A 57,671-nucleotide genomic window follows, 5' to 3' on the forward strand; every position below is an offset into this window, starting at 1 on the left:
CTACAAGGCGGCCTTGTCGCTGGTCATGATAGACCTCGACCATTTCAAGCTGATCAACGATACCTATGGACACGAAGTAGGCGACCGCGCCCTGCGCGAATTCGCCCACGTCTGCCGCCAAACCTTGCGCGACCCCGATTTGATCGGTCGCATCGGCGGCGAGGAATTTGCCGTTCTTTTGCCCGAAACCAGCGGTTGGCAAGCCTACGAAGCCGCCGACCGTCTGCGTCTGGCGATCGCGGCGATCCGGCTGCCTATCGAACGCGGACTGCCGGTCCAGTTCACGGCCTCGCTCGGTGTCGCCTCCCTGACCGAGAGCGACGTCAACCTCGATGTCTTTCTCAACCGCGCCGACCGCGCCTTGTTCGAGGCCAAGCGCAATGGCCGCAACCGGACGTGCGAGATCCCGGAAGGCAAGTGAAGGCGGCGATTTGTCAGCACCCGCGGCGAAGGCTACCATACCGCCTTCTCCACTTCGGCGCCGGCGACACCCGGCGCAGACAAGCGAACAGCCGATGGTCACCACGGACAAGCGTCTGCACCCGCGCAACCGGCATCAGGGGCGCTATGATTTTGCGGCCCTGATCGCGGCCTGCCCGGCTCTTTCCTCCCATGTCGCGCCCAATGCCTACGGCGACGACTCCATCGACTTCGCCGACCCGACGGCCGTCAGGCAACTCAACCGCGCCCTGCTTGCGCACGACTACGGCGTCGTCGGCTGGGATATCCCGGACGGCTATTTGTGCCCGCCCATTCCCGGGCGCGCCGATTACCTGCATTATCTGGCCGATTTACTGGCGTCCGGGCGCAAGCGCTCCATCCCGCGCGGCACGGCAGTGCGGGTACTCGACATCGGTGTCGGAGCCAACTGCGTCTACCCCTTGATCGGCCATGCCGAGTATGGCTGGCGTTTCGTCGGCAGCGACATCGATGACGGCGCGCTGAACAGCGCGCGTGCCATCCTCGCCGCCAATCCGGCGATGTCGGCGGCGATCGAACTGCGGCGCCAGAACGATCCGAATGCGATTTTCGACACCGTCATCCGTGCGGGCGAACGCTTCGACCTCACCCTGTGCAACCCGCCCTTCCACGCCTCACGCGCCGAAGCCGGCGCAGGCACGCGCAGGAAATGGCAGAACCTCGGACGCGGCGACACGCGCGATACCCGCCTGAATTTCGGCGGACGCCAGTCCGAGCTTTGGTGCCCGGGCGGCGAAGAGGCCTTCATCGGGCGCATGATAGCGGACAGCGTGCGTTTCGCCGACCGCTGCTGCTGGTTCAGCAGCCTGGTATCGAAAGCGGCCAGCCTGCCCGCACTGCGGCGCGCGCTCAAGCACAGCGCCGTGCGCCACAGCACGATCCTCGCGATGGCTCAGGGGCAGAAGCAGAGCCGCGTACTCGCATGGACCTTTCTCGACGCGGCAGGACGGCGCGACTGGCACAGCGGCGGCTAAGCTCCCGGGCGGGCGTCAGGCCGGCGGCAGGAAGTTTTCCGCGATCATGCAGCGCGCGCCGCCGCCCCCCAGATCCTCGATGGTATTCAACGGAGATTTGGCGATAGTCGCATAGGCCGTCAGCCTCGCCTGCTGATCGGCATCGAACGCGGCCCAGGCGCGCGTCGACATCGCCAGCACCGGACCTCCTCCGGCACCGGACAGTTCGAGCACATTGCCGGCGAAACATTCCATCTGGGCGTGGCTGATCGCGATAATCGTCTTTCCGTCCCCCTCCAGCGAAGAAATGACCCCCTGGCGCTGTCGCACGTCGACGATGGCTTCGAGACACACCAGCGCCAGCGTGCGTCCCACGCTCATCATCACATTGGTGTGATAGATCGCATGCCCGTTGCGGTCGAACGCTTCGAACAACACCAGATGGCAAGCCAGTTGCGCGGCCACCTTCTCTATCGCTTCCGGATGACATCGGCTGGACAGGCAGGCATAGATGATACGATTTTCATGATCGAAAACCATCGCGCCCGTACCCTCCAGGTATTTCCCCTCGTGCTCGAAGTAGCTGAGATCGACGATCCTGGAGACCTGATAATCGCCCATCAGACGGCGGATCACGGCAGGCTTGCGTTCGCGGCGGCGGCTTGGCGCCTCCATCGGATAGGTGACGATGGTTCCATCGTGCAACAGGCTGATCCAGTTGTTCGGAAACAGCGAATCGGGCGTTCTGTCGTCGCCGCTATCGTGAAAGACCTGAACCTGCACGCCAGCACCGCGGATGGCTTCGACATAGCGATCGAACTCGAACAGCGCCGTACGCTGCGCCGATTGCGCATCGTGCCCGCTGCGTTGAAAGCGGTTCGATGACATCGTCTCGGGATTCGCACAAAACCGGACCGGGCGCACCATGACGATGCGGCTGGCCGTCTGTGTCCTGGTCTGTGTCCTGGTCTGTGTCCTGGTCTGTGTCCTGGTCTGCGTCATGCGCATGCCTCAGGCCAGGAGCTGGAAGAGGTTTTTCGGATCGGACGGTGCCGGCACCAGATCAATCGCATTCCCGATGCCATATCGTTCGGACTGATCCAGTACATAGCGCAAGGCGGAAAAATCTTCCAGCGCAAACCCGACCGAGTCGAAAACCGTGATCTCATCCGCGCTTATCCGCCCCGGTCGCACACCGGCCAAGACTTCCCATAGTTCGGTGACGGCGAAATCGGCGGGCATCTGCTGCAACTCGCCTTCGATACGGGTTTGCGCTTCGAACTCGACGAAAACCGTGGCCATGCCAAGGATATCGGGATGCAGTTCGGTCTTGCCCGGGCAGTCGCCGCCGACGGCGTTGACATGCATTCCGGGGCGGATCATGTCCGGGGTCAGGATGGTAGCGTGGTTTTTATCGGCGGTGACCGTTGTGATGATGTCGGCTCCCTCCGTCGCCTCACGCGCCGACGCCGCGCGAATGAGGTGCAAGCCGGGGTGCCCCCCCAGGTTGGACAGCAGTTTGTCGGTCGCCGCGGGGTCGGTGTCGTAGAGGTGGAACGTGTCGATATTCAACAGCGTATGAAAAGCCAGCAACTGAAACTCGCTCTGTGCGCCATTGCCGATCAGGGCCATGATCTTTGCATCGGGCCGGGCCAGCACCTGTGCGACCAACGCCGATGTCGCCGCCGTGCGCAGGGCGGTGGTCAGGGTCAGCTCGCTGAGCAGGACAGGCAAGCCCGAGTCGACGCGCGCCAGCGCGCCGAAAGCCATGACGGTCAGCATGTCGAAGCGCGTATTGCGAGGGTGGCCGTTGACATACTTGAAGCCGTAATAATGCCCATCCGAGATCGGCATCAGCTCGATCACGCCTTCGTCCGAATGATGCGCGATGCGCGGACAGGTATCGAAGTCCGGCCAGCGCCGGAAATCGGCTTCGATATAGCGGGCGAGTTGAGCGATGAAGACCTCGGCTCCTATGGTTTTGACCAGCCGTTGCAGGTCGATGGTATCGATATAGCGTGTCATGTCGGCTCATTTCCTTGGGGTTGGCATGTGATTGCCGCGGGCTTATTTTCCCCCGCGCGCATGCCAGCCGACAGTGTGCAAACTGCAAGAACGGCAGGTGAAAGCGAGCAAATCGCCAGAAAGAATCGACACGTTGACAAGAAGGGCATCAAGCCGCGAATCCCCGCGGGCGCGCAGGCCCGTCCGATACGACCGGCCCGCCTCGCCAGTCATGCCCCCGCGGCGTAGAATCGCAACTCTACCCCTTGCTGCCGCGGAGACCGTCATGGCGTTGCAGACCAGTGAAATCCATGCCGATGGGCCGCACGGGCTGCTGGCGGGCAGCTTGCTGTCGCCCGCAGGCGCGAGCGACTGTGCCGTGCTGATCATACCGGGCAGCGGCCCGACCGATCGCGACGGCAACAACCCGTTCGGAATCAAGTCGGCCATGTACCGCCTGCTGGCGGAAGGCCTGGCCGACCGTTCCATCGCCTCACTGCGCGTGGACAAACGCGGCATGTTCGGCAGCGCGGCGGCGGTGCCGGACGCCAACGCGGTCACGCTCGCCGACTACGCCGACGATGTTCTGAACTGGGTCGCCGTCCTGCGCGAACGGACTGCCGCCCGGCGGCTCTATCTGCTTGGGCATAGCGAGGGCGCCATGGTCGCGCTTGCCGCGGCAGAACGGGCGGACGTGGATGGCCTGATTCTGCTTTGCTCCCCCGGCCGGCCGCTGGGTGTCATCGTGCGCGAACAATTCGCCGCCATGCCGGAATATGAGGCGCTCATGGCGCCTGTCGACGCGACGCTGGCCGAATTCGCAGCCGGGCGGCACGTGGCGAGCGCGGCGCTGCCGCCGGCTTTGCAGTCCATTTTTCCGCCTGCGGTGCAGAACTTCGTCATCGACGTGTTTCGTTACGACCCTGCCGCCCTGCTCGCGCGCGAAACGCGCCCGGTGCTGATCGTGCAGGGTCTGCGCGACCTGCAGATCGGGCTGGCCGACGCGCGGGCGCTACAGCAGGCCGGTCACGGAGCAAGGCTGCTGCTGTTGCCGCACATGAATCATGTCCTCAAGGACGTACCCGAAAACGACCGCGCCGCCAACCTGGCCGCCTACGCCGATCCGGCCCTGCCGTTGTCCGCCGGTCTGGTGTCCGGCATCGCCGACTTCTTGGCCGACGCGCGCTGAACGGCGCACCCTGCGACCTGCCGCGTCAGCGATAGCGCTCGCATCGGTGCTCCTGCTGCAGATCGGGGTATTTGTCCCGCAGAAATTCCGCGATGAAGTTCTGCATCTCGCCGTGACTCGAGAAGGTGAATTCGCCAGCGTTCGGATCGAAAAACTGGAACGTCCCGGCATCGCCATCGACATGACAGGCAAGACCATGCCCGCCCTTGCCGTAGATCTGGATCAGGTACAAACCGTCTTTGCCGAGCTCGCCCACATCCAAGCTCCCCTTGTGTATGTCGCCTCCCTCCTGACGGCGCAAGCCGTTGTCCTGCAGATATTCGCGCAACACGGCATCGCCCCGGTAGTAGATACCGGCAGTGAATACCCCGCGCTCCATCTGCTTTTTCTGGCCGTTGACAAAAGGCGTATCGACATGCTGCCAGCGCGCGTCCGCATCTTTCCCCGTTGTCGCTTTGGCAGTGCTTTCGGGCTTACTGTAATAAGCGATGGCAAGGTTCATGACTTCTTCGCGCCCCGGCGTCACACTATTCAGATTATGGTCGCGACCATAGTTTTCGCCGTCGCGCCCGAGGTCGGTCTGAAAATCGACGCCATGCCTGACACAGCTTAGCCAGTGAGTCGCCAAGGCCGCGCAGATACCCTTCGTTCCAAAGGCCACCCCTTGCTGCCCCCGGCTTGAATCCGTGATGGAAAGCAGGCCTTGCGAGAACGGCACGATCCCCGTGGCGCCATGGCGCAAGGCCATCGTATTGGCGGCGTCGTTGCCGAGGTAGGCCAGGGCTTTCCGTACCCAATCGACTTCGGCCTGGCCACAGCGTCCCTTGTGCCCGAGCGACGGCCTCATATTGAGCACCACCCTCAGTGCCGCCGGAGAGTAAACGTCGCGGATCGCCGCTGTCAGTTCGCTTTTTGATATCACGCCGCTCAGCGTATGTCCGGCTGCGAGCAGGGTTTCCTGTTTTTTGTGCAGCTCGCGTGCGGCGATTCGCGACTCCATCCGCTCGCGCGCGCTCTCCACCGGGCGGTCGCTCCGCAAGCGCAGTCTCTCGTCGTCGAGGCCTTCCCTTTGCCGGACCCGCAACAGATTTTCGACATCGGACTTGCTCATCGCGGCCCGCATCCGGGCCATGGGGTCGTTGCGCGCCGGCACGGATGGTTCGGATGCTTTGGCCCGCGCAGGGGGGGCGTCGCGCAGCGGCGACGATTCGGACTGCCTGGCCGGCGCATAGGCCTCCTCCCGGCTTGAGCCGCGTCCGGCACAGCGGCCGAACAGATCCTGCAAACCTTCCAGGGCGCGGCCCACCCGTCCTTTGACCGGCATGCCGGTGCGACCCTCGGCATCGCGCGGGCGCACAAAGTCGGCCCGGCCGCGCGCCTCCCCCTGATCGAGGCGGAAGCGGGCATCCCGCGAGATCATGGGAACGTGGCTGGAGACGGGACGGCGACCGAAATCGGCAGCAGAGGTCGTGTTATTGGGTGCATGAATGGAAACGGGCATACAAAACTCCATGTCGACAAAAGAACTCGGAATCAGACGAGCGCGCCAGCAGTCCGCGCATCATGCGCCTGCCCGGCGGTCGCTTCGCACAAGGCGGCCGACCGGCACAGCAGATGCTGCAGCGCCGCACGGGCAGAGGCCTCACTGCAGCCGGTCAAAGGCAGGCGCAGCCACAACATCGGCCGGCCGTCATCGGTCAGCCCGACGACGGCCTGCTCCGCTTCGCCATCCGGTTGATTCAGGCGCAGCCAGGACTCGGGGTCGACCGTGGCGGCGGGAACCTCGATCAGCAACATCCACGCATCATCCGATAGCAGAACCAGGTGCAAGATACGGCCATCGTCGAGATCGAGCGTCAAGACATCGCCCTCGGGAGCCGAGGCAGGATTGTCGAAGTCGATAAAGGCCAGTAGCGACAGAGTATGTTGGCGAAACAGGCGGGAGGCAGACAAAAGGACATCCTTCGGGTAACTGGCGGTCACGACCGCGATGGCTGGCAGTAGACCCGAAGGCGTGGCGGATGACTTTCGGAAAACGGCAATTGTTTTCGGATAGAACAAAAAAATACCCAAACCAGCCAGAATGATTCAACTGGCCGGCTTGGGTAGTGCAGGGTTCGTGGCGACGAATTCGTTCAGCGAACCAGCGCCGGTCGCTTGCGGTCGAATGTCCATCCCGCAATCAGGTACTGCATCGCGGCGGCATCGTTGCGGGCACCGGACGGCATGGCGCGATGCAGGCGGTGCGCCTGCTCCACTTTTTGCCAGTCCAGTTCGACCCCCAGCCCCGGCTTGTCGCTCAGGGCGATCTTGCCATCGACGATCTGCAACGGCTCGCGCGTCAGAGATTGCCCTTCCTGCCAGATCCAGTGCGTATCGATGGCGGTCGGCTTGCCCGGCACGGCGGCACCGACATGCGTGAACATGGCCAGCGAGATGTCGAAATGGTTGTTGGAATGGCAGCCCCAGGTCAGCCCCCACTCGTCGCACAACTGTGCGACGCGCACGGCTCCGCTCAAGGTCCAGAAATGAGGGTCGGCCAGCGGAATGTCCACCGCATCGAGCAAGACCGAATGCTGCAGTTCGCGCCAGTTGGTCGCGATCATATTGGTAGCGGTCGGCAGGCCGGTCGCCCGGCGGAACTCGGACATGATCTCGCGCCCGGAGAATCCGTTCTCAGCGCCACACGGATCCTCGGCATAGGTCAGGACATTCTTCAGTCCCTTGCACAAGCCAACCGCCTCATCCAGCGACCACGCGCCGTTGGGATCGATGGTAATGCGCGCATCGGGAAAGGCGGCAGCCAGCGCGCTCACGGTTTCGATCTCCTGCTCACCGGGCAAAACCCCGCCCTTGAGCTTGAAATCCTTGAAACCATAACGATCCTTGGCGGCCTGCGCCAGACGCAGCACGGATTCGGTGTCCATCGCCGCCTGATGCCGCAGATGGTACCACTCATGGCCGCCCTTCCCGCCGGCCTGATACGGCAGGTCGGTCTTCTCGCGGTCGCCGATATAGAACAGATAACCGAGCACGGTCACGGCATCGCGCTGCTTGCCCGGGCCGAGCAATTCCGCCACCGGCACGCCGAGGAATTGGCCCATCAGATCCAGGAGCGCCGCTTCGAGCGCGGCGACGGCATTGACGCGCAGCTCGAAAGTCCAGGCCCCCTTGCCAAACGAATCGGTATCCGAGCCGGTATTGCCGCTGTGCAGGTCGTGCACCAGCCGCTTCAGATGCCCCAGTTGCTGGCCGACGACACGGGGAATCGCATCCGCCAGGGTCTGCAGTATCACCTCGCCGCCGGGGGCTTCGCCGACGCCGGTATGCCCGGCACTGTCGGTCAGGACCACCAGGTTGCGCGTGAAATACGCGCCATGCGCCCCGCCGATATTAAGCAGCATGCTGTCGTGGCCGGCTACCGGTATCACGCGCATTTCCGTGATGACAGGGGTCGATTGTGAGCTCATTTTTCGCGTTCCTTGTCAAGCGCCGCTTATGCGCGCTTCAGATTCAAGCGTTTGATGTCCGGCACGATGAACATGAAGCTGACAATGGCCAGCAATGCATGGACGCCGACGAAAACCAGGGCGCCGTCGAAGGAGCCGGTCGACTTGATGATGTAACCGATGGCAATCGGGGTCACGATGCCGGACAGATTGCCGAACATATTGAACAAACCGCCGCTGAGTCCGCTGATCTCCTTGGGTGCCGTATCCGCCAGCACGGCCCAACCGAGCGCGCCTATGCCCTTGCCGAAGAAGGAAACGGCCATCACGCCGACCACCAGCCACTGCGAGTCGACGTAGTTGCACACAATCATCGACATCGACAGCAGCATGCCGAGAATGATGGGCAGCTTGCGCGCCAGCGTCAGCGTGCTGCCTTTTCTCAGCAGCCAGTCGGAAATGATCCCGCCCAGCACGCCGCCCAGGAAGCCACAGATCGCCGGAATCGATGCCGCCACGCCGGCCTTGAGCAGGGACATATGCTTGGCCTGGATCAGGTAGACCGGGAACCAGGTGATAAAGAAATACGTGAGCGCGTTGATGCAATACTGACCGAGATAGGCGCCCATCATCATCCGCGATTGCAGCAGCTGCTTGATGTCGGCCCACTTGAACGCGGCTTTGGCCTTGTTGCTGACATTTTTCTGGTCCATGTCGACCAGCGCCCCCCCCTTCTCGATAAAGTCGAGTTCGGCCTGATTGATGCCGGGGTGATCCTTGGGAGCATGGATGACTTTCAGCCAGATCACGCTGAATACGATCCCGACCGCGCCCATGAAGTAGAACACCGCCGCCCAGCCTATGGTCGTCGTCAGCCAGCCCATGACAGGGACGAACATGACGATGGCAAAATACTGCGCCGAATTGAAGATGGAGACCGCGGTGCCGCGTTCCTGCGCCGGAAACCAGGCGGCCACGATGCGGCTGTTACCCGGGAACGAAGGCGCTTCGACCAGCCCGACCATGAAGCGCAGGAAGAACAGCGTGGCGATGGCAGCGGCCACGCTCAGGCCGCCGACGGCGCCCTGCAGAAAAGTGAACAGCGACCAGGTGAAAATACTCCAGAAATAGACTTTTTTCGAACCAAAGCGGTCGAGCAACCATCCCCCCGGAATCTGCCCGATCACATATGCCCATGAAAAGGCCGAAAAAATATACCCCATTCCGACCGCGTCGAGGCCGAGCGCCTTCGACATCGGTGCCCCCGCAATGGAAAGCGTTGCGCGACTGCCATAATTCAATGCGGTGACAAAAAACAGCATGACCACGATCCAGTACCGGACATGCGTTTTTTTAGCCACCCCTCCTAATGCCATGCTGACGTCGTTCATGAATCTCTCCCGTGAAGTAAACCGTACACAATCCGGCGGCGATGCCTGTCGCCGTATCAGTCGACACGCCCAGTCTAAATAAGTCGCCAGAGCGATTCATCAGCGCCCCCTACAAGATTCGGCACCGATTTGCAGTGAATTTGAGGCATTTGCCCATGCCCCTATTTTGTGCACCGCCGCAATATTGCGCGCCGTCAAATAGATGTTTCCCGCCGCTTCCGCCAGCGCCTCTTCTAGCAGGCACACCCGGAACAGCACGCTGAAAACCGCATCGATACCATGCTGGTGCACGACAGAAACATCGGACGACAGACTGCCGGCAATGCCGATGACCGGTACGCCATGGCGCTTGGCGACACGCGCCACCCCGATGGGGGTCTTGCCGTGCACGCTCTGGCTGTCGATGCGCCCCTCGCCGGTAACGACCAGATCGGCATCGCGTATCGCAGCGTCCAGACCGACCGCCTCGGTCACGATCTCGATGCCAGGCCGCAAGCTTGCGCCAAGCATGGCGACCAATGCCGCTCCCATGCCTCCGGCGGCGCCGCCGCCGGGTATCCGGCGCACGTCGATGCCGAGCTGGCATTCGATCAGGTCGGCATAGTGGGCGAGATTGGCTTCCAGCCGTTCAATGCTTCCAGGGTCGGCCCCTTTCTGCGGGCCAAACACCGCCGCGGCGCCTAGAGGACCGAGCAAGGGATTGTCGACATCGCAGGCAACGTCAAAGCGGCAATCGGCCAGACGGGGGTCGAGGGTCGAGAGATCGATGCGGGCCAGCTGCGCGAGCGCCCCCCCTCCCGCTCCTATCGGATGGCCGGCGCTATCGCTCAAGGTCGCCCCGAGTGCCTGCAACATGCCGGCGCCGCCATCGTTGGTCGCGCTGCCGCCCAATCCCAGAATGATATGGCGGCGGCCATGGTCCAGCGCCGCCAGAATCAGCTCGCCGGTACCACGCGTACTCGTCAGCAGCGGATCGCGCCGCCCCGGCTCCAGTAGTTCCAGCCCGCTGGCCGCGGCCATTTCGATGACGGCCGCGCCGCCGTCCGGCAGCAGGCCGAAGCAGGCGCGAACCGGGTCGCCCAGCGGTCCGCTGACGTCGGCGGCGACACTATGGCCGCGCGTCGCCGCCACCATCGCTTCGACGGTACCCTCCCCGCCATCCGCCATCGGAATGGACACATAGTCGGCATCGGGATAGACAGAACGAAAGCCCGCCTCGATCTGGGCGGCAACGTCCATCGCCGACAGACTTTCCTTGAACGAGTCGGGAGCAATGACAATTTTCATAATGGCTCGGTCTCACTGGTAGGCGGGCGGCCCGAGGCCGCCCCGTTTCCATTGCTCGGCATGATACGGCGCTCCGTCGGCCGCGCCTTCGTGCAAGCGCATCAAGATAAAAGCGGATGGACTACAAATATTGGAGGTTTGCCCAGTCACCCTACCGTGGCAACACGCAAGAGATTCGTCGTCCCTGGCGTTCCGAAGGGCAGACCGGCCGAAATGACGATGGTCGCCCCAGCCTCGGCAAACCCCTGGTTCAGCGCCGCGCGGCACGCATAGTCGGTCATCTCGCCCACATCGGCCACATCGTGGATCAGCAAGGCATGCACCCCCCACACCAGGGCCAGTCGCCGTGCCGTCGCCAGGCGCGGCGTCATGCCGATGATGGGTGCCAGCGGCCGTTCGCGCGCCATATGCAGTGCGGAATGCCCCGTGGTGGTATACGCCACCGTCGCAGCAGCGGCCAGCACCTGGGTGATATTGCGCATGGCGCAGCCGATGGCATCGGTTGCCGTTCTTTCCGGCGGGGTGCGCGCCGACTCGATCGCCTCTTGATAATAGGGATCGGACTCGGTCTGGCAAATGATGCGGTCCATGATGCATACGGCTTCGACCGGGTAGTTGCCCGACGCCGACTCGGCCGACAACATGACAGCATCGGCGCCGTCGTAGATGGCGGTTGCGACATCCGAGGCCTCCGCCCGCGTTGGCACCGGCGCCGCCACCATCGAATCGAGCATCTGCGTCGCGACAATGACAGGACGGCCGGTGCGGCGGCACTGCTTGACGATGCGCTTTTGAATGGATGGCACTTGCTCTGCCGGCATCTCCACCCCCAGGTCGCCGCGGGCGACCATAATGGCGTCGGCCGCCGCGACGATGGCGTCGAGATCGGCGATCGCCGCGGGTTTTTCCAGTTTGGCGATCACACCGGCACGACCGGCGACGATGGACTTGACCTCCTCGATGTCCTCGGCCCTTTGTACGAAAGACAGGGCCACCCAGTCGACATCGAGCTTCAGGCCAAAGGCCAGATCGGCACGATCCTTCTCCGTCAGCGCCGACAAGGGCAAGACCACATCCGGCACATTGACGCCCTTGCGATCGGACAGAGGCCCGCCCGTTATCACGCGCGTCGTCGCGCTCGTATCGTCGCAGCGCTCGACACGCAGCCGGATGCGGCCGTCGTCGAGCAGGAGCTCGGCGCCAACGACCAGAGCCGCGAAAATTTCGGGGTGCGGCAGCGCGACACGCTTCGCATCGCCCGGCTGCTCTCGTCGCAAGTCGAGGTCGAAAGTCTGTCCGGCCTCCAGCCGCACGGGGCCATCGGCAAAGGTAGCGATGCGCAGCTTGGGGCCTTGCAAATCGAGCAGGATGCCTATCGGACGTCCGCTATCGCGCTCAAGCTCGCGGATGATGCGTGCGCGTTCTTGATGGTCGGCATGGCTGCCGTGGCTGAAATTGAGCCGAAACACGTCGACCCCCGCCTTGAACAGCGCTTCGATACCGGCACGGTCCGGCGTGGCCGGTCCCAGGGTGGCCACAATCTTGGCCTTGCGATTGCGATGCATGCGTTTTCTTTCTCAAGTGGCGTCTCGGGATAGGAAATCAGGCAGGAATGGGCGCGGCGCGGCTAATCGCGCTCCCATGCCCCAGGCGATACAAGGCCGCCACATTGCGAGCGGCCAGATAGATGTTGTCGGCCGCGTCGCGCAACGCCTCTTGCAGGCTGCAGGGGCGGTAGAGCACGCTGAAAACCGCGTCGATGCCATGTCCGCACGCCGCGTCGACGTCCGGACTCAGGCTCCCGGCAATGCCGATCACGGGAACACCGTGTTGGCGGGCGACGCGAGCGACGCCCATGGGGGTCTTTCCGCGCGCGGTCTGCCCATCGATGCGCCCCTCGCCGGTAATCAGCAGATCGGCCCCATCCAGCGCTGCGTCGAGGCCGGCCGCCTCGATGACGATCTCGATACCCGGGCGCATCGTCGCCCCCAGCAACCCCGCCAGCGCCGCCCCCATTCCGCCGGCAGCGCCGCCCCCCGGAATGGCGCGCACATCGATGCCGAGACGCATGGCGATGATATCGGCAAAACGGCCTAGCCCGGCCTCGAGCTCGGCCACCATGCCCGGTGTTGCCCCTTTCTGCGGTCCGAACACCGCCGCCGCCCCATCCGGTCCGAGCAGCGGGTTATCGACGTCGCAGGCGACATCGATCCGGCACTCGGCCAACCGTGGATCCAGCGTCGTCAGATCGATATCGGCGAGTTTCGCGAGCCCCGCGCCGCCACAGGGGATCGAGCACCCCTCACGGTCGATCAGGCGCGCTCCGAGCGCCTGCAACATGCCGGCGCCGCCATCGCTGGTCGCACTGCCGCCCAAACCCAGCAGCAGATGACGGCACCCCTGATCCAGGGCCGCCAGCATCAACTCGCCAGTGCCGCGCGTCGTCGTGTGCAGGGGGTTGCGGCACGCGGCGGGCAGCAAAGCCAGCCCACTCGCCGCCGCCATTTCTATCACGGCCAGGCGGCCGCCACCGAGCAGCCCGAAGAATGACGGCAACGGCGCGCAGGCGGGGCCGGTTACCGTGACATGGACACGGCGACCGCTTGCCGCAGCGACCAGAGCATCGACCGTCCCCTCTCCGCCATCGGCCATCGGCAAGGCGACATAGTCCGCATCGGGAAAGATACAGCGAAACCCGGCTTCGATCTGTGCGGCGACTTGCGCCGCGCTCAGGCTTTCCTTGAATGAATCCGGGGCGATAACTATTTTCATGGACATGGCAGGTCAAACCGTTCAATCGTCGGCTGCGCGCGCAGAACGCCGCGCGGCCCGCATTTCAACGCACCAGGGACGGCCGTTTGTTGTCAAAGGTCCAGCCCGGAATCAGGTATTGCATGGCGACGGCATCGTCCCGCGCGCCGAGCGCTTTCTCCTGGTACAAGCGGTGGGCGAGCTCGACCTGGTCCATATCGATTTCGACGCCGAGGCCGGGCTTCTGCGGCACGGCCACTTTGCCGCCGACGATGCGCAACGGCTCACGCGTCAGTCGCTGCCCGTCCTGCCAGATCCAGTGGGTATCGATTGCAGTGACCCGGCCGGGTGCGGCGGCGGCGGCATGCGTAAACATGGCCAGAGAAATATCGAAATGGTTGTTCGAATGCGAGCCCCAGGTCAGCCCCTGATCGCGACAGAGCTGGGCTACGCGCACCGCGCCCTGCATGGTCCAGAAATGCGGATCGGCCAGCGGGATATCGACTGCGTGCAATTGCACGGCATGGCACATCTGGCGCCAGTCGGTGGCGATCATGTTGGTCGCCGTCGGCAGACCCGTGGCGCGGCGGAATTCCGCCATGACTTCGCGGCCGGAGAAACCGTTCTCGGCACCGCACGGATCCTCGGCATAGGCCAGTACATCGTGCCGGTCGCGGCACAGCGCGATCGCCTCTTTCAGCGACCAGGCACCGTTCGGGTCCAGCGTGATGCGCGCCTGCGGGAACCGCTCGGAGAGCGCCGCCACAGCTTCGATTTCTTCTTCGCCGCGCAGTACGCCGCCCTTGAGCTTGAAATCGTTGAAACCGTAGCGCTGTTGCGCCGCCTCGGCCAGACGCACCACCGCATCGGGGGTCAGCGCGACCTCATGCCGCAGGCGCAACCAGTCATCGGCATTATCGGGCTCTGCCCGATAAGCGAGGTCGGTTTTGCGGCGGTCGCCGACATAGAACAAATAGCCGAGCATTTCGACTTCGCTGCGCTGCTGCCCTTCGCCCAGCAAGGCGGCAACCGGCAAGTCGAGAAACTGTCCGAACAAATCGAGCATGGCCGCTTCGACCGCGGTCAGCGCGTGGATCGTGACGCGCAGGTCAAACGTCTGCAGGCCGCGACCGCCGACATCGCGATCGGCGAAGCGCTCGCGCATGGCGTTGAGAACCCGGTTATGGTCGCCGAGCCGGCTGCCGATCACCAGGGTGGCCGCATCCTCCAGCGTACGCCGTATCGCCTCACCCCCCGGAACTTCGCCGACCCCGGTCTGGCCCGCATCATCCTTCAGGATCACGATGTTGCGGGTAAAGTAAGGGCCGTGCGCCCCGCTCAGATTAAGCAGCATGCCATCGTGCCCGGCGACGGGTACCACGCGCATGGAAACGATCTTCGGTGTTGCGTTACCGGATTTGCCCGTTTGATTCATGATTGACGCTCCTTGTTCCGGGGGCCGCGGTCGCAGCCCTGCGATATGTCCTGATCGAAGCCGCGGCCAAAACGCCGTGCCTTTCTGCATCGATGCAATGGCAAGAGAATACCGTTCCTCCCCGCCACTGCCATCGGGCCGCAGACATAATTCCCGCGCCTTTTTTTGCATTTTATTGGGCAAGTGCCCAGGGAGCGGCAGGCAAAAAAACAGGCGCTCGCAAGCGCCTGTTGAATGATGGGCCTGGAAGCGCCCTACCTCAGAGCGCGGCTTGCATGCCGAGACCAGACGAGGAGGGATCATCGTTCACCGCCGCCCCCCATTTCTGCGTCGTCGTATTCACGCTCGTGTACAACGACGTATTGACGAGATTGACGCAGGCCGGCGCATTGTTGCGGATTCGGGTGTAAAACGTGAACGGCTGCGTGGTCTTGGACAAATTGCAGGTCAGCGCCGGCATCGCTTGCCGCGCCGCATAGCCGTCTTTCGACCGGGCATGAACGGTGGCCGCAAAACCGGTCGTGGTCGCCGCAGCCTGACTGCCGGTGGTGTCATTGAGGCGATCGCCGCCGGCGCCCGGCTTCAGCCCTCCCGCGCCATAGGCCGCCCCCAGGGGCAGGCGGCAGCTCAGGCGAAGGTGTCCAGTTGCAGAGCGATATACAGCAGCAGGCGGTTATCGAACAGGCCGAGATCGAGGCCGGTGATTTCGGCGATGCGGTTGAGGCGGTATTCCAGGGTATTGCGATGTACACTCAAGGCCGAAGCCGTTGCCATCGCCTGGGTCTGATTGGCAAACCAGGCCGTCAGCGTGCGTTGCAAGATCGCGTTGTTATCGTGCTTTTTCAAGCGCTGCAACGGACGCATCAGTTCGTCCGACTGCCAGCCTATGCGCAGGCTTTCCAGCAGCACCGGCAGCATCAGATCCTGGTAAAAGTAGGCTTGCAGGCCGGGCGAGCGCACCCGGCCTATCTTGAGTGCCGTGGCCGCGGTACGGTAAGAGCGCGCGATGCCGCTGGGGCCGGGAAAATAATTGCCAAGCGAAACGCGAACGGCGAGCCGGCTGCGCTCGTTCATCCGCGAAAGCAGGTGATCGACTCGCAGCCGGTGCTCCGCCAGATCCCAAACCCCGCGATGATTGAGCGCGGGCTTGAGTACGACCAGTTCGGTCAGCGAGACGGTGGCGACCAGGTTGTCGCGCTCGGGATAGGCCAGCAGCGTCTGCAGATTATGCAATTCCTCGCGTGCGGCATCGACGCCGAGCTGCCCGCTATCGACCTCGATCACGGCGACCACGCGCGGCTGGTCCAGATCGACCCCGAGCCGCTGCGCCCAGCCGGCCAGGCCGGGGGCCGGCGTTTCGGAGCGGATCAGGTCCAGCACCAGTTCCTCGCGGAAACGGCTTTCCTGCGCCAGCAAATGAAGCAGGCTCGCCTGCTCCACCATCATTTCCGCCGTCATTCGCACCAACTCGCCATACTGGCGCAGCGCTTCGGGACTACCGGTCAAACCGATCACGCCAATGACTTCGCCATCCGACCGCAGAGGCAGGTTGACGCCGGGTCTGACCCCGTGCAGCTGGTTGGCGACGGCCTCGTCGATCTCGACCGTCCGCTTCTGCGACAGCACCAGCAAGGCCCCCTCATGGATGGCCCCCAGGCGTTCGGGATTGCCGCTGCCGATGATCTCGCCCTTGACGTTCATGATATTGACGTTGCTATCGATGATCTCCATCGTGCGGTTGACGATGTTCTGCGCCAGTTGGGAGTTCAGATAGGTCATGGACGGATTCGCGGCGAAAGGGACTGAGGATACCGAAGCGCGCCGGCCGGGGCCAGCGCGCTTCGGTGGAGACATCAACGGCTGACTTCCGTTTTTGCCAGTTTTTCATAGTAGCGGATCAGGGCGCAATGATCCGCCTCGCCCAGATCATCGACCTTGAGCGCCTGCATCATCTCCATCACCGCCGCGGTCAGGGGCAGCGGCGCCCCGATTTCATGCGCGGTATCCAGCGCGTTGCCCAAATCCTTGATGTGCAGATTGATGCGGAAGCCTGGGTCGAACTTGCGATCCATTACCAGCGGCGCCTTGGCATTGAGCACCGTGCTGCCGGCCAACCCGCCGCGAATGGCTTCGAAGACCAGTTCCGGTTCGACGCCGGCCTTGCTGGCCAGCACCAGCGCTTCCGACATGGCCGCGATGTTCAACGCCACGATGACCTGATTCGCCAGCTTGGTGATATTGCCCGCGCCGATGTCCCCGGCACGCACCACCGATCCGGCCATGGCCTTCATGACGGGGAAGCACGCCTCGAACACATCGCTCTTGCCGCCGACCATGACCGACAGACTGCCATCGATCGCTTTGGGCTCGCCGCCGCTGACCGGCGCATCGAGCATTTCAACCCCCTTCTGTGCGAGGGCCGCGGCCAGTTCGCGACTGACCAGCGGCGCGATCGAGCTCATATCGACGAGCACTGTCCCTGCGCGCGCGCCCTCGAGCAGCCCGTGTTCGCCAAGCACGACTTCCTTGACCTGCGGGGAGTTGGGCAACATGGTAATGATGACGTCACAGCGCGCCGCGACATCGGCCGGCGTGGCGCCGACTTCGGCGCCCAGCGCCGCCAGTTCGGCCACGCTGTTCGGGTTGCGGTCGAGAACCACCAGCGGGTAGCCGGCTTTCAACAGATTCTTGCTCATGGGTTTGCCCATGATGCCCAGGCCGATAAATCCGATTTTTTGCATGATTCCTTATCTCGTCTAAAAGTGGCGCCAAGGCGCCAGGATTATTTTTTCAGAACGCCCAATTCATCGAGAATGGCACGCAACTGCTGCAGGACCGGTTCCGGACTGCCGCGATTCGGCAAGATCGGGGCCCCGACATCCAGGCCGATCAGATTGGCCGCATCCTTGGTGACGACGGGGAAGCTGGCCAGATCGAAGGCATTGCGCAGGGGAGTCAGCTTGAACTGCGCCTCAAGCGCCCCCGCCAGATCGCCCTGGCAGAATTTGTCGTAGATTTCGACGACCAGCCGCGGCACGATATTCGCCGTTGACGCGATGCAGCCGACGGCGCCGCAAACCAGCGATGGCAGAATCATGGTGTCCTTGCCGGCCATGACCTTGAAACCGGCGTGACGGGTAAGGCGGATATAGTCGGCGGTCAGCGACATATTGCCGCTGGTGTCCTTGGCGCCGACGATATTGGGAACCCCGGCCAGGCGCGCGACCAGTCGTGCCGACAATCCATGCCCGACCCGGCCCGGGTTGTTATAGAGCAGAACAGGCAAATCGGTGGCTTCCGCTACGGCACGGAAATGGTCGAACAATTCGTTCTCGTTGGGGGCCAGGAACATCGGCGGCAGCATGGTGATCGCCTGCGCCTTCTCCTCCTCGGCAATGCGGACCTGGGCCACGCATTCGCGGGTCGTGATGGCGCCGATGCCGAAGTAGACAGGAACGCGCCCTCGCGCCTGATCCAGGGTGATGGCCAGCGCACGCTGCTGCTCGGCGCGGTCGAAACCGAAGAATTCGCCGTTGCTGCCCAGCGATAGAATGCCATGCACGCCGCCGGCGATGACATGCTCGACCACTCGGCGCAGTCCGCGCTCTTCGACGCGCTCCTCGGCGTCGACCGGGGTGATGACCGGCGGCACCACCCCATGAATGAAACTCGTGTCCATATTTTTTCCTGATTGATTGCCATCGCAACAACCCGATGGTAAAGCGTGAGCACGCAGACATCACTGTGCATAAGCCTTAATGTTGATGGCAACATTGAGAATAAACCGGACAAAAGCACAAACCCGGCGCAGCGCGTCTACGCAAATCGGTAGCGGTCGACAATCTGCCTCATCCGCTGTGCCATCTGATGCAGATCGCCGGCCGAAACCCGCGTCTGCTCCGCCGCATGGGCGGATTCTTCCGCCCCATGCGCAACCTGCTCCACCCGCTCGGCGATCGCATTGGCCGCATTGCTCTGCTCGGCCAGCGCAGCGCTGATCTCCTCCACCATGCCGACGGCAATCCCGGCATGGTGGTGAATGCTGTTGACGGTTTCCTGCGCCCCCTGGGTGCGCTCCACGCCTTGCTGCACGCGTTCCACGGTTTGCCGTATCCCTCCTGCGGCCGCCTCCGCGCCTTCGCGAATTCCGGTTACGATGTCCCCGATCTCCCCCGTCGCTTTCGCCGTCCTCTCGGCCAGCTTGCGCACCTCGTCGGCGACCACGGCAAAACCACGGCCGTTCTCGCCCGCCCGCGCGGCCTCGATCGCCGCGTTCAAGGCCAGCAGATTGGTCTGGTCGGCCAGTCCCCGAATCACGCCGACGACGGTATCGACGCTGGCCGCGCGATGTTCGAGCTCCTGCATATGCCTCGCCGCCGTATTCGCTTCGCTCTCCACGCCATCGATATCATGCACGGTCGCCTTGATCACCTCGACCCCGGCCAGTGCCAGCTCGCCCGACTTTTGCGCCTCGCTGCGCGTATCGCGTGCACGCTCGGCAACATGATTGATGCTGACAGTCAACTGCTCGGTCGCCGCGGCCATCGACGAGGCCGATTCGCTCTGTGTCTCGGCGCCATCGGCAACCCGCGACGAGGCCTCTGCCAGCGACGAGGACGATTGGAACACCTCCATGCTGGTCGTGCGCAACATGACAAAGTCGTCGCGCAAGCCATCGAGCAGCTGATTGAAGGCACGGACCGTCGTCGCGATCTCCCACGGTCCCTTTTCAACGCCACGGCGCTCGAGATCGCGCTCGCGCGTGACGTCGACGATCAAGGACTGCAGCGCCAGCAGCGGCTTGACGGCCCGTTGGTAAAGCAGCCAGCCGAAAGCGATCAGCAAGGCGCCGGCCACAACCGCGCTGATTTCCAGGCCGAGAATCGCCGCCTGCTGCGAAGACTCGGCATCGCGCTGCACGGCGCGCTGCCGCGCTACCGTATAGTCGACATGGGCGCGCATGGCTTTGAGATAGGCGGCACCGGCCACGCGGGTTTCCTGGCGTTTGGCTTCCAGCTCGACCAGCTGGTGAGCCTGGGCGAAGGGAATGGACGCCTGCGCGGCGGCAAAAAACTGGTTCCACAGTCCGCGCTCCACTGCCAGCAAGCGTTTATCTTCCGGCTCCTGCGCCAAAGCAGTGTAGGCATCGAATGCGGCATCGATCTTGCGCGCGGTGGCTTCCATATCGGGCACGACGTGCAAGGTTTTTTCTTCCGGGGTGCCGGCCACGCGATTGAAGCTGGTGATCAGGCGCCGGTACTCGCCAACCTGAATACTGACATTGCCCAGTTCGCGCATGGCGGGAATGATGTTGTTGCCGATATAAACCAGCTTTTCCTGCTGCCTGACCCCCTGCACGATGCTGATGGCCAGCGAAGCAAACAGCACCAGTACCGCGAACACGACGAATGCGACCAGTTGCTTGGCGATAGACATGCTTAATACTCCAACAACGTTGACGATAGAAATCCGAAAACGGAAAACGGCACGCCTGTGCGTGCCGTTTTCCGGGATGTAGCCAAAACCTCCAGCAAAATCAGGTCACCGGGGCCGGGTTGAACAGGGTCAGCGCGTTACGCACCCCCCAGTGATCGGCCCAGGTCTGCTTGCGCCCGCTGGCGACCTCAAGCATCAGCCGGAACAACTCCCACCCCAGCTCCTCTATGGTCGCCTCGCCCGTGGCGACACGACCGGCGTCGAGGTCGATGAGATCGTGCCAGCGGCGGGCCAGATCGCTGCGCGTGGCAACCTTGAGCACCGGCGCAAGCGCCAGCCCGTATGGCGTGCCACGACCGGTCGTAAAGACCTGCAGCGTGATGCCGGACGCCAGCTGCAACGTTCCGCAGACAAAATCGCTGGCCGGCGTCGCCGCAAAAGTCAGGCCCTTGCGCCGAACCCGCTCGCCGGGAGACAGCACATCGACGATGGGGCTGCGGCCCGACTTGGCAATCGATCCGAGCGCCTTCTCCACCACATTGGCCAGACCGCCCTTTTTGTTGCCCGGAGAGGGGTTGGCGCTGCGGTCCGAACCGCCGCTGGCGAGATAATCGTCATACCAGGCCATCTCGCGCAGCAAGGCGCGGCCGACATCGACATCGATCGCACGCGGGGTCAGCAAATGAATCGCATCGCGCACCTCGGTCACTTCCGAGAACATGACACTGGCACCGGCCCGCACCAGCAGATCCGAGGCGTAGCCGACCACCGGGTTCGCGGTCACGCCGGAGAACGCATCGCTGCCGCCGCACTGAACGCCGACGACGAGGTCGGAGGCCGGACAGGTCACGCGCCGGCGGCGGTCGAGTTTCTCGAGATGGCGCTCGGCCACCGCCAGAATATGATCGACCATATCGCCGAAGCCGATATGCTCTTCATCCTGCAAGCGGACGATGTCGGCGCTTTCGACCCGGATCGGAATCCCGCCCTCGGCCAGCAGCCGTTCCGGCTGCAGCTTCTCGCAGCCTAGCCCGACCACCATCACTTCTCCGCCCAGATTAGGATTGAGAGCCAGATTGTGCAAGGTCCGGATGGGAACGATGGCGGCAGGCGCGTTGATCGCCACGCCGCAGCCATAATTGTGGTTCAGGGCGACGACATCGTCGACATTCGGGTAACGCGGCAAATAGTCGCGCTTGATCCGCTCGACCACGACATCCAGCACGCCGGACACGCATTGCACGCTGGTGGTGATGCCCAGCACGTTCTTCGTGCCGACGCTGCCGTCCGCATTGCGAAAACCTTCAAAGGTATAACCGGTCAGCGGCGCGAGTGCGGGAACCGCCGCCGTGGCCAGCGGCAAGGAATCCAGCGCGGGCGCCTGCGGCAAGGCCACCTTGGACTCGTCTATCCAGCACCCCGGCTTCAAATCGGCGACGGCGTGGCCGATGATTTCGCCGTAGCGGATGATTGCGCCGCCGGTCGCGATCGGACGCAGGGCGACTTTGTGCCCCTGGGGAACGTCCTCGATCAACGTCAGGCCATCTTCAAACGCCGTGCCGGCGGGAAGGCCGCCGTCGTTGACGATGATCGCCACATTGTCGTCTTCGTGAACACGGATATACAACGGTCGCGGCAATGGCATCTCCAACTCCCTGGCATGAAAACGGTATTTGTCTGTCAGGCAGAATACGCGGCCGTCACAACAAGGTCATTGGGCGCGAGCCCAAAAAAAAACATCCACGCGCGAAAGAAACAGGGCAAACGCAAAACGGGAACCGCTCTCAGGAGGGATCAGGCACATCCCACCCGCCCTCCCGGCGCAACGCTTCCAGTTCGCACGCTGCAATGCGCCCTTCCGCCAGCGATCGGGCCGCCAGAGCGTCGAAACTCTGCAAAGCCTCCAGGCTGCAATCGTGACGATATTGCAGCAGAAGTTCAATCAGTTGCAAGCGCAGATCCGGATCCATGCTCCCTCCGTATCTCTTATAACTACAACAATAACTGTAGTAATGCCATATGAAATATTACTTAGTCCCCCGCAATGGCCTTTACGGCACGCGCGGACTTGCCCGACGACAAGGCAGCCGCTGACGATTCGTGGTAAAAACGGGCATGCATTCTATCCGGGGGGCGGTTACGCTCCTGCCGCAAAAGCTCCGGCATCCGGCCCGGGGCCACTGTTATCGAGCGCTGAAGGGCGGGGTTTCCGACCGTCCAGGGAGGAAGATGAAGCTGATGTTGAAGTACCCGACTCTTGCCTTGTGCATCGCCGCGCTGGCGCTATCGCCCATCGCCAATGCCGACACGCCGGCACATGCGCCCTCGGCACTCGCCGGCGGTGACGCGGTTTGGCTGCACCCGGGCTCCACCCCCCTGCGGGTCGGCGCCGAGATACAGACCACCGGTTATTTATTGCTCGGCATGCTGTACGTGGCCGGTGTCCAGATCCGCAACAAATTCAATTCGCTGGACTTTGTCGCCGCCCTGCGCCCGCACCTGGAACGGCACCCGCTCGACGGGGCGTTCGAAGCGGCGCTGCAGGACGCGCTGACCCGCCGCGGCCTGCAGGTCCGGCTACAACCATCGACGACGGCAAAGGGAAGCGGACAGCCGTCGGATGAGGCCGGCCGCTGGTCCTTGCAGGTGACCCAGCTCGATGTCGAGTACGTGGCGCAGGGATCGACCGCCGCCTACTTGCCGCAGGCACGGGCCCGCGTTCAACTGCACGACAGCCGCAATGCCGCCGCGCCACGCATGCTGCAGGTCGAGAGCCGCAGCAAGGACCCGGCGCAGGCCTTCGCCAGCTTCCGGGCGCTGCGCGCCGACCCCGAACGCGCCTATGCCGGGCTCGAGCATGTATCGCGCTCTCTGGCCGACGCGCTCGCCGAATCGCTGACTCCCGCCACCCTCCCCGTTCCTGCCGTGCCGAGCCCGCCCTGAGCCGGGCTAGCCCGGCGCCGAGCTCTGCGGCCAATGCTGGGCACTGGCGTCCTGCCAGACCACTTCCATCCCCTGGCGCCGAATGACGGCCGCCACTTGCTCCGCGGACCGTTCGTCGCTGATGGCGAATTGCTCGAGTTCGCGACCGCCCGAGGCATACCCGCCGGGCTGGGTGCTGGACCCGGCGCTCATCGTGGTAATGCCGACTTTCATCAGAAAATCGCGGAACGCCGGCCCTTCGCGAGTCGAGATCGACAACTCGACTTCGGGATCGAACAGACGGTAGGCGCAGATCAACTGCAGCAACTGCCGGTCGGTCACCGGCGATTGCGGCTGAAAATCGCCCGCGCACGGACGCAGACGTGGAAAAGACAGGGAGTAGCGGCTTTTCCAGTAACGGGAACGCAGATAGCGCAAGTGACGGGCCACCATCAAGCTGTCGGTCCGCCAGTCGCCGAGACCGAGCAAGGCGCCGAGACCGATCTTGTCGACCCCGGCCTCCCCCAGACGGTCGGGCGTTTCCAGCCGCCAGCGGAAATCTTTCTTGCGCCCGTGCAGGTGATGGCGTTCGTACAGCGTCCGGTCATAGGTCTCCTGATAGACCATCACCCCATCCAGCCCCAGCCCGACCAGCTCGCGGTAATCGTCGGCGGACAGCGGCTGCACTTCCATCATCAAATAGGAGACATAAGGCTTGATGACGGGCAGAACCTCACGAAAATAGGCCATGCCGGACATGCGTTCATGCTCGCCGGTCACCAGCAGCAGTGATTTGAACCCCATCGCGGCAATGTGGCGGCATTCCAGGTCGACCTCATTCGCAGACAGGACTTTGCGCTTGATTTTGTTCTTCGCGGAAAAACCGCAGTAACTGCAGTCGTTCGCACAGTGGTTGGCCAGATACAGGGGCAGATACATACTGATGGTATTGCCGAAACGCTGGCGCGTGAGTTTCTGCGACAGTTCGCTCATGGGGAGCAGATAGTCTTCGGCGGCCGGCGAGATCAGGGCGGCGAAATCGGCAAGCTCCCGCCGTCCGGACCCAGCGAGCCGCGACAACGCGCGTTCGACATCGTCCGGGCCCAGCGCCAGTATCCCCGGCAGCGGATCAAGCTGTGCCGCGCGCTCCCACTCTTGATAGAAGCTCATGCCAGCGTCTCCAGAAATGCCGCCAGCGGACTGCTGGCCCGGGCCCGGGTATCGACGGCTCCCAGTCCGCTGCGATGGGCCATGCGCCCGGCGCGCACGGCCAGTTCGAAGGCACGCGCCATCGCCACCGGCTCGGCGGCCACCGCGATGGCGGTATTGACCAGTACCGCATCCGCTCCCATTTCCAGCGCGGCTGCCGCGTGCGAGGGCGCGCCGATGCCCGCGTCGACAATGACAGGGACTCGGGCCTGCTCGATAATGATTTCCAGCATGGCCCGCGTTGTCAGCCCCTGATTCGAGCCGATCGCCGCCCCCAGCGGCATCACCGCCGCGCAGCCTGCCTCCTCCAGGCGCTTGCACAGCACCGGATCGGCCCCGCAATAAGGCAGGACAATAAAACCCGCCTTGCACAAGACTTCGGCCGCTGCGCAGGTTTCGATCGGATCGGGCATCAGGTACCGCGCATCGGGGTGGATTTCGAGCTTGAGCCAGGGGGTGCCCAGGGCTTCACGCGCCAGTTCGGCCGCATAGATGGCTTCACGCGCATTGCGCGCACCGGAGGTATTCGGCAGCAGTTGAACCCCCATTGCGCGCAAGGGGTCGAGCAACTGGGTATCGGGTTCGTCCAGCCGCACCCGTCTCAGCGCCAGCGTGACGATTTCGCTGCCGCTGGCAGCCAGCGCAGCCTCCATCACCCCGGCCGAGGCAAATTTTCCGCTACCGCACAGCAGGCGCGAAGAAAATTCGCGATCCGCAATCTTCAAGGTATCGTCCACGCTCAACCTCCTGCAATGACGCGAAACACGTCCACTTCGTCGTTTTCGGAAAGGGGGGTCGACTCCCAGCGAACACGTGCAAGCAAGCACTGATTGACGGCTACGGCGACGCCATCGTGCAGACAATCGCGTGCGCGCAGCAGGGTGTGCACATCGCAGCCGGCATCGAGTTCCAGGGTCTCGCCATTCAGGCGTATCAGCATGCCGCGCCCCCCTGTCGAGAGAGCGTGGCAGCGCCGTTGCGCCGCCGCTTTGCAAACGGAGATGGAAATAGTCTGAACACAGCAAGCTCACCTTTCTCAGAATCATCGGATGGCTTGCCGGATATGGCGTTGAGGGGAGTCTTGCGGCATTCGCTCCGGAGGGGCGAATCGGGACAGGCGCCCGGGCTCGACTCTTGTTCCCTTCGCAGGTTCTAGCCTGATCAGGTTCAACGGATCCCGAATTAACGGTCTCAGCCCCAGGGGCACTCCGACAAGTAGACGACAGTATGAGGCCTGATGCGCGACCAGGGCAAGCCATCCGTCGGAGGATGGGGGCGAAAAAAAACCCCGTCCGGAAGGACGGGGCTGCTGCGGACGGCGCGGGCTTAGTTGCTTTGCTTGTAAGCCTTGCGACGATCGTGTTCTTGCAGGAAACGCTTGCGCATGCGGATGGTCTGCGGCGTCAGTTCGACCAGTTCGTCGTCGTCAATGAACTCGACGGCCGACTCCAGCGAGATCTTGATCGGCGTGGTCAGACGGACGGCTTCGTCGGTACCGGAAGCGCGCACGTTGGTCAGTTTCTTGCCCTTGAGCGGGTTGACCACCAGATCGTTGTCGCGGCTGTGGATGCCGATGATCATCCCTTCGTACAGCTTGTCGCCCGGGCTGACGAACATGCGGCCGCGGTCTTCCAGGTTCCACAGGGCATAGGCCACGGCCTCGCCGGTATCCTGCGAGATCAGCACACCGTTGTGACGACCCGGCATGTCCGGCTTGACCGGACCGTAGTCGTCGAACACGTGCGCCATGATGCCGGTCCCGCGCGTCATGGTCATGAAGTCGCCCTGGAAGCCGATCAAACCGCGTGCCGGGATATGGTATTCGAGACGGGTACGCCCCTTGCCGTCGGATTCCATATTCTGCAGCTCGCCGCGGCGGCGACCGATTTCTTCCATGACCCCGCCCTGGTGGGCGTCTTCCAGGTCGATGGTCAGGTTTTCATACGGCTCGCACTTCTCGCCGTTGATTTCCTTGTACACGACACGCGGCTTGCCGACGGCCATTTCAAAGCCTTCGCGGCGCATGTTTTCCAGCAGAATCGTCAAGTGCAGTTCGCCGCGGCCGGAAACGCGGAACACGTCGGCGTCGTCGGTATCTTCGACACGCAAGGCCACGTTGATCAGCAGCTCCTTGGTCAGGCGATCGCGAATCTGGCGGCTGGTCACGAACTTGCCTTCGGTCCCGGCCAGCGGCGAGGTGTTGACCATGAAGTCCATGGTCAGCGTCGGTTCGTCGACGGTCAGCATCGGCAGACCCATCGGGTTCTCGCGGTCGCAGATCGTGACGCCGATACCGATATCCTCGATGCCGGACACGATAATGATGTCGCCGGCCTCGGCCAGCTCGACCGGCACGCGTTCCAGCCCCTGATAGCCGAGCACCTGGTTGATACGTCCCTGCCCAACCTGCTCTTCGTGGTTCATCACCGCGACGTTCTGACCCGGCTTGATACGGCCGTTCAGAACGCGACCAATGCCGAGGCGGCCGGTATAGGTGGAGTAGTCGAGGGCCGAGATCTGCAATTGCAGCGGAGCGTCCGGATCGCCGGCCGGAGCCGGAACGTGCTTGAGCACGGTCTCGAACAGCGGACGCATGTTGTCGGACTCCTGGTCCAGTTCCAGCATGGCGTAGCCATTGAGCGCGGAGGCGTAGACGATGGGGAAGTCGAGTTGTTCGTCGCTGGCGCCCAGCTTGTCGAACAGGTCGAAAGTCTGGTCGACGACCCAGTCGGCGCGCGAGCCCGGACGGTCAACCTTGTTGATGACCACGATCGGGTGCAGGCCGAGGGCCAGCGCCTTCTTGGTCACGAAGCGGGTTTGCGGCATCGGGCCGTCAACCGCGTCGACAAGCAGCAGCACACCGTCAACCATGCCCAGTACGCGTTCTACTTCACCGCCAAAGTCAGCGTGCCCCGGGGTGTCCACGATGTTGATATGAACGCCTTCATATTCGATGGAGGTGTTCTTTGCCAGAATCGTGATGCCACGTTCTTTTTCGAGGTCGTTGCTGTCCATGACACGTTCTGCGATATGCTGGTTTTCGCGGAAGGTGCCGGCTTGGTGCAGGAGCTTGTCGACCAGCGTGGTTTTACCGTGGTCAACGTGCGCGATGATGGCGATGTTGCGAATTTGTCTGGTCATGTCAATGCCGGAGTGCGGAAAAATCATTCAATTGTACCACCATCCACCCGTTCCTCACTAGCCAAGTTCGCAACAACGAGCATCGGGCGCGGCGCTTATCACTTTAGAGTGGCAGAATCCCTTTACATATCAATGACAGGCCGCCTGCGCGCGACGCGTGCGGCGGGTCGGCGCGACGATCTGTTGCGGCGGCGCCACTCGCTTGCGCGACGGCAGAAGATTCGCCGCCGACAAAACGATGTGAATACAATAGGCGGACCAAACCACGGGAAAGCACCATGTACGACTGGAATGCGCTATGGCACGAACACCAGGGCTATCGCACCGGCCACTCCGGCACGCGCGACGATATCAACCGGCTGGCCGACGAGCTCGGCGCGCGGCTGATCCGGCCCGCGCAAGCGATCGGGGATACCGCCGTCTACGACAGGGAAGACGCGTTTTTGCTCGCTCGCCTGCAGGACGGACTGCAACTGGTCGAGGTCGCCAAGCACCGGCTGTTCGACATCACGCCGCGCCTGGTCGAAGACGACGAGGGCACCGGACTCGCGCCGCCCTACCTTGAGATTCGCGCCGAAAATCATGCCACGGCGGAGAGCGCGTGCTGGCGAGGCGCCATTTCCGCCGGCGACGACGGCACGCTTCTGATCGACGGCCATGTACTGGGGCAGGACCGCGAGCCGGCCATGCGCTTCCCGACCTTGTCATTCAACGATAGCGCCGACTTCCGCCACGCCCTCTCCCACCTCTGGCGGGAAGAATTGCCGGTTCTGCATGGGCTGTTCGCTTCGGCGCTGACCCCGCCGGCGACAGAACGGCAGCAAACGGGCGCCCTTCATCCTGGCGACGATGCGCGGCTGTCCGAGATCTGCGATCGCTATGCCGAAATCGTACGCCGCGAGCAAGCGACCCTATCGCGCCTGTTCGACGACAACGAACTGCACCTGATCGCCGCCGTCCTGGCCGAACTCCATTTCGACAGCGCGGCCTCATGCCGCGGACTGTGGCTGGCGATCGAGGCCCGCCTGATCGACGACGAGCTCGACCGCAAGTGGGAAATCGATCTGGCATCCCTGCTCGATCGCATGAAAACGCTGACCTATGCGCAAGAGATCGCCCTGATCGAAGCCCTGACGCCGCTGGACGCGGACTCCCGCCGCGGCTCAGACATCGACTGACAGCACGACCTTGCCGAAATTGCGGTTGGCTTCGATATAAGCATGCGCCTCGTCGACCCGTTCCAGCGGAAACACGCTGTCGACCGGGGCGCTGACAATGCCGTCGTGCAGCGCCGGCAGCACATTGTGCTCGAGTGCGCTGGCCAGCCGCGTCTTGACCTCGAGCGGCTGATTGCGCAAGGTCGAGCCGCGCAGGGACAGGCGCTTGGCCAGCACCAGTCCCAGATTCACGCTCGCCACCGCGCCCCCCATGATGCCGATGAAGATGAGACGGCCGTCGACATTGAGACTGGCGAGATTTTCGCCGAGGTATTTGCCGGCGATCGGGTCCAGAATCAGGTCGACTCCCCCCCACTGCCGCATCAGCGTGGAAAACTCCGGCTGCTCGTTGCGGTCATAGACCTGCAGGGCTCCCAGCTCACGGCAGAAATCGAGCTTGTCGGACGAGCCGGCGCTCGCGAAAGCGCGCGCACCGAGCACACGCGCAAGCTGGATGGCAGCCACGCCGACGCCACTGGCGCCCGCGTGGATCAGGACATTCTCGCCCTCGCGCACCGCTCCGATTTCGACAAGATTGAACCACGCGGTCATCCAGGCTTCGGGCAGGCTGGCGGCCACAATCCACGACATCGCCTCGGGCTTGGCGATCGCCAGCGCCGAATCCAGCACCACATATTCGGCATAGGCGCCTCCCGGCACCAAACCCAGCACGGCATCGCCGACGCGGAAACGCGAATGTCCACACACCTCTTCAATCACGCCGGCCACTTCCAGACCGAGAATCGGCGACGCACCCGGGGGGGCCGGATAGCGCCCTTCACGCTGCACGATGTCAGCGCGGTTGATGCCGGCCGCGCAAACACGGACGAGCAACTGACCGTCATGAGGAATCGGTTTTTCTATGTCATCCACGCGCAGGGTATCCACCCCGCCGCTCTTGCTTTGCACAACGGCTTTCATCGACGCTTCATCCTCCTTAGAGATGCGACCCCGTCCCCTGGCGCCTGGCTGCGAAAAATCGTGCTGGCCGGCGCCTTATATTCCATTAAAATGTCGGGTCATGGACAAGACCTGTTTTCACTGCGGACTTCCGATACCGGCCGGGGCCGACTTTCCCGTCCGCTCGGGGCATGACGAACACGCGAGCTGTTGCGCGGGCTGTCAGGCGGTGGCGCAAACGATTTTCGACGCCGGCCTGAGTGAATATTACGCCCATCGACGCGCAAGCAAAGCACCTGTCGATGTTTTACCCGATGATGTTTTACAGCAGCTACAGCTCTATGACGACGACACATTGCAAAAGAGCTTCGTCAGCGAAAGCGCCGGCGGCCGCGAAGCCGCGCTGATGCTGGAAGGCATCGTCTGTGCCGCCTGCGTCTGGCTGTGCGAACGACAGCTTTTGCGCCAACCCGGCGTGCTTGGGGTCGACATCAATTACAGCAGCCGTCGCGCACGCGTGCGCTGGGACCCGGCCGTGACGGGTCTAGGCCATCTGCTGCGAACCATCGCCGATCTCGGTTATCGCGCCCACCCCTACGATGCCAAACGCCTGGAAGACATCGACCAGCGCGAACGCAAACGGGCGCTCAACCGCCTCTGGGTCGCCGGCCTCTCGATGATGCAGGTCATGATGTACGCCGTGCCCATCTATCTGTCGGACGGGCACGACATGGAGACGCGCTTCCTGTGGATGCTGCATTGGGCCAGTTTTCTGCTGACGCTGCCGGTCATGGTGTTCTCGGCACAAACGTTCTATAGCGGCGCATGGCGCGAATGGAAATCGCGCCGCGTCGGGATGGACACCCCGGTGGTGCTGGGCATAGGCACGTCCTTTGGCGCCAGTTGCTGGGCCCTGCTCGCCCATAATGCCCAAGGCGTCTACTTCGACTCGATATCGATGTTCGTGTTTCTTCTGCTCGGAGGACGCTACCTCGAGTCGCTCGCACGGCGCCGGGCGGGCGAAGCCAGCGAGAGTCTGATCAGGCTGGTACCGGCCTTCGTGCACAAGCTGCCCGGCTGGCCCGACTCGACGCACAGCGAGGAAACGCCGCTCGCCGCACTCGGCATCGGAGACTGCGTTGTCGTGCGGCCGGGCGAAATCATTCCGATCGACGGTACGGTGCTGGAGGGGGTCAGCGCCAGCAACGAGGCCCTGATGAGCGGAGAAAGCCGGCCGGTCGACAAGGCGCCGGGGGCGTGCGTGATCGCAGGCAGCCTCAACTTGAGCAGTCCGCTGCTTGTCCGTACCGACGCCGTCGGTGAAGCGACGCGATTGGCCGGCATCGTGCGTCTGCTCGATCAGGCGCTCGCGCAGAAGCCGCGGCTCGCCCAACTGGCCAACCGCTTCGCGGCTGTCTTTGTCGCCATCCTGCTGCTCGCCGCACTGGCCAGCTTCCTGCTCTGGTTGCCGGTTTCCCCGCAGCGGGCGCTGTGGATCATGGTGTCGGTGCTGGTGGTGTCCTGCCCGTGCGCCTTATCGCTGGCCACCCCGGCCGCACTGACGGCCGCCGCCGGCCATCTCGCGCAACGCGGCGTCCTGATTACCCGCGGCCACGCACTGGAAACCCTGGCCCAGGTCAGCGATGTGGTCTTCGACAAAACCGGCACGCTCAGCCACGGCAACATGGTTTTGCTCGACAGCTGGACGGCTGCGCCAGGGGCGCGGCTGTCCTTGCTCGCCCTGGCGCAGGCGCTGGAAACCGGCTCCGAACACCCGCTCGCGCGTGCCTTGCGCGCGGCGGCGACGCCGACGCGCCCGGCCGTGCAGTCGGTGCTCAACCACCCCGGCTACGGGGTGGAAGGCCGGGTCGACGGCCGCCTCTGGCGGCTGGGCCGCAGGGAATGGGTAGAACAGTTGTCGAGCGCCGCCCCGCCGCCGCCATGGCGTCCGGCCGACAGCATCGTGGCGCTGGGCGACACGAACGGCATCGCCGCCCTGTTCGCCATCGGCGACAGCCTGCGCGATGACGCCGCAGGGGCAATCGCGGCGCTACGCGCCGCAGGGCTCAAGGTGCACCTTCTCAGCGGCGACGGGCAAGGCGCCGTCGAAGCGCTGGCCAGCCGGCTCGGCATCACCGACTGGCGCGCCGGCGCAACGCCGGAAGACAAGCTCGACTACATCGACGCGCTGCAAGGCGCGGGCGCCAGGGTCCTGATGCTGGGCGACGGCATCAACGATGCGCCGGTCCTCGCACGCGCCGACGTCTCGATCGCGATGGGCAGCGCCAGCGACGCCGCACGCTCTAGCGGCGACATGATCCTGATCAACGACCGATTGTCGCGCGTCGTCGAAGCCTGGGCGCTCGCACGCAAGACGCGACGGGTGATACGCCAGAATCTGTGCTGGGCGGCGGCGTATAATCTGGTGGCCTTGCCGCTGGCCATGCTCGGCCATGTCACGCCATGGCTGGCCAGCCTGGGCATGACCGCCAGCTCGCTGCTGGTCGTCTGCAATGCCCTCAGGCTCATTCGACGGGAACCATGATGGAAAGCCTCTACCTGCTGATTCCGCTCAGCATCGCCCTGACCTTCGCCATCGGCGCGGTATTCTGGTGGGCGACGCGTTCGGGCCAGTTCGATGATCTGGAAGGTCCGGCGCACCGGATATTGATGGACGACGATAGCGTGCGACCGGAAAAGCGGACACGCGAAGCCGAGGACACGCCGCAAGACGACTGAATCGTCTTGCGGCAGCCCCGTTCAGACCCGATAGTGCGACAGGGTCGCGATCTGGCTTTGCGCAAGCCGGTCCAGGCGCAGGGCGCTTTCCGCGGTCAGTTGCGCCGCCGCGCTCGACTCTTCCGACATCTGCGCCGTGTGTTCGACCTGCGCGGCAATAGTATTGCTCGCCACGCCCTGCTGCTGAATGGCCGACGATATTTCGCTGATGCTGCGGGTAGCCGATTCCGAGTTTTCGCCTATGCGCCTGATCGCACTGTCGGCATCGTCGGCGCGCGCCACGCCGGTTTCCACCAGTTGTTCTGCCGACTTCATCTGCATCGTCGCCTGTTGCGCACGGGCGACCATATTCTCTATGGTCCGCGATATCTCCTGCGTCGATTTGGCCGTGCGTTCGGCCAGCTTGCGCACCTCGTCCGCCACCACCGCGAAACCCCGGCCCTGCTCGCCCGCGCGCGCGGCTTCGATCGCGGCATTGAGCGCCAGCAGATTGGTCTGATCCGCGATATCGCGGATCACATTGATCACCGTGCTGACCTGCCCGCTTTCGGCTTCCAGTTCGTGAATGCCGGCAGCCGACGTTTTTACGACAGCCGAGATCTCGTGGATATCCTTGATGGTCTGCCCGATGATGGCAGAGCCTTCCTCCACCAGCTTTCCGGTCTCGGCGGCCCCCCCATGCGTGAGCCGGGCCTGATCGGCCACATGATTGATGCTGACCGTCATCTGCTCGACCGTGGCGGCCATACTGGCCGCCGCCGAACTCTGGGCCGATGACGCGGTCGATACCTGACTCGCGGTTTGCGACAGTTGCTGCGAAGCATCGGCAACCTCGTTGGCACCTTCGAACAGGACTCTCAGGCTCTGTTGCAAGTGCTCGAGCAGATTGTTGAACGCCGTCGCCGTTCGACCGATCTCATCGTTCCGTTCGACCGGCGCGCGCAAGGTAAAGTCCAGCGAGTGCTCGACCTGCTCGAGCGTGCCCTGAATGCCGGCCAGCCCCCCGCGGATCATGCGATAGAGGTAGGCGGCCAGCAGGCCCGTGGCGACAAACGCGGCGACGATGATGACAACCGACAGAATCAGCGCCTGCCGGTATTGCTGCCGGTTTTCGCGTCCGACGGCGTCAGCCTGGTCGGTATTGAACGCGTAGTGGTTTTCCAGTGCGACATAGATCGCTTCGCTGGCAGCCTTGCCATCGACCAGAAGCAGCTTGACTGCGGCATCGCGGTTGCCGGACCGGAACATCTGCAACGATCTGTCCCGCACTTCGCGATAGGCGCTCATCGCCGCCTTGTCCGCCTCCAGCAGCTTCTTGTCGGCATCATTGCTGATATCGTTGGCGAGATAGTCGGCCATGACGGCATCGAATTGGCGATCCGCTTTATCGATAGCCGCTTTCGATTCTGTCCGCGTCCCCTCGTCCGGCGCCACCTCGTACTTCAGGGCCGAGACACGGATACTGGTCAAGGCGCGCTGCGCATCGGCCATGACCTTCAAGCTGGACAGAGTATTGGTCTGCACATAATCGAAGCGTGCCTGCGCAAGCTGCAACGCCCAGATCCCGTAGCCGCCGACCAGGAGCATCGCCCCGAGGGCGATAGAAAGGGTAATCAAGAGTCTTTTCGTAATAGTCATAGTCTTCCGCTTTACTGCCTTTTCTGTTTTCGGTGTCTGATGTGCCGGTTCATATCCGTCATGTGATATTCAAATATCGTTTCCTTATTCAGCGTTCACGGTCGCGCAAGGTCGTTGGCGAAAACCCGAAGCGTTGTTTGAAGATCATTGAGAAATGGGAGGGCGACTCATAGCCGACAAGCTGCGCAATGCGATTGACAGATTGCGTCGTCGACTGCAGCAATTTGAGTGCCGATGACATGCGTATATCGGTCACGATTTCAACGACGGATGTATTCTCGCTGGCCAGCTTGCGCCGCAGCGTTGCCTCGCTCATCGCGAAGGCGGCGGCAATCGTCGCTGCGTTCCACTCCATCGCGGCATTGTTCTCGATATGCCGTCGTATTCTGACATTCAGGGTCGGCTCTTTTTCAGGCCTGAAACACGCGCCGCTCTCGCTGAGCCAGAGCAATAGCTCGCTTGCCTGGTGACGGGCGATACGCAAGGGCACCGTCTTGTCGGCGATGGCATTCAGAGCGGTATCGAATGACCGGACCAGGGCGGGGGAAACCGCGGGGATGTGCAAAGCCGATCCGATTTCCGGCCGGCCGGCATTCGTCTCCGCATGACTCGCTATCAGGCTGCTGTCGAAGGCGATGCTGCTGGAACAGTGCCTGCCCCCCGCCCCCGCCCTGTTCACCACATCGACGGACTGGCGTCCGGCGACGGCGACGGCCTCCCCCTGGCGAATCAGATATTCCCCTCCGGAAAGGCTCAATTTCTTCGTCCCGTGCCGGATTAGCGTCAGCACGGGTTGCTCGATGTAGACCCTTCTGATTTCGATGTTTTCATGCTGATAAACGTAGATCCCCGTCCCAACGCCTTCGCGAACCACCCGGTCTCTTGCCTTTGGTATTGTTTCCATACGCTACCGAACAATCTATAAATCGCTAAAAATTCTCCATCTAGCATTCGGCGCGACCAACACCGGGATTGAAGCTTTATTAAGTGAACTGATTTTCAACAGCAAGGCGGTGTCGCTATGCAATACGACCGGAAGCGCATTCTCTCATTTCAATGCAGAATGCAATGCCAGCGAAAGCGGCCTCCCCCCTGCTGCCGCGACCTGGCGTCACTCGAACAGAGCGGCATTCTATTTTTTGAATACACAAAGATGCCTTATTAATCATCTAGGTTAATATTCAATATGCCTTGAGGATATCATTAGCGATAAACACCGCCTGTCGATATCCAATCAACATTCATCGATATCTGGTCATTCTGAGGAGAAGAAGGGGGGCGTGCGCGCGGGACAGGTGCACCAGGGCATGCTCAGTTGAGCGATGGGGCGCGCCGGTACCAATAGCGGTAAGCCGCGCCGAAGCCCAGCGCGCGGTAGAGCGCCATCGCCGGGGCGTTGGCGGCAATGCATTGCAAGTAGGCGTGCCGTGCGCCGAACTCCCGTCCGGCCTGCAACAAGCCGGAGAGCAGCGCACGGGCGCAGCCCTGCCGCCGCGCGGCAGGAGCGGTCACCAGATCGAACACCCCCACCCACTCGCCGTCCGGCACGGCCAGCCCCAGCGCCGCGATATCCCCATCCCGGACCAGAGCCCCCCAGACGGCAGGTCCCGGCAAACGGCGCAACAGAGCGGCGTGGATGGCAAGACGATCGGCAGTGTCGTCGGCAAGAAGCGCCCGGCGCGCGAGCCAGTCTTCACGTTCAAGCAGGAGCAGTCCGCAAGCCGGTGCGGCCACACCGGCGACGTCGCGCCATAGCACCCAGCTCGGGTCCAGCCGCTCGAAACCCCGTGCGGCGAGCCCGGCATCGAGACCGGCCTCGTGTTCGAGCCCGGTCAGGCGCACCGTCAGCGCACTGCCTTGAGCGGCAAAGAGCGCACCGGCCAGCCGCAGACGTTCATCCAGGGGCGTCTGCGGCACACCGATCGGATAGGCGGCATTCGCCCGCTTCGGCCCGCCGCCCGACAAACGCAGCAACCAGCCATCGAGCTCATGACTTTCGCGCGCCGGCAATGCGGCCAGGGCCGCGCGTTCCAGGCAGGCGCGCCAGGCAGCATCATCCGTCATTGCGCCCCCCTGATCACCTCGAGCTGCATGCGCGCCAGCGCGATCAAACCTCGCCAGCTCAAACGCATCACCCACACCCCTATGCCCAGTCCGAGCACGCCGAGCAGCAATAGCACGAGACCGACACTGAGCACCGCCGCCGGCCCGGCCCACGGCTTGAGCACGCCGAGCGTGACCACATTGCCGTCGCCCGTCATTTCCATGCGGCTGACCGTGCCATCGCTCGCACGTTCGACCCGGACCGAACCGCGCGCGTCGCTGGCGACGATGCGGGTCGAGCCGGTCAGCGGGTCACGGTGAATCACCACCTCGTCGCCCCGCGCGCTGTGTATGGTCAGCTCGGGAGGCTGGGCGCCCAGGAACCACGGGCCTTCCCCGCTATCGTTGATGGTCACGCCCTCCAGTGCCGGCCAGCCGAACACGGCGTGGCTGGCCCAGCCCCCGGTCAGTAGCAGACCGCAGGTCAGGACGATGCCGGCGGCGCAGGTCAGCGCGGACAGAATGGACAGATAGATCAGCACCGGCACCGCCAATACGGCATTCAGAACGCCGAGCCCGGCCAGTGCCACCAGCAAGCGCCACAGATTGAAGGGCGTCTTGCGCGTGTCCCATGCCTTCATCCGGCGCTGGGCGGTCAGCTCCCGCGCGAGCCGTGCCGGATCGCCGAGGCCCGCGGCCAGATCTTCCTCGCTGCGCCCGGCGGCGATGCCGTCGTCGAAATAGCTGTGGTAATCGGCCAGAATTTCGTCGCGCTCGGCCGCCGACAACGCCGCAAGCGCGGTGGAAAGCTGGCGGATGAAGTCATCCCTTTTCATATCGCGTCCCCTTCGCGCTCTACGGCATCGTCAGGCCGCAGGGCGCGATTGATTTCATCGACAAACTCTATCCATTCCCGTTTCATCTGCACCAGCGCCAGACGTCCGGCCCCGGTCAGGGCGTAGTAGCGCCGCGCCGGACCGGACGTCGATTCCAGCAGGTAGGTCGCGACCAGGGCGTCGGCCTGCAGTCGGCGCATCAGCGGGTAAACCGTCCCTTCGCTGATATCCATGCATCGCGCCAGACGCCCGACCAGCGCGTAAACATAGCTGTCGCCCCCTTCCAGCAGGGCCAGCACACACATTTCCAGAGCGCCTTTGCGTAACTGGGTCTTCATCGCAGTTCTCTCGCGGCGGCGGGACACGGGGTGACCACCTATCCGCCGAATACGACCCCAGTATAGGCCATATACTGTGTTATACAAACTAGCTGATAAAACCCATGCCGACGGATAGTCTGGCCGCCGGCCCGTTTATCCGTTAGCATGCCAGCTATCATCCGGTCGGAATCCTCCCGTGCACGCTGCCTTTTCCTTCTTTGCGACACGTCGCTTTCTGCCCTTGTTCGGCACCCAGTTCCTCGGTGCGTTCAACGACAATCTACTGAAAACGGCCATCGTGGTATTGGTCAGCTTCCGTGGTCTGCATCTTGCCGGCCTGTCGCCTGCCCTGCTCGTCAATCTGGCCGCCGGCATTTTCATCCTGCCGTTTTTCCTGTTCTCGGCGAGCGCCGGCAAGGTCGCCGAACGCTTCGACAAGGCGAGGCTTGCGCGCTTGATCAAACAAGTCGAAATCGGGATCATGCTGATCGCTGGCGCCGGTTTCTATCTGAACAGTGCCGGCCTGTTGTTCAGCGCACTGTTCTTGATGGGCGTCCACTCCACCTTCTTCGGCCCGATCAAGTATTCGGTTTTGCCGCAGTACCTGGGCGAGCACGAATTGGTCGGCGGCAACGGTCTGATCGAAATGGGCACGTTTCTCGCCATACTGATCGGCCAGATCGGCGGCAGTCTGATGGTGCAGTCCGGCCCTGCGCTCTCGATGCTCATGCTGCTGCTGTGCGCGATCGCCGGTTACGCCTCCAGCCGGCACATGCCGGCCGTGGCGCCAACCGCGCCGGGCTTGCGGCTGTCCGCGAATATATGGCGCGACTCGACCGAACTGCTCGGCCGGGCCTGGCGCATGCCGGATGTGCGCTCGGCCATCATGGGTATTTCATGGTTCTGGTTAATGGGCGCAGTCTATACCACGCAACTGCCGACGTTTACCCACGACCACCTCGGCGGCAACGCGGATGTCTACACCCTGCTGCTGGCCTTGTTTTCGATTGGCATCGGGCTCGGTTCCATGCTGTGCGCGAAGTTATCCGACGGCGAGCTGCAACTGGGTCTGGTCCTGCTCGGAGGTGCCGGAATGACCCTGGCCGGTCTGGATCTGGGATTGTCACGGCTCGAAGCCTGGCATGGCGCGTTGCAGACCGTGCCGCAGTTCCTGCATGGCTTCGCCGCCTGGCGCGCGCTGGTCGACGTCGGGTTGCTCGGCTTCTTCGGCGGCTTCTTCACCGTCCCGCTCTATACCTGGCTGCAAACGGCGAGCCCGGCCGAATTCCGTTCGCAGGCCATCGCAGCCAACAATATCGTCAACGGCTGCTATATGGTGCTATCGGCGCTGGCCGCCGCGTTGTTGCTGCTAGTTTTCCATACCATCGCGCTGCTATTTGTCATCGCCTCGATCGCCAATGTCGTGGCACTCGGCCACCTCGCCTGGCGTGCGCCTCGCCTCTGGCGCGATCGCTTTGCCTGGATCGCTCGCCGCTGACGGCAACGCGCGGGCCGGTATGGCATCACGGCCACGCCACATCGTCCAGGCAGTCGGCGACCCCCAGTTTGATGTTGGCGGGGTCGCGGGTGTCATTCGGGATGAAAACCTGATTCACAGGCGAAGCCGGGTATGACGCAGCGCCCCCGCACTGCGCGCTCTGCCCGGGGCCGACCACGATTTCAGCCCCCACCTTCAGGCGGCACTGCTTGACGGTGTTGAGCGCGCTCCAGCCCGGGCAGATCGCGTTTTCGGCTCGGTAAGCGGCAACGGGTCCGGCCGGCGGCGCAAACGACCACCAACGGCCGTATTGCGAGCTCCGGCTGGCGGAGTCCCATACCCGGTAGACGGTCAGCGGCTGCTGCACGCGCAGGACTTTGCCTTCGCACAAGCCTCCCTTGCCGGGAGCTTGCACGGCTTGCTGCAGCAAATCGGCGTTACTGACCTCGGCCATGCCGTACGGCACGACGACATGCCCGGCACATGCCGCGCCGCCGGCCGGCGCCAGCTGCGCGCACGCGGCCAGAACAGCCGGCAGCAAGACAGCAAGGCCTGCGATGACAGGGCGCACTCCACGCCCCGAATGATAAACCGGCATCCCTTCTCTCCTTGGCCTCGTTCTTCAAACACGGGACGCCGATCTCGACGTCATACACGACATGCTAGAACACAAGCATAAAACATGCGACAACGGCGATAGCGCGGCGAACGGGGCGGTCGCATCAGGAATGCGAAATGACGGTCCAGAAATAATAGGCGAGCGGCACGGCAACGATATAGAGCCCGGAGGGGATGTCGCGTCGGCGCCCGGCCAGCAATTTGACGATGACATAGCACAACAGCCCGCCGGCAATGCCGGTGGCGAAACTATTGGCACCCAGCGTCAGCAGCATCATCAGCAAGACCGGCACCGCCGTACTGAAATCGTCCATATCGACCCGACGCAGGCCGGAGAACATCGACAATCCGATCAATAGCAGGGCGGGAGCCGTCGCCTCCTTCGGAATCATCAGTGCAAGGGGCGTCAACAGCAGCAGCAACAGAAAGGCCGTGGCGGCCGCCAGCGCCGTCAAGCCGGTACGGCCGCCCGACTCGACGCCGGCCGCCGACTCGATCAGCGAAGTCAGCGCGGGAATGCCGAGTAGCGTCCCCACCGTGGCGGCGATGGAATCGACGACAAAAGGCGTGTTGATTTGCGCCATATTTCCGTCGCGGTCGAGCATGCCGGCCTTGTCGCCCACGGCAAGCGTAGTCCCCATGGTCGAAAAAAATTCGGCCGCAAAGAACACGAACAGATAAGGCAGGAAGCCGACATGCAAGGCCCCGACCGGGTCGAGTTCGAAGAACACCGCGCTCGGCGAATGCGGCCAGGAGAACCAGGATGCCGGCAACCGGGTCACCCCCAGGGGAATTCCGAGCGCGGTCGCGACCAGAATCGACCACAGGATCCCTCCCGGGATCTTGCGGGCTTGCAGAAAGACACCCGCGGCGAGACCGGAGAGCGCCACAGCGGCGCCTGGCGTGGTGAAATTGCCGAGCATGAGAGCATTGGTCTTGGCGTTGGCCAGCACGAGACCTGCGTTGCGCAAGCCCAGCATCGTGACGAACAGCCCGATGGAAGACGTCAGGCCCAGCTTGATCTGCAGCGGGACGGTCCGCGTCACGACTTCACGCAGTTTGAGCGCCGTCAGCAGCATGAACAGCACGCCGGACCAGAAGGCGATTCCCAGCCCGACTTGCCAGGGCACATGTTCGCTGGCGGCCAGTGTCACGCCTACGATGGCCGAGCCGCCGACCCCGGGCCCGACAATGAATGGCAGATTGCCGTAAAACGCCATCAGGATGCTGCCCAGCGCAAACACGATGATGACGGCGCTTGTCGCCGCGCCCTTGTCCATGCCGCCGGCCGCCAGCAGCCCCGGAATCACGATCACCAGGTAGGCGCAGGCCATGAAGGTGGTGAGACCCGCTATGATTTCCGTGCGGACCGTGCTACCGCGCGCGCTGAGGTCGAAGCGTCGTTCCAGCCAGGAATGCCGCTTTGTCGGCACCGTCGTCGTTGCTGATTGCCTGGACTCCAAAATATCCCGCCTTCCCGAATCGACCGGGCCGGAATGGGTCGACACCACGATGAATCGAGATAGCGCCGACCACCGCCCCGAGTCAGTATCGGGTTCTCCGCTACCGTGCCGGCGCGATAGCGGCGCCCGGCACACGCCCGCTCGCTCCGGCCCTTGCCGAAAAGGGCGCGGGGACGCAAACAAGCGAAATCGTATTATGCTCGCATCCGCTCAAGCCATCACGATACCCGCATCATCGCCTGCCGTTTCCGGCGGGTAGCCGACGCGGAAACCGCCCCAGTGCCGGCCGCAGACAAAGATGGGCACCGACAGATCGTGCATCACCTCGCCGGTGTCGCGCATATAGGTCTGAATCAGGGCCGTCTCGGTATGCGCACCGCAGCGGGCGCCGGTCCGGTCATCGAAAATGCGCTTGGTCCGATTGCCGGCAAGATCGCGTGCGGGGTCGCCGCTGAGCGGCTGACAGAAGCGCTGATTGTGTGTGGGGACATAGCCACGGCGATCGGTGGCAATCGCATACACGGCATCAGGACAGACCGCAAAGAACGGCTCTTGCAGGGGCGGCAACAGCCGGTCGGCCAGGGCGTCGAAGGCACTGGAGTATTTTTGCGGCTGTGTGCCGGGAATAGGCCGGTAACGCTCGGAGAACAAATCGTCACGACCGATCTCGCCGCGCTCGATGGCAGAGGTGAACGCGGCGGCAATCGCATCCGCCGTCTTGCGCGCGCACGCATAGATGCGGGTATGGCTGGAATCCATCCCGCTGGTGACCATCAGCTGAAACACCTTTTCGCCGGGAGCATCGGACAGTTTCGCCGCCTGCGTCAACTCGAGCTGGAACCGGCCCATGCGACCATGGCTCTCATTCGCCGCCCCGACGATGGCATCCGCCTTGTCCGCCGTCTGGCGTGCATCGAGAACAATGGTCTGCAACCGTTGCTCCGTCTGCTCCGAATCGCGGACCAGGGTGGCCAGCTGCGCACCGACGCGCTGGGCGGTGCCGGCGACACTTTCCGACTCAGTCGCCAACTGGCTGATGACGGCAACCGAGCTTCCTGTACGTTCCTGCATCCGCAGGACCAGGTCCGAAATCCCGATCGAAGCCTGCATGGTCATATTGGCGAGCTTGCGCACTTCGTCTGCGACGACCGTGAAACTTCGCCCCTGCTCGCCGGCCCGTGCCGCCTCGATCGCCGCATTGAGCGCGAGCAGATTGGTCTGCTTCGCAATCGCCTGGATGCCGGCCGAAGCGGCTTGTATCGTATCGATCTCGCGCGCCAGATCATGCGTCGCGGCAGCGGCCTCACGGACTCTGACCACCATCTCATCCATGCGCGCGACCACGCGCGCGAGTTCGCTCGAACCGGCTTCCGATTCTTCCCGCGCGTGAACCGCCGCCGCGGCGGCCAGCCCGGCGCTTTCCGCGACCGAGCTCGCCATCGCCTTGATGCTGATCGAGTCGGCCGCGATGGCGTTCGCCTGATCCGCCGCCCTATCCGATTCGCGCGTGAGGCGGGTCAGTCTATGGCAGACATGGGCAAGCCCGACACCCATCGCGTGCAAGGTCGACATGAACTCCTCGCCCGCCGTACGCACCGTCGACACCGCCTCGGCGCGCGCGTTATCGGACCCGGCCTGTTTTCGGACAAACAACCCCATCGCGCCACCACTCTTCCATGCAATAGGTCATATAGGTATTGTAGCGATGAAAACGCGAAACAAGCGAACAGCCGCCGAACGGCAGCGATTAAAGCCAACTGGATAATATTTAATTAAAAATACGCCGAACGGTTGATGACGCGGGGTTCCTGCCCGCCTAAGCTGCCGGGCAGGAAGGTGATATACCGGCAATTGCACCCACCGTCGTCCAATGAGGTCTACTGAGGTCTTGCGATGAAAACAGGTACGCTGTTCTGTGCGCTCGCAGCCAGTTTCGCCGTCGGCGCCACGGCAGAGGCCGCCAGTTCCGCCAGCGCCGCGCTCGACTGGAGCCGGTTCACCATCACCCCGCTCACCGGAGTCGGCGTACTGAGCGGCGACACGGTTTCGTCCTCCGTCACAGCGACGGTCGCCGACAGTTGGTGGACATCCGGCACGGGCTTGACCGACATGGAGCAGCGCGATGCCCACATAGGCACGGCCCTGTCGAGTGCCGCCGCGTCCTTCGATGACATCACGCTGGCCAGCCGTTCCAGCACCGACGGCCACTATGCGACCGCCTACGCCGATGCCTATGGCTCGCTCAGCCTGGCCGCACATTCTTCGATCCGGTTTTCGGTTCCCTACCTCTTCGCCCTGGATCTGGGGGGCGACAGCCCCGACTACCCGGGTAATTTCGCCAAGACCTTCGCCGGCCTGACCGTGACGGTCATGGGCGGCAGCTTCCCCTTCCCGAGCTACAGCACCAGCGTCAGCGGCAGCATTGGCTCGCCCACGCACAGCGGGAGCGGCTGGCTCGACCTGGTGATCGATAATACCGGTGCGAGCAGCGAAACGCTGGCGTTCACAGCCATCGTCTCCGCGGAAACCAGCAACAGCGTCTCCCCGGTGCCCGAGCCCGATGCCGGCGCGCTGCTCGCGCTCGGGCTGGGCATGAGCGGCTGGCTCGCGCGCCGAAAAACCCGGCGGCTGCGCCCGGCCTGAGCACAGCCGCCCACGGCGGGTGTCAGTCGTCGCCGCGCAAGCGGGTTTCCGCGTCGCGCAGAGCCGTGCGCAACCCCTCTTCGATGACAGGATGGTAGAACGGCATCGCCAGCATCTGCGCGATCGTCAGCTTCTGCTGCACGCTCCACGCCAGCAAGTGGGCAAGATGTTCGGCGCGCGGACCGACCATCTCGGCCCCGACGAAACGCCCGCCGTCGCGCTCGGCATACACATGCAGCAGTCCGCGGTTCTCCAGCATCACCCGGCTGCGCCCTTGGTTGGCGAAGCTGACTTCCCCCACAACGATGCTCTGCGGATCCAGTTCGGTGAAATGCTTGCCGACCAGCATGATCTGCGGGTCGGAAAACACCACGGCCATGGCCGCGGTACGGGTCAGGGGGACGACATCCGGCCAGCACGCGGCATTGCGCCCCGCGCTGCGCCCTTCATCGGCGGCTTCGTGCAACAGGGGCAGCACATCATTGACATCGCCAGCGACAAAAACCGGCTCCGTCCCGCATTGCAGCGTCGCCGGGTCGAACAGCGGCACCCCGCGCGCATCGAGGGACAGCCCCGTATTTTCCAGGGCCAGGCCCGCGACATTCGGCCGTCGGCCGGTGGCCGCGAGCACATAGTCAAACCGTTCGCTGCGGGGTAAACCGTTGCGGTCGGTGAAACGGACCGAAACCGCATCCCCCTCGTTTTGCATCGCCTCGACCTGCGCCGCCGGGTCCAGCGCGAACTCTTGATTGAAAGCCTCCAGCGCCGAGGCGCGAACTGCCGGATCGGTCAAGGGGCCCACGCGGCCACTGGCACCGAAGACCCGCACCCTGACTCCGAGCCGCGCCAGCGCCTGCCCAAGCTCGAGCCCGATCACCCCCGGGCCGAACACGGCGACACTCGCAGGCAGATCGTCCCATTCGAAGATATCGTCATTCACGACCAGACGATCGCCGAGCGCCTGGAACGAGGGCGCCACGGCTGGCGACGACCCGGTCGCGATCACGATGCTTCGGGCATGAACGCGGGTATGATCATCGATCTGCAAGGTATTCTTGTCGATGAAGCGGGCATAGCCGACAAGCTTGTCCTCTTCGGGAATCGAGGCGACACCGTCGAGGACAAAACCGACAAAACGATCGCGTTCAGACTTGACGCGCGTCATGACCTCGCGACCATCGATGACGACCCGTCCATCGATGTGTACGCCGAAGGCCGCGCCATGCTGCGCGCTGTGGGCAGCCTCCGCCGCCGCGATCAGCAGCTTGGACGGCATGCAGCCGACGCGGGCGCACGTTGTGCCATAGGGCCCGCCTTCGATGACGACGCTGCGGGCGCCCTGCGCCACGGCGGCGCGATACGCGGCCAGGCCGGCCGTTCCGGCGCCGATCACGGCGACATCAACTGTGAGTGTATGCATTGCACTTCCTTTCAATCCAGCGGGATACGGCACGCTGCTGCGACGGCGTGCCGTATCCCGGGCAACGTCGCCCGGAACGCGGCCGGTCAAACCGGCCATCCCATGATCAATGCGCAGCCAGCCAGGCAGTCAGGGCATCGGCGCCCCCGACCAATTCGCCATTGATGAAGACCTGCGGAGCCGTCATGGCGCCGGACACGGCGCCGAGCACCTTGCCGCGCACCTTGTTGTCGAGCGGGACGTCGACAAAGGGCAGCCCCTTCTCGCTCAGCTCGGCCTTCGCACGGGCGCAGAACGAGCAGCCCGGCTTGGAGAAAACCACGATTTGCGCCGGCTTCCTGGCCTGCGGGTTGATGTAATCGAGCATGGTATCGGCATCGGACACCTTGAACGGATCGCCCGGTTCTTCCGGCTCGATGAACATCTTGGCCACGACGCCGTCCTTGACCAGCATCGAGTAGCGCCAGCTGCGCTTGCCGAAGCCCAGATCAGATTTGTCGACCAGCATTTCCATGCCGGCGGTGAACTCGCCATTGCCGTCCGGGACCATGACCAGATTGGCGGCCTCCTGATCGAGCGCCCATTCGTTCATGACGAAGGTGTCGTTGACCGAGACACAGAGTACGCTGTCGACGCCGTTGGCCTTGAATGCCGGCGCCAACTCGTTGTAGCGCGGCAGGTGGGTCGACGAGCACGTCGGGGTGAACGCGCCCGGCAGCGAAAACAGCACGACGGTCTTGCCCTTGAACAGCTGCTCCGTCGTGATGTCTTTCCATTCGTTATTGACGCGGGTGTGGAACACGACGTCGGGAACGCGCTTGCCTTCTTGATTTTTCAACATACTCTACACTCCTTGAGGTTGCTGGGTTGTTGTCGCTATCGATGTGGCAATATTGATAGATATTTGTAATTTTCACAAATTAATTGTAACTCTAAATTTGATAGTATTTTCAAATCGATTATTGGCTGCGCCTGCTGCGGCAAGCCTTTAAAATTAGGGGAGTCCAGCAACGGCGGCCTGCGGCCCCATGAACGACGAGGGCGTGCGCGCTGCCGGTTGCGGCCGGCACACCCGATCGCGACAGGCGCCTTGTACAAACAATTTAATATGCACTTTGCGAGACCATGTCAGCACTCATTACAGGGATACATCATCTTGCCATTATTGCTTCCGATTACTCGCGTTCACGTGACTTCTATCAACGGGTCCTCGGACTGACCGTCGTCAGCGAGACCTGGCGCGCCGAGCGCGAATCGTGGAAGCTCAATCTTGCGCTGCCGGATGGCAGCCAGCTCGAGCTGTTCAGCTTCCCTTCCCCGCCGGCCCGGCCCAGCCGTCCGGAGGCCTGCGGATTGCGCCATCTGGCATTTGCCACTCCCGACCTCGACGCGACCCGCCGCCATTTGCTGGCAGCAGGGATCGAGGCCGAAGCGATCCGGCTCGACGAATCGACCGCGCGGCGTTTCTTTTTCTGTGCCGACCCGGACGGACTCCCCCTCGAATTTTACGAAGCGGGCGACAGCATGACGCCGCCCGCCGGACAGACTAGATGAAGCCGACATTCCGTTTCACCCTGCTCGCCCTGACGCTATGGCTTCCGGCGGCGGCGCAGGCCGCGACATCCGCCCAGATGATGAGCGCGTACGACGCTTACCGTTCCAATAATCTGACACAGTTGCAGTTATCGGTCGATGCGCTAGGGTCCGATCCGCTGCATGTCTACCCCGCCTACTGGCTGGCGTTGAAATCGCTGGATCGCGACATCGATGCCCCGGCCATCGCCTTCCTCGCGCGCGAGCACGACGGCGTCCTGACCGACAAACTGCGCGTCGAGTGGTTGAAAAAACTGGGCAAGCGCCAGGACTGGGGCCGTTTCGAAAACGAGTGGAAGCTGTTGCCCGCCAGCAGCCGTGACGAAGAAAGCCAATGCTACGCCGATGTCGACGATCTGCGGCAGGGGCGTGCGCCGGCAGGGCTCGACCGTTTCCTCGACGGCCATCCGGCTCCCGACGGCTGCACCACGCTGATCGCCACGGCCGCCGGCCGCGGGCTGCTCGATAGCGAATGGCTGTGGCGCCGCGTGCGGCTGCTGCTGGCGAACAACTACCTGAACGCGGGACGCACGCTGGCGGCGGCAACCGGGCTGCCGCTGACGCCAGCCATGCTCAATCAACCGCTCGCCGCCAGCCTCGACAGCCGCTCTGGACAGGAAAGCTTCGTCTATGGGGTGGTGGGACGCGGACGGCTAGACGCCGACGCCGCCGCGCGCCTGCTGAGTGCGCACGAAGCGCAGCTGACGCCGTCCGAACGCGGCTTTGCCTGGGGCCAACTGGCCCTGCTCAGCGCTCGCAAGCTGCAGGCCGATGCTGCGCTGGCATGGTTCGACCGCGCCGACCGCACCCAGCTGACACGCGAGCAATGGGACTACTGGGCACGCAGCGCCTTGCGCATAGGACGATGGGCGACGCTGCGTGCCGTCATCGGCGCCATGCCGCCCGAGATCGCCGCCAAGCCGGCCTGGCAATACTGGCTGGCCCGGGTCGACAAGCTCGATGGGCAACCGGCCGCCGCCAATGCCCGCTTCGCCAAAGTCAGCATGAGCCGTGATTACTACGGGCTGCTGGCGCTGGAAGAACTCGGCACCACGCTGACCGCGCCGGCCGACAAAACCGCTCCCGCCAATGCCGACTTCGAAAACATGCTGCATCTGCCTGCGCTCAAACGCGCGCTGGCGCTGTACCAGATGGCCGACAGTGCGCAGACGGCGCCCTTGCGTGGCCTGGCCACCATAGAGTGGCGCCATGCGATGAGAGGCCGCAGCGATATGGAATTGCTGGCTGCTGCCGAAATCGCGAGCAAGGTCGGCTTCTACGACATGGCGATCTACAGTGCGGAGCAGACGCGCGTCCAACACGATTTCACGCTGCGCTATCTGATGCCCTATCGTGAAATCACCCAGCGCAATGCCAGGCAGCTCGGCATCGACGACGCCTGGGTATATGGCCTGATCCGCCAAGAGAGCCGCTTCGTCAATGTCGCGCAGTCCGGGGTCGGCGCCAGCGGTCTGATGCAGCTGATGCCGCGAACCGCGCACTGGATAGCCCAGAAAATGGGGCTGTCCGGCACATTGAGCGTCAACGATGTAGAAACCAATATCCAGCTGGGAACCTGGTACTTGAAGTACGTAATGGATTCCTTGTCCGGCAGCCCGGTCCTTGCGACCGCCGCTTATAACGCGGGCCCCTCGCGCGCGCGCGGCTGGCAAGGGCCGCAGGCACTGGAAGGCGCCGTCTATATAGAGACCATTCCCTTCAAAGAGACACGCAACTATGTGCAAAAAGTCATGGCCAACGCAGCGTTCTATTCAATGGGAATGGGACATGCCAGTATTTCATTGAAAACACGGTTGGGCGTCATCCCGCCGCGCTAGACAGGATGGCGGGCCGGTCGCGACCGGCACCCCTTTTCACCCGGCATTGCGGAGAACAAAAATGGACGTAAAACGCGTTTGCATCATTGGCGGCAGCGGCTTTATCGGTCGCCATGTGGCAGCCAGTCTGAGCGCACGTGCAATCGCCGTCACCATTCCGACGCGACGGCGTGAGCGTAGCAAAGAAGGCCTCATCGTCCTGCCCGGCGTCGACGTGCTGGAATGCGATGTCGGCGACGCCGCACAGTTGAACGCGTTGGTCGCCGGCCACGATGCCGTGGTCAGCATGGTCGGCATCCTGCATGGCACGCCTACACGTTTCGAGCAGGCTCACGTCGCCCTGGTCGACTCCATCATCGCCGCCTGTGCGAATCAGGGGGTGCGCCGCCTCGTCCATATCAGCGCGCTCGGCGCAGACGAGAACGGGCCGAGTTTGTACTTGCAGAGCAAGGGGCGCGGCGAGGCCCGCGTCAAGGCCAGCGGTCTGGACTGGACCGTATTGCGCCCATCGCTGGTTTTCGGCGCCGACGATCATCTGACGACGCTGTTCGCCACCCTGAACCGCTGCCTGCCGGTGCTGCCGCTGGCCGGCGCCGCGACGCGCTTCCAGCCGATATGGGTCGAAGATGTCGCCCGCGCCGTCGGCGCGGTGCTCGAGCGCGACGAGACCCGGGGCGGAAGCTACGACCTGGTCGGACCGGACACGCTGACGCTGCGCGACCTCGCACGCCGCGTCGGTCGGCTCGACGGCGGTGCGCGGCCGGTGCTGGCGCTGCCGTCTGCACTCGCCTGGTGGCAGGCCGCACTCATGGAATGCCTGCCCGGCCCCACCCTGATGAGCCGCGACAATCTGCGCTCACTGAGCAGGGACTCGGTCAGCGAACACGGCTTCCCAAGTCGCGAACTCGGTTTCGAGCCGGCCTCCCTGACGTCGATACTGCCGCTCTACCTTGGTCACGGCGAGCTCAACGCACGCCGTTCCGCTTACCGGCAGCGGCTTACGCGCGAATGAAAGTTTACATCGTCGGCGGTGCCGTGCGCGATCGCCTGCTCGGCCTGCCTGTGCGCGACCGCGACTGGGTCGTGGTCGGAGCGACGCCGGAACAGATGCTGGCACAGGGTTTCCGCCCGGTCGGGCGCGATTTTCCGGTCTTTCTGCACCCCCGCACGCGGGAGGAGTACGCGCTGGCCCGCACCGAACGCAAGACCGCGCCCGGGTATCGCGGCTTCAATTTTCACGCCGCTCCCGATGTAACGCTTGAGCAAGACCTCGCGCGGCGCGACCTGACCATCAACGCGATCGCAGAGGACGACGACGGCACGCTGATCGATCCCTTCCATGGGCAAGAGGATATCGAGGCCGGCGTGCTGCGCCATGTCAGTCCGGCCTTTGCCGAAGACCCGGTGCGGATCTTGCGGCTGGCCCGCTTTGCCGCCCGCTTCGGTTTTACCGTCGCCCCCGAAACGCAGGCGCTGATGCGGACCATGGTCGCCAGCGGCGAAGTCGATGCCCTGGTGGCAGAACGGGTATGGCAGGAGATGGCGAAAGCGCTACAGGAGCAGACGCCGTCCCGCTTTTTCATCACCCTGCGCGCCTGCGGCGCCATGGCGAAAATCCTGCCCGAAGTCGATGCGCTATTCGGCGTTCCGCAGCGTGCCGAGTACCACCCAGAGATCGATTGCGGCGACCACAGCATGCGGGTGCTGGATTACGCCGCCAGCCGCGGCGAGGCCCTGGCGGTGCGGTTTGCCGCCCTGTGCCACGATCTGGGCAAGGCACTGACCCCGGCCGACGTCCTGCCGCGCCATATCGGCCATGAGGCGCGGGGCGAGGCGCCGCTGCTCGCGCTGTGCGAACGCTTGCGCGTTCCGGGCGACTGCCGCGATCTCGCGCGGCTGGCGGTGCGCTTTCACGGCAAGCTGCATGCGGCGGATGCGATGCGTGCCGCCACCGTGCTGCGCCTGTTCAAGGACTGCGACGCGCTGCGCCGCCCGCAACGGTTCGAGCAATTGCTGGCCGTCGGCCTGGCTGACGCGCGCGGGCGCCTGGGCTACGAAGACTGCGCCTGCCCCCAGCTCGACGTCTTGCGCGCCCTGCTCGATGCCGCACGCGAAGTCGATGCCGCCGCCATCGCCATGGAACAAGCCGATAAGAGTAGAATCGCAGAGTCTGTCGATGCGGCGCGCCTGCACGCGATTGCCGAGCGACGACGGCAATGGGGGCGGGAGCCGGCGGCCGACGGGGCAACGGGATGAAGGCGTCGTTTTTGGCTGGCTATCCCGCCGCAATTGACTTGGGTCACCCCCCGTCGGCCTGGAATCGTTTTCAATAATGTCGCGGGCATCACACCGATCAAATAAAAAAAAGCAATGCAGTCAGCACATATGTTCAGACTGAACAACAAACCATCCTTTTACCCAAAATAGGCATCCAACGACAGCCCCCGCTGTCGCCCCAGGGAAACAGTAGAAATGACCATTTCGCGGCGTTTGATATTGACCTTAACCATTGCCCTCTTCTCCATGCTGCTGGTCGGCACCTATGGCGGCTGGCAGATAGGACAGGACCAGGACCGCCTGGCCTTCGTACAGCAAAAAGCCATCCCGGCCATCCTGCAGCTCGACATTGCCAAAGGCAACCTCGCCAATATGCGCATCGCCGCCTATCGGCACCTGTCGGTCACGGACCCGGCGGAAAAGCAGGCCGCAGAGAGCGACCTGGCCACCGCATTTGCCGGATTCAACAACGCATTGGCGGCCTACGAACAGGCTGCGATCCTGGACGAAACCGCACGCAAATTGCTGGCGACCGAGCGGACCGATGTGACGGCCTATCACCAGGTCGCAGAAAAAGTCATCGGCCTGTCGCGCGCCAACGATACGGCCTCCGCTCGCGCCGTCCTCGCGAACGAGCTCTACCCGGCAGGCGAGCGCGTGCACAAGGACATCGTCGACCACTTTGCCTTCATCAAACAGCAGGGTCAGGTCATTCAGGAACAGGGCACCGCGGCCTATCACTGGTCCGAGGCCGTGGGGGGCATCCTGATGGCCGCCGCCTTCCTCGTCAGCGCGCTGACCGGATTCCGGACCTATCGCCACATCCACCGCAGCCTGGACGATATCCAGTCGACGCTGGAAAAAGTCGGCGGCACACTGGATTTCACTTTGCGCGCGCGTATCCGCCGCCAGGACGAAGTCGGCCAGACCGCGTCGAGCTTCAACAGTCTGCTTGAACGTCTGCAGCACAATCTCGGCGACCTGCTGCTCAACGCACGCGAGGTCGCCACCGAATCGCAGCAGCTGTCGCAAACCGCGGTCGAGGTGTCGTCGGCGGCGGAAGAAGAAAGCCAGGCTGCGGCCAGCATGGCTGCGACCATAGAACAGATGACGGTCAGCATCAACCATGTCGCGAGTCAGGCTACCCTCACTCACGAAGGCTCGGTCGAAGCGGCCAAGCTGGTGGACGAGGGATCGCGCATCATAGGCCAGACAATTGCCGACATCCGCGAAATTTCGACCGTCATCAAGACCTCGGTGAACAGCATCCAGGAACTGGAGGCGTATACCGGCCAGGTCAGCGCGGTCATTTCGGTCATTCGCGAAGTCGCCGACCAGACCAATCTGCTCGCGCTGAACGCCGCGATCGAAGCGGCGCGTGCCGGCGAGAGCGGTCGCGGCTTTGCCGTGGTCGCCGACGAAGTGCGCAAACTGGCCGAGCGCACCGCCAGTTCGACCCAGGAAATCGCCACCACCATCGAAGCGATGGTGGACCGCTCGCGCCATGCCACCACCCAGATGCAGTCGGCCGAGCAAAGGGTGGAGTCGGGCGTGGAAAGAGCCGACAACGCCGACCGCGCGATCAAGCGCATCGGCGAGCACACCGCGACATCGACGCGCAGCGTGAGCGAGATCGCCACGGCGATCAAGCAGCAGGGCGAAGCCAGCAACAATATCGCCAGCGAAGTCGAGCATACGGCGGCCTTGTCGGAAGAATCGAGCACCGCCGCCAGGCAGACGGCAGACAGCGCGGTTCATCTGGCCGAGCTGGCGAAAAAACAGATCGCCACCCTCGCGCGCTACACCGTGTGAGAACGGACAGCCGGCGGGCAGGCCCTGCCGGCGATTTCAGGACGAGGACGGCAGCGGCAAGGGGTTGATCAGGCTGAATGCATCCAGATCCCAGTACCGTCCGAGCCAGTACATCAGGTCGCGGCGCCGACCTTCGAATTCGAAATCCAGCTTTTCCAGCACGCGCCGCGAGGCGTCATTCTCGGCGAACACCAAAGCCTGCACGCGCCGGATCGGACAGCCGAGTCCGCCGGCGAAGCACCAGGCGAGAACGACGGACAGCGCCTCGCCCATCAGCCCCTGCCCTCGCTCGGCATCGGCCAGCAGATACGAAACACCCGTGTTGTGCCATTGCCGGTTGATACCGTCGAGATTGAGCGTTCCGAGCAATTCGCCCCCGCGTTCGCGGCGCAGCGCCCACCACAAACCGATGCCGGTTTCCTGCAAGTTGCGCTGGATCGCCAGGCAGGCGCGCGCATGCTCGAGATCGACAAAGGGGTCCTGGCCGAACAGGCGCATGACGCGCCAGTCCGAATAGATTGCCAGCATCGCGGGCAGATCACGGTCGTCGACCGCATCCAGCCACAATCGTTCGGTCTCCAGCACGGGGGTCGCGACGCTCATCGCCCAATTCTCCATCATCAGTCGGGATAAAGCTGGCGTACCCTCTCGAACAGGCACAAGGTGGCCGCCATCGCCACATTCAGGGATTCGGCCTGCCCCGGCATCGGAATCCGTACGCGGACATCGGCCAGATCCAGCAAGGCGCGGCTGACGCCGGCGCCCTCGTTGCCGAAAACAAAAGCAACCGGACCTCGCAGATCCTGACGGTACAGCGATTGACTTCCTTCGAGCGAGGTCACCAGCCGTGCCCCGTCGAAAGCGAGCAATTCCGCCGCCAGATCCGCGTCTTCACGCAGATTGAGCGCAAAATGCGCGCCCATGCCGGCACGCAGCACCTTGGGCGAATAGGCGTCGACGCAGCCCGCGCTCAGATACACATCGCGGACATCGGCCGCGGCCGCCGAGCGCAGGATAGTGCCGAGATTCCCCGGGTCCTGCACATTTTCCAGCAGCAGGCGCGACGCGCTCGCCGCCGCCGCCGCGTGCTCGGGCCGTTGCACGAGCGCCAGAATTTCGGGGGCGCTGCTCAGCGCGGACACCTTGCCGAACAGCGCCTCGGCCAGCACGGTCACCCTGCAGCGCGCGGCAAGAGCGTCCAGCAGGGCTTCCACCTCGGCGTTCCCGCGCGCACGTTCATTCACGTAGAGCGCCGCAAACGTCGCATGGCTTGCCCGTGCCGTTTCGAGCAGATGAATGCCCTCCAGCACCATCAGCCGCTGCTGCCGGCGCTCGCGGCCATTTTGCAGCAAGCGTGCCAACTGCTTGATCTCGTCGTTGTGCGCGGATTCGATGCGTTTGAATTCGGACTGCATGGTTCTAGCGATGATGCGCGGCGCGCAGCACCATTTCCTTGAAGCGTTGATAGGTTTTGGCGTCGATGGCCAGATCGTTCTTGCCATGATCGACGTAGAACACCCCGCTGAGACGATGGGCGGAGAACAATGACATCACCGCGAATTCGCGCTCGCCGATGCTATCGAAGAACGGATCGCGATACTTGCCGGCCAGTTGCGCGCGCACGGCCGCCGGTGCGTGGAAACTCTGCGGCTTGCTGGTCAGCAAGGCGAAGAAAGAACCGGGCTCAAGCCCGACCTCCAGCTTGCGCATCGGATGACCAGGTTCCAAGCCGATCTGATACTGCAACTTCAAGGCATGACGATCGCTGTCGTAGCGCAGGAACATCACGCGTTCGAATTTCAGGTCGTTGGCCAGATGGCGCAAGGCCTCGCGCAGCGCGAGTTCAAGCTGCGCGTGTTCGGACAGCCCCCCTCCCTCGTGCAGCGAGACGCGCACATACTCGCCCGGCAGCATGATCAGCTCGCGCGCGGGAAAGGTGTAGCCTACGGCCCGGGCATTGTTCGCAACCTGCTGCGCGGCATAGGGCACGGCCGCATAGGCTTCATCGTAAGACGTGCCGATCAGGCGCGAGGCAACCTCTATCCCCGCCTGCCACTGTCCGCGCCAGCAGCCCTGTTCCATGCCGTTGGCAGTCGCGACCGCCAGCTTGAGCAACTGCTTGCGCGTAGTGCTGGGGCCGGGCGCCAGCAGCGACAGCAATGCCGTGGGAAGGCCGAGCGCGCGGATGAAACTCTCCAGCAGGCGCGGATAATCGGTTTCGAAATTCTCGGCCACCACCTGCAACAAGGGGCGATCACTGCCGTGATTGCGGTAAAACAGATAAAAGCAGGCCGGCAAGTTGTACACCAGCGCAGCAAGGTAGCAATCTTCGACCTTGTGCTCGCCCGCCTGCGACAGCCAGTCCTTGACGATCATGGCCGCCACCCTGCCGCGTCCGAGCAGCACGCCGATTTCCTCTATCGTCGCCGCCGACAGCGCATCCGGCACCGGCGCCAGCGCTTCGAGTCGCGAGAAGCGCATCACGACCGGATCGAGGCCGACCAGCATCAACGCCTGCTCGATCGACGGCATGATCTCGTTGCGGTTGAGCGCGGCCGAGCGGCCAAGCAAGCGGATCAAGTCGAAAAACAGCAGCGGGTCGGACAAAATCAGGTTAGACAGATCGGTAAAGCTGACCAGATCCCTGTTGCGCGCGACCATCTGCTTCAGTTCCGACATCGTACCGGGAAGAATAGGCCAGCGCCGCTCGGCGATGGAGTTCAGCCAGTCAGCAAGTTCCATGGGGATGCCGCCAGATCAAGAGTTCAACTTGCAGAGGTCCGGGCAGCGGTTGTCGCGACAGCGGCGCGACGCCGGGGATGGCGAACGTATTGCTGATCAACATGCTCTCGGGTTCTCCGTCGCTGACGAATTTATTCCACACCCGCTCCATCGGAGCCGGGGACAAAAAGGTATAGACCGTATCGTAACATCCCCAATCCTCTTTCCAGAAATTTCTGCATGCCAGATGCACGTTTTGTGGCCGCCCGCTCAAACACCAGCGCAGCCGCGCCAGCAGATACGCTCCCCAGGCATTTTCCAGGGCCGTGACATCGAGATCGGGACGGCGCGCCGCCAGCGCGAGCGCCAGGCGTGCGTCGGCACAGCCGGCCTCGAGCAGCCGTGCGCCCTGCGGCAGGCAGGCGCTCAGCGCGGCGAGTGCCGGCGAGGACGAACGATAAAACGGGACTTGTTCGACAATGGCGTTGCGAAACAGCAGCAGACAGACGATAAAGGCCGCCAGATACGACCATGGCGGCAGCCCCGCCCGCAAGGCAAGCAGCAGAACGGCGGGGAGCGCGGCCTGGGCGGCCGCGGCGCGCACGCCCAGGCGCAGGCAGAAGGCGAACCCGCCCGCAAAGGCGCCGGCAGTCAGCGCCCAGGCGACGGGGTTGAGCGCAGGGGCCAGCCAGAACCAGGCAAGGAGCAGCGCCGGCACTTGCGCAGCCAGATGGCGGGCGACACGGCTACCGCGCGTCAACTCAGCCGCCCTTGGCTGGCGGGTAAATCGGGCCGATAGGTTCCTGGTTCATCCCCGGATTGACCCCGTCGTTGAGCAGGGTCGCTTCGGTGTCCTTGTTCAGCACCACGATGGAAATACGGCGATTTTCCGCCGCGAACACATCGGAGCGGATCAGAGGATTGGCCGCAGCCAGTCCGACCACGCGCAAGACCTTGTCCTCGAGCAGGCCTCCGGCAACCAGTTCGCGGCGCGCGGCATTCGCGCGATCCGCGGACAGCTCCCAGTTGCTGTAACCGGCTTGACCCGAGCTATAGGGCGTGGCATCCGTATGCCCGGAGATGCTGAGGTGATTGGGCATCTGGTTGAGATCCTTGGCCAGGGCCTGCAACAACTCTTTGGTATAGGGCATCATCACCGAACTGCCCGAGTTGAACATCGGACGATTCTGCTCGTCGACGATCTGGATCTTCAGGCCTTCCTGCGTCATCTCCAGGCGCAACTGGTTCTGATAGCTCTTGAGCAACGTGCTGGTCTGGATCGTGTGCTGGATTTTCTGCTGCAACTCGAGCAGCTTCTTTTTTTCGTTCTCGCGGTCTTCCTTCACGCTTTTCTTGACCTGCCCCGTGCTGCGCGTAATGTCGGTGCCGCCGCCCTTGATCACCGAGGTCGCCGCGCCCGAGCCTTCGCCCCCCGACAGGGCGATCTTGAGGGGGGTCTTGAAGTATTCGGCGATCCCGTCGAGCGAGCCTTGCGAGACCGAGCCCAGCAGCCACATCAACAGAAAGAACGCCATCATCGCCGTCACGAAGTCGGCATAGGCGATTTTCCAGGCTCCGCCATGCGAGCCATGGCCGCCCTTCTTGATCCGTTTGACGATGATCGGGCGTTGTGATTCGTCAGCCATGCGCGATCCTTACTTGTTCTTCGTCGACTTGACGTGGTCTTCCAGTTCCTTGAACGAAGGCCGTTCGTGCGAGGACAGCACCTTGCGGCCGAACTCCACCGCCACTTGCGGCGCATAGCCGTTCAAGCTGGCCAGGATGGTCACTTTGACCGTCTGGAACGCGCGCGTACTGTCGGCCAGACGATGTTCGAGAATCGTGCCGAGCGGGCCGACGAAACCGTAAGCCAGCAGAATCCCGAGGAAGGTCCCGACCAGCGCGTGCGCGATCAGGATGCCGAGTTCGGCCGGCGGGATCCCCACCGATTCCATCGTATGCACGACGCCCATGACCGCCGCCACGATACCGAAAGCCGGCATGCCGTCCCCCATCGCCTTGACGGCGCTGACCGGGATCTCGCCCTCGTGATGGTGGGTCTCGATTTCGACGTCCATCAGGTTTTCGATTTCGAAAGCATTGAGATTGCCGCCGACCATGAGCCGCAGATAGTCGCAGATGAACTCGACCACATGATGATCGTGCAGCACGGCCGGATACTTGGCAAATACGGGGCTGGATTCGGGACTGTCGACGTCGGACTCGATCGACATCAAGCCTTCCTTGCGCACCTTGGCCAGCAACTCGTACAACATGGCAAACAACTCCATGTAAAACGCCTTGCTGTATGGCGAGCCTTTAAATACGGTCGGCAGCGCCTTCAGCGTCGCCTTGAGCGCAGGCCCCCCGTTGGAAACGACGAAGGCGCCCCCGGCGGCGCCACCGATCATCACGAATTCGAGGGGTTGCAACAGGGCCGCGATATGC

51 protein-coding genes, 1 pseudogene and 1 riboswitch (2 of these 53 cut by a window edge) are annotated in these 57,671 nt (G+C 63.5%); of the genes and pseudogenes, 14 read left to right on the top strand and 38 right to left on the bottom strand.

The annotated features are described in order from the left end of the window. Both G520_RS22045 and rlmF read left to right on the top strand, forming a co-directional pair. Positions 1-421, top strand: partial view of a sensor domain-containing diguanylate cyclase gene (locus G520_RS22045; protein ID WP_051229228.1) — the 3' portion only. 893 nt of this gene lie to the left of the window's left edge; only the last 421 of its 1,314 coding nucleotides appear in the window; its start codon lies beyond the left edge, outside the window; its stop codon occupies positions 419-421. Between the two features lie 94 nt (positions 422-515). Then, complete coding sequence (rlmF, locus tag G520_RS0107595) at positions 516-1,454, top strand: 23S rRNA (adenine(1618)-N(6))-methyltransferase RlmF (RefSeq protein WP_028535120.1); 939 nt, start codon at positions 516-518, stop codon at positions 1,452-1,454. 15 nt (positions 1,455-1,469) lie between these two features. Here rlmF and ctlX read toward each other — a convergent pair whose 3' ends face one another. Further along, positions 1,470-2,435, bottom strand: a complete 966-nt coding sequence (ctlX, locus tag G520_RS0107600; protein WP_051229260.1) for a citrulline utilization hydrolase CtlX — start codon at positions 2,433-2,435, stop codon at positions 1,470-1,472. Positions 2,436-2,444: 9 nt separating this feature from the next. After that, entirely contained in the window at positions 2,445-3,458 is a 1,014-nt protein-coding gene (locus tag G520_RS0107605; protein WP_028535122.1) for an ornithine cyclodeaminase, read from the bottom strand. Between the two features lie 265 nt (positions 3,459-3,723). On the opposite strand from G520_RS0107605, the gene G520_RS0107610 reads away from it, so the two are divergent. Next, entirely contained in the window at positions 3,724-4,626 is a 903-nt protein-coding gene (locus G520_RS0107610) for an alpha/beta hydrolase (protein ID WP_036665708.1), read from the top strand. 25 nt (positions 4,627-4,651) lie between these two features. Here G520_RS0107610 and G520_RS0107615 read toward each other — a convergent pair whose 3' ends face one another. The 15 genes from G520_RS0107615 to G520_RS0107685 all read right to left on the bottom strand — a co-directional run bounded on the left by G520_RS0107615 (position 4,652) and on the right by G520_RS0107685 (position 22,345). Further along, on the bottom strand, positions 4,652-6,127 hold the full coding sequence (locus G520_RS0107615) for a YopT-type cysteine protease domain-containing protein (protein ID WP_028535124.1): 1,476 nt from the start codon (positions 6,125-6,127) through the stop codon (positions 4,652-4,654). 32 nt (positions 6,128-6,159) lie between these two features. After that, on the bottom strand, positions 6,160-6,579 hold the full coding sequence (locus tag G520_RS0107620; RefSeq protein ID WP_028535125.1) for a CesT family type III secretion system chaperone: 420 nt from the start codon (positions 6,577-6,579) through the stop codon (positions 6,160-6,162). A gap of 182 nt (positions 6,580-6,761) precedes the next feature. Then, positions 6,762-8,096, bottom strand: a complete 1,335-nt coding sequence (locus G520_RS0107625; RefSeq protein ID WP_028535126.1) for an enolase C-terminal domain-like protein — start codon at positions 8,094-8,096, stop codon at positions 6,762-6,764. Positions 8,097-8,122: 26 nt separating this feature from the next. Next, entirely contained in the window at positions 8,123-9,466 is a 1,344-nt protein-coding gene (locus tag G520_RS0107630) for an MFS transporter (protein WP_028535127.1), read from the bottom strand. 99 nt (positions 9,467-9,565) lie between these two features. Continuing rightward, a complete protein-coding gene (locus G520_RS22050; protein ID WP_051229230.1) occupies positions 9,566-10,753 on the bottom strand; it encodes a glycerate kinase in 1,188 nt (395 codons plus the stop codon). Positions 10,754-10,899: 146 nt separating this feature from the next. Continuing rightward, complete coding sequence (pyk, locus tag G520_RS0107640) at positions 10,900-12,318, bottom strand: pyruvate kinase (RefSeq protein ID WP_028535128.1); 1,419 nt, start codon at positions 12,316-12,318, stop codon at positions 10,900-10,902. A 37-nt stretch (positions 12,319-12,355) separates the two neighbouring features. Then, positions 12,356-13,531, bottom strand: coding sequence for a glycerate kinase (locus tag G520_RS0107645; RefSeq protein ID WP_425516748.1), 1,176 nt, complete (start codon positions 13,529-13,531; stop codon positions 12,356-12,358). 58 nt (positions 13,532-13,589) lie between these two features. Next, entirely contained in the window at positions 13,590-14,939 is a 1,350-nt protein-coding gene (gene gudD / locus G520_RS0107650) for a glucarate dehydratase (RefSeq protein ID WP_028535130.1), read from the bottom strand. 259 nt (positions 14,940-15,198) lie between these two features. Then, positions 15,199-15,399 (bottom strand): hypothetical protein, encoded by a 201-nt coding sequence (locus G520_RS0107655; RefSeq protein ID WP_028535131.1) that lies wholly within the window; start codon positions 15,397-15,399, stop codon positions 15,199-15,201. A gap of 167 nt (positions 15,400-15,566) precedes the next feature. Continuing rightward, on the bottom strand, positions 15,567-16,718 hold the full coding sequence (locus G520_RS0107660) for a CdaR family transcriptional regulator (protein ID WP_028535132.1): 1,152 nt from the start codon (positions 16,716-16,718) through the stop codon (positions 15,567-15,569). Between the two features lie 74 nt (positions 16,719-16,792). Beyond that, entirely contained in the window at positions 16,793-17,680 is an 888-nt protein-coding gene (garR, locus tag G520_RS0107665; RefSeq protein ID WP_028535133.1) for a 2-hydroxy-3-oxopropionate reductase, read from the bottom strand. A 41-nt stretch (positions 17,681-17,721) separates the two neighbouring features. After that, positions 17,722-18,618 carry a dihydrodipicolinate synthase family protein gene (locus G520_RS0107670; RefSeq protein WP_028535134.1) on the bottom strand — a complete coding sequence of 299 codons (897 nt, stop codon included), beginning with the start codon at positions 18,616-18,618 and terminating at the stop codon, positions 17,722-17,724. A 137-nt stretch (positions 18,619-18,755) separates the two neighbouring features. After that, entirely contained in the window at positions 18,756-20,375 is a 1,620-nt protein-coding gene (locus G520_RS23920; RefSeq protein WP_051229232.1) for a methyl-accepting chemotaxis protein, read from the bottom strand. Between the two features lie 100 nt (positions 20,376-20,475). Further along, entirely contained in the window at positions 20,476-22,020 is a 1,545-nt protein-coding gene (gene garD / locus G520_RS0107680; RefSeq protein WP_036665719.1) for a galactarate dehydratase, read from the bottom strand. 139 nt (positions 22,021-22,159) lie between these two features. Beyond that, positions 22,160-22,345, bottom strand: a complete 186-nt coding sequence (locus tag G520_RS0107685) for a hypothetical protein (RefSeq protein ID WP_028535136.1) — start codon at positions 22,343-22,345, stop codon at positions 22,160-22,162. Positions 22,346-22,604: 259 nt separating this feature from the next. Here G520_RS0107685 and G520_RS0107690 point away from each other — a divergent pair, with 259 nt between their 5' ends. Continuing rightward, positions 22,605-23,318, top strand: a complete 714-nt coding sequence (locus G520_RS0107690) for a hypothetical protein (RefSeq protein ID WP_028535137.1) — start codon at positions 22,605-22,607, stop codon at positions 23,316-23,318. A 6-nt stretch (positions 23,319-23,324) separates the two neighbouring features. Here G520_RS0107690 and thiH read toward each other — a convergent pair whose 3' ends face one another. The 4 genes from thiH to typA form a co-directional block, all read right to left on the bottom strand. Then, positions 23,325-24,467 (bottom strand): 2-iminoacetate synthase ThiH, encoded by a 1,143-nt coding sequence (thiH, locus tag G520_RS0107695; protein ID WP_028535138.1) that lies wholly within the window; start codon positions 24,465-24,467, stop codon positions 23,325-23,327. Then, a complete protein-coding gene (gene thiG, locus G520_RS0107700; protein WP_028535139.1) occupies positions 24,464-25,243 on the bottom strand; it encodes a thiazole synthase in 780 nt (259 codons plus the stop codon). The genes thiH and thiG overlap by 4 nt, the downstream gene beginning before the upstream one ends. 2 nt (positions 25,244-25,245) lie before the next feature. Continuing rightward, a complete protein-coding gene (thiS, locus tag G520_RS0107705) occupies positions 25,246-25,446 on the bottom strand; it encodes a sulfur carrier protein ThiS (protein ID WP_028535140.1) in 201 nt (66 codons plus the stop codon). Positions 25,447-25,627: 181 nt separating this feature from the next. Continuing rightward, a riboswitch (TPP riboswitch) is annotated at positions 25,628-25,727 on the bottom strand. A 105-nt stretch (positions 25,728-25,832) separates the two neighbouring features. Next, positions 25,833-27,647, bottom strand: coding sequence for a translational GTPase TypA (gene typA, locus G520_RS0107710; protein ID WP_028535141.1), 1,815 nt, complete (start codon positions 27,645-27,647; stop codon positions 25,833-25,835). 278 nt (positions 27,648-27,925) lie between these two features. Between typA and G520_RS0107715 the strand changes: the two genes are divergently transcribed. After that, on the top strand, positions 27,926-28,825 hold the full coding sequence (locus tag G520_RS0107715) for a hypothetical protein (protein ID WP_028535142.1): 900 nt from the start codon (positions 27,926-27,928) through the stop codon (positions 28,823-28,825). On the opposite strand, the gene G520_RS0107720 is transcribed toward G520_RS0107715, so the two are convergent. Further along, on the bottom strand, positions 28,811-29,785 hold the full coding sequence (locus tag G520_RS0107720) for an NAD(P)H-quinone oxidoreductase (protein ID WP_028535143.1): 975 nt from the start codon (positions 29,783-29,785) through the stop codon (positions 28,811-28,813). The two genes, G520_RS0107715 and G520_RS0107720, sit on opposite strands and share 15 nt — an antisense overlap. Positions 29,786-29,885: 100 nt before the next feature. Here G520_RS0107720 and G520_RS0107725 point away from each other — a divergent pair, with 100 nt between their 5' ends. Continuing rightward, positions 29,886-32,309 (top strand): heavy metal translocating P-type ATPase, encoded by a 2,424-nt coding sequence (locus G520_RS0107725; RefSeq protein ID WP_028535144.1) that lies wholly within the window; start codon positions 29,886-29,888, stop codon positions 32,307-32,309. Next, the gene (gene ccoS / locus G520_RS0107730) at positions 32,309-32,503 is read left to right on the top strand and encodes a cbb3-type cytochrome oxidase assembly protein CcoS (protein WP_028535145.1); all 195 of its coding nucleotides are present in this window, start codon (positions 32,309-32,311) and stop codon (positions 32,501-32,503) included. Before G520_RS0107725 ends, ccoS begins: the two co-directional genes overlap by 1 nt. A 21-nt stretch (positions 32,504-32,524) precedes the next feature. Here the strand turns inward: ccoS and G520_RS0107735 are convergent, their stop codons facing one another. The 5 genes from G520_RS0107735 to G520_RS22070 form a co-directional block, all read right to left on the bottom strand. Further along, positions 32,525-34,141, bottom strand: coding sequence for a methyl-accepting chemotaxis protein (locus G520_RS0107735; protein ID WP_084637531.1), 1,617 nt, complete (start codon positions 34,139-34,141; stop codon positions 32,525-32,527). Positions 34,142-34,229: 88 nt separating this feature from the next. Continuing rightward, positions 34,230-34,931 carry an AraC family transcriptional regulator gene (locus G520_RS0107740; protein ID WP_169449822.1) on the bottom strand — a complete coding sequence of 234 codons (702 nt, stop codon included), beginning with the start codon at positions 34,929-34,931 and terminating at the stop codon, positions 34,230-34,232. 521 nt (positions 34,932-35,452) lie between these two features. Continuing rightward, positions 35,453-36,205 (bottom strand): GNAT family N-acetyltransferase, encoded by a 753-nt coding sequence (locus G520_RS22060; protein WP_036665721.1) that lies wholly within the window; start codon positions 36,203-36,205, stop codon positions 35,453-35,455. Continuing rightward, complete coding sequence (locus G520_RS23925) at positions 36,202-37,020, bottom strand: DUF1700 domain-containing protein (protein ID WP_051229236.1); 819 nt, start codon at positions 37,018-37,020, stop codon at positions 36,202-36,204. The genes G520_RS22060 and G520_RS23925 overlap by 4 nt, the downstream gene beginning before the upstream one ends. Further along, positions 37,017-37,358, bottom strand: a complete 342-nt coding sequence (locus tag G520_RS22070) for a PadR family transcriptional regulator (protein ID WP_051229238.1) — start codon at positions 37,356-37,358, stop codon at positions 37,017-37,019. The genes G520_RS23925 and G520_RS22070 overlap by 4 nt, the downstream gene beginning before the upstream one ends. Positions 37,359-37,536: 178 nt before the next feature. Here G520_RS22070 and G520_RS0107760 point away from each other — a divergent pair, with 178 nt between their 5' ends. After that, positions 37,537-38,838: an MFS transporter gene (locus G520_RS0107760; RefSeq protein WP_028535148.1), complete on the top strand. Its 1,302-nt coding sequence runs from the start codon at positions 37,537-37,539 to the stop codon at positions 38,836-38,838. A gap of 25 nt (positions 38,839-38,863) precedes the next feature. Here G520_RS0107760 and G520_RS22075 read toward each other — a convergent pair whose 3' ends face one another. From G520_RS22075 to G520_RS22080, 3 genes are all read right to left on the bottom strand, one after another. Beyond that, positions 38,864-39,436 (bottom strand): hypothetical protein, encoded by a 573-nt coding sequence (locus tag G520_RS22075; protein WP_051229239.1) that lies wholly within the window; start codon positions 39,434-39,436, stop codon positions 38,864-38,866. A 124-nt stretch (positions 39,437-39,560) separates the two neighbouring features. After that, positions 39,561-40,889: an NCS2 family permease gene (locus G520_RS0107770; RefSeq protein WP_028535149.1), complete on the bottom strand. Its 1,329-nt coding sequence runs from the start codon at positions 40,887-40,889 to the stop codon at positions 39,561-39,563. Positions 40,890-41,129: 240 nt separating this feature from the next. Continuing rightward, complete coding sequence (locus tag G520_RS22080; RefSeq protein ID WP_051229241.1) at positions 41,130-42,578, bottom strand: methyl-accepting chemotaxis protein; 1,449 nt, start codon at positions 42,576-42,578, stop codon at positions 41,130-41,132. 234 nt (positions 42,579-42,812) lie between these two features. On the opposite strand from G520_RS22080, the gene G520_RS0107780 reads away from it, so the two are divergent. Next, complete coding sequence (locus G520_RS0107780) at positions 42,813-43,562, top strand: PEP-CTERM sorting domain-containing protein (RefSeq protein WP_028535150.1); 750 nt, start codon at positions 42,813-42,815, stop codon at positions 43,560-43,562. Between the two features lie 22 nt (positions 43,563-43,584). Here the strand turns inward: G520_RS0107780 and G520_RS0107785 are convergent, their stop codons facing one another. Next, positions 43,585-44,982: a dihydrolipoyl dehydrogenase gene (locus G520_RS0107785; RefSeq protein WP_028535151.1), complete on the bottom strand. Its 1,398-nt coding sequence runs from the start codon at positions 44,980-44,982 to the stop codon at positions 43,585-43,587. 106 nt (positions 44,983-45,088) lie between these two features. Beyond that, complete coding sequence (locus G520_RS0107790; RefSeq protein WP_028535152.1) at positions 45,089-45,823, bottom strand: glutathione peroxidase; 735 nt, start codon at positions 45,821-45,823, stop codon at positions 45,089-45,091. 284 nt (positions 45,824-46,107) lie between these two features. Between G520_RS0107790 and gloA2 the strand changes: the two genes are divergently transcribed. From gloA2 to G520_RS22090, 5 genes and pseudogenes are all read left to right on the top strand, one after another. Further along, on the top strand, positions 46,108-46,536 hold the full coding sequence (gene gloA2 / locus G520_RS22085; RefSeq protein ID WP_051229243.1) for an SMU1112c/YaeR family gloxylase I-like metalloprotein: 429 nt from the start codon (positions 46,108-46,110) through the stop codon (positions 46,534-46,536). Next, positions 46,533-48,413: a lytic transglycosylase domain-containing protein gene (locus G520_RS0107800; RefSeq protein ID WP_028535153.1), complete on the top strand. Its 1,881-nt coding sequence runs from the start codon at positions 46,533-46,535 to the stop codon at positions 48,411-48,413. The genes gloA2 and G520_RS0107800 overlap by 4 nt, the downstream gene beginning before the upstream one ends. Positions 48,414-48,474: 61 nt before the next feature. Continuing rightward, positions 48,475-49,140 (top strand): annotated as a pseudogene (locus G520_RS0107805) (complex I NDUFA9 subunit family protein); the annotation flags it as partial. A 281-nt stretch (positions 49,141-49,421) separates the two neighbouring features. After that, positions 49,422-50,669 carry a multifunctional CCA addition/repair protein gene (locus G520_RS0107810; protein ID WP_028535155.1) on the top strand — a complete coding sequence of 416 codons (1,248 nt, stop codon included), beginning with the start codon at positions 49,422-49,424 and terminating at the stop codon, positions 50,667-50,669. 216 nt (positions 50,670-50,885) lie between these two features. After that, complete coding sequence (locus G520_RS22090; RefSeq protein ID WP_051229245.1) at positions 50,886-52,502, top strand: methyl-accepting chemotaxis protein; 1,617 nt, start codon at positions 50,886-50,888, stop codon at positions 52,500-52,502. Between the two features lie 36 nt (positions 52,503-52,538). Here the strand turns inward: G520_RS22090 and G520_RS22095 are convergent, their stop codons facing one another. The 6 genes in view from G520_RS22095 to motA are tightly spaced (at most 17 nt apart) and all read right to left on the bottom strand, a layout consistent with a single transcriptional unit that may run on beyond the window. Beyond that, a complete protein-coding gene (locus G520_RS22095) occupies positions 52,539-53,105 on the bottom strand; it encodes a GNAT family N-acetyltransferase (protein ID WP_036665722.1) in 567 nt (188 codons plus the stop codon). A 17-nt stretch (positions 53,106-53,122) separates the two neighbouring features. Continuing rightward, positions 53,123-53,917 carry a TrmH family RNA methyltransferase gene (locus G520_RS0107825; RefSeq protein WP_028535156.1) on the bottom strand — a complete coding sequence of 265 codons (795 nt, stop codon included), beginning with the start codon at positions 53,915-53,917 and terminating at the stop codon, positions 53,123-53,125. 4 nt (positions 53,918-53,921) lie between these two features. Next, positions 53,922-55,244, bottom strand: coding sequence for an HDOD domain-containing protein (locus G520_RS0107830; RefSeq protein WP_028535157.1), 1,323 nt, complete (start codon positions 55,242-55,244; stop codon positions 53,922-53,924). After that, positions 55,231-55,983: a hypothetical protein gene (locus G520_RS0107835; protein ID WP_028535158.1), complete on the bottom strand. Its 753-nt coding sequence runs from the start codon at positions 55,981-55,983 to the stop codon at positions 55,231-55,233. Before G520_RS0107835 ends, G520_RS0107830 begins: the two co-directional genes overlap by 14 nt. A gap of 1 nt (position 55,984) precedes the next feature. Further along, the gene (gene motB, locus G520_RS0107840; protein ID WP_028535159.1) at positions 55,985-56,869 is read right to left on the bottom strand and encodes a flagellar motor protein MotB; all 885 of its coding nucleotides are present in this window, start codon (positions 56,867-56,869) and stop codon (positions 55,985-55,987) included. Positions 56,870-56,878: 9 nt separating this feature from the next. Then, on the bottom strand, positions 56,879-57,671 hold the 3' portion of the coding sequence (motA, locus tag G520_RS0107845; protein ID WP_028535160.1) for a flagellar motor stator protein MotA. The gene runs 68 nt beyond the window's last position; the window shows 793 of its 861 coding nt (coding positions 69-861); the start codon falls outside the window, past its right edge; the stop codon is at positions 56,879-56,881.

Source organism: Paludibacterium yongneupense DSM 18731 (genome assembly GCF_000422925.1).
GTDB lineage: Bacteria > Pseudomonadota > Gammaproteobacteria > Burkholderiales > Chromobacteriaceae > Paludibacterium > Paludibacterium yongneupense.

Coding starts and splice junctions, on each gene's coding strand:
- G520_RS22050 (WP_051229230.1), bottom strand. CDS start 10,753: ATGAAAATTGTCATTGCTCCCGACTCGTTCAAGGAAAGTCTGTCGGCG.
- G520_RS0107625 (WP_028535126.1), bottom strand. CDS start 8,096: ATGAGCTCACAATCGACCCCTGTCATCACGGAAATGCGCGTGATACCG.
- G520_RS0107685 (WP_028535136.1), bottom strand. CDS start 22,345: ATGGATCCGGATCTGCGCTTGCAACTGATTGAACTTCTGCTGCAATAT.
- G520_RS22080 (WP_051229241.1), bottom strand. CDS start 42,578: ATGGGGTTGTTTGTCCGAAAACAGGCCGGGTCCGATAACGCGCGCGCC.
- thiH (WP_028535138.1), bottom strand. CDS start 24,467: ATGAGCTTCTATCAAGAGTGGGAGCGCGCGGCACAGCTTGATCCGCTG.
- G520_RS0107610 (WP_036665708.1), top strand. CDS start 3,724: ATGGCGTTGCAGACCAGTGAAATCCATGCCGATGGGCCGCACGGGCTG.
- ccoS (WP_028535145.1), top strand. CDS start 32,309: ATGGAAAGCCTCTACCTGCTGATTCCGCTCAGCATCGCCCTGACCTTC.
- G520_RS0107800 (WP_028535153.1), top strand. CDS start 46,533: ATGAAGCCGACATTCCGTTTCACCCTGCTCGCCCTGACGCTATGGCTT.
- G520_RS22095 (WP_036665722.1), bottom strand. CDS start 53,105: ATGAGCGTCGCGACCCCCGTGCTGGAGACCGAACGATTGTGGCTGGAT.
- G520_RS0107785 (WP_028535151.1), bottom strand. CDS start 44,982: ATGCATACACTCACAGTTGATGTCGCCGTGATCGGCGCCGGAACGGCC.
- garD (WP_036665719.1), bottom strand. CDS start 22,020: ATGCCATTGCCGCGACCGTTGTATATCCGTGTTCACGAAGACGACAAT.
- thiS (WP_028535140.1), bottom strand. CDS start 25,446: ATGCTGATACGCCTGAATGGCGAGACCCTGGAACTCGATGCCGGCTGC.
- G520_RS22075 (WP_051229239.1), bottom strand. CDS start 39,436: ATGCCGGTTTATCATTCGGGGCGTGGAGTGCGCCCTGTCATCGCAGGC.
- G520_RS0107830 (WP_028535157.1), bottom strand. CDS start 55,244: ATGGAACTTGCTGACTGGCTGAACTCCATCGCCGAGCGGCGCTGGCCT.
- G520_RS22070 (WP_051229238.1), bottom strand. CDS start 37,358: ATGAAGACCCAGTTACGCAAAGGCGCTCTGGAAATGTGTGTGCTGGCC.
- typA (WP_028535141.1), bottom strand. CDS start 27,647: ATGACCAGACAAATTCGCAACATCGCCATCATCGCGCACGTTGACCAC.
- gudD (WP_028535130.1), bottom strand. CDS start 14,939: ATGAATCAAACGGGCAAATCCGGTAACGCAACACCGAAGATCGTTTCC.
- G520_RS0107725 (WP_028535144.1), top strand. CDS start 29,886: ATGGACAAGACCTGTTTTCACTGCGGACTTCCGATACCGGCCGGGGCC.
- G520_RS0107630 (WP_028535127.1), bottom strand. CDS start 9,466: ATGAACGACGTCAGCATGGCATTAGGAGGGGTGGCTAAAAAAACGCAT.
- G520_RS22090 (WP_051229245.1), top strand. CDS start 50,886: ATGACCATTTCGCGGCGTTTGATATTGACCTTAACCATTGCCCTCTTC.
- G520_RS0107780 (WP_028535150.1), top strand. CDS start 42,813: ATGAAAACAGGTACGCTGTTCTGTGCGCTCGCAGCCAGTTTCGCCGTC.
- G520_RS23920 (WP_051229232.1), bottom strand. CDS start 20,375: ATGTCTATCGCCAAGCAACTGGTCGCATTCGTCGTGTTCGCGGTACTG.
- motB (WP_028535159.1), bottom strand. CDS start 56,869: ATGGCTGACGAATCACAACGCCCGATCATCGTCAAACGGATCAAGAAG.
- G520_RS23925 (WP_051229236.1), bottom strand. CDS start 37,020: ATGAAAAGGGATGACTTCATCCGCCAGCTTTCCACCGCGCTTGCGGCG.
- G520_RS0107735 (WP_084637531.1), bottom strand. CDS start 34,141: ATGACTATTACGAAAAGACTCTTGATTACCCTTTCTATCGCCCTCGGG.
- gloA2 (WP_051229243.1), top strand. CDS start 46,108: ATGTCAGCACTCATTACAGGGATACATCATCTTGCCATTATTGCTTCC.
- G520_RS0107605 (WP_028535122.1), bottom strand. CDS start 3,458: ATGACACGCTATATCGATACCATCGACCTGCAACGGCTGGTCAAAACC.
- G520_RS0107670 (WP_028535134.1), bottom strand. CDS start 18,618: ATGGACACGAGTTTCATTCATGGGGTGGTGCCGCCGGTCATCACCCCG.
- G520_RS0107715 (WP_028535142.1), top strand. CDS start 27,926: ATGTACGACTGGAATGCGCTATGGCACGAACACCAGGGCTATCGCACC.
- G520_RS0107825 (WP_028535156.1), bottom strand. CDS start 53,917: ATGCAGTCCGAATTCAAACGCATCGAATCCGCGCACAACGACGAGATC.
- pyk (WP_028535128.1), bottom strand. CDS start 12,318: ATGCATCGCAATCGCAAGGCCAAGATTGTGGCCACCCTGGGACCGGCC.
- G520_RS0107720 (WP_028535143.1), bottom strand. CDS start 29,785: ATGAAAGCCGTTGTGCAAAGCAAGAGCGGCGGGGTGGATACCCTGCGC.
- G520_RS0107615 (WP_028535124.1), bottom strand. CDS start 6,127: ATGCCCGTTTCCATTCATGCACCCAATAACACGACCTCTGCTGCCGAT.
- rlmF (WP_028535120.1), top strand. CDS start 516: ATGGTCACCACGGACAAGCGTCTGCACCCGCGCAACCGGCATCAGGGG.
- G520_RS0107655 (WP_028535131.1), bottom strand. CDS start 15,399: ATGCCGGCGCTGACCTGCAATTTGTCCAAGACCACGCAGCCGTTCACG.
- G520_RS0107810 (WP_028535155.1), top strand. CDS start 49,422: ATGAAAGTTTACATCGTCGGCGGTGCCGTGCGCGATCGCCTGCTCGGC.
- G520_RS0107660 (WP_028535132.1), bottom strand. CDS start 16,718: ATGACCTATCTGAACTCCCAACTGGCGCAGAACATCGTCAACCGCACG.
- G520_RS0107690 (WP_028535137.1), top strand. CDS start 22,605: ATGAAGCTGATGTTGAAGTACCCGACTCTTGCCTTGTGCATCGCCGCG.
- G520_RS22060 (WP_036665721.1), bottom strand. CDS start 36,205: ATGACGGATGATGCTGCCTGGCGCGCCTGCCTGGAACGCGCGGCCCTG.
- G520_RS0107790 (WP_028535152.1), bottom strand. CDS start 45,823: ATGTTGAAAAATCAAGAAGGCAAGCGCGTTCCCGACGTCGTGTTCCAC.
- ctlX (WP_051229260.1), bottom strand. CDS start 2,435: ATGACGCAGACCAGGACACAGACCAGGACACAGACCAGGACACAGACC.
- garR (WP_028535133.1), bottom strand. CDS start 17,680: ATGCAAAAAATCGGATTTATCGGCCTGGGCATCATGGGCAAACCCATG.
- G520_RS0107645 (WP_425516748.1), bottom strand. CDS start 13,531: ATGTCCATGAAAATAGTTATCGCCCCGGATTCATTCAAGGAAAGCCTG.